50 protein-coding genes and 3 pseudogenes (1 of these 53 cut by a window edge) are annotated in these 56722 nt (G+C 63.6%); 21 read left to right on the top strand and 32 right to left on the bottom strand.

Annotated elements, in window-relative coordinates; all coding sequences use genetic code 11:
* The 6 genes in view from IAE36_RS16860 to IAE36_RS16835 are tightly spaced (each overlapping or abutting the next) and all read left to right on the top strand, a layout consistent with a single transcriptional unit that may run on beyond the window.
* Positions 1-1004, top strand: partial view of a monovalent cation/H+ antiporter subunit A gene (locus IAE36_RS16860; protein WP_201213571.1) — the 3' end only. 1912 nt of this gene lie to the left of the window's left edge; only the last 1004 of its 2916 coding nucleotides appear in the window; its start codon lies beyond the left edge, outside the window; the stop codon is at positions 1002-1004.
* Complete coding sequence (locus IAE36_RS16855) at positions 1004-1348, top strand: Na+/H+ antiporter subunit C (RefSeq protein ID WP_043213881.1); 345 nt, start codon at positions 1004-1006, stop codon at positions 1346-1348. Before IAE36_RS16860 ends, IAE36_RS16855 begins: the two co-directional genes overlap by 1 nt.
* A complete protein-coding gene (locus IAE36_RS16850; RefSeq protein WP_201213569.1) occupies positions 1345-3030 on the top strand; it encodes a monovalent cation/H+ antiporter subunit D in 1686 nt (561 codons plus the stop codon). The genes IAE36_RS16855 and IAE36_RS16850 overlap by 4 nt, the downstream gene beginning before the upstream one ends.
* Positions 3027-3515, top strand: a complete 489-nt coding sequence (locus IAE36_RS16845) for a Na+/H+ antiporter subunit E (RefSeq protein WP_201213567.1) — start codon at positions 3027-3029, stop codon at positions 3513-3515. Before IAE36_RS16850 ends, IAE36_RS16845 begins: the two co-directional genes overlap by 4 nt.
* A complete protein-coding gene (locus tag IAE36_RS16840) occupies positions 3512-3790 on the top strand; it encodes a K+/H+ antiporter subunit F (RefSeq protein WP_028632579.1) in 279 nt (92 codons plus the stop codon). The genes IAE36_RS16845 and IAE36_RS16840 overlap by 4 nt, the downstream gene beginning before the upstream one ends.
* Positions 3787-4152 carry a Na+/H+ antiporter subunit G gene (locus IAE36_RS16835; protein ID WP_060483500.1) on the top strand — a complete coding sequence of 122 codons (366 nt, stop codon included), beginning with the start codon at positions 3787-3789 and terminating at the stop codon, positions 4150-4152. Before IAE36_RS16840 ends, IAE36_RS16835 begins: the two co-directional genes overlap by 4 nt.
* Before the next feature lie 12 nt (positions 4153-4164).
* On the opposite strand, the gene IAE36_RS16830 is transcribed toward IAE36_RS16835, so the two are convergent.
* The 12 genes from IAE36_RS16830 to IAE36_RS16775 all read right to left on the bottom strand — a co-directional run bounded on the left by IAE36_RS16830 (position 4165) and on the right by IAE36_RS16775 (position 22770).
* Complete coding sequence (locus IAE36_RS16830) at positions 4165-4371, bottom strand: hypothetical protein (RefSeq protein WP_201213565.1); 207 nt, start codon at positions 4369-4371, stop codon at positions 4165-4167.
* Positions 4368-4838, bottom strand: coding sequence for a hypothetical protein (locus IAE36_RS16825; protein ID WP_028632576.1), 471 nt, complete (start codon positions 4836-4838; stop codon positions 4368-4370). The genes IAE36_RS16830 and IAE36_RS16825 overlap by 4 nt, the downstream gene beginning before the upstream one ends.
* A gap of 467 nt (positions 4839-5305) precedes the next feature.
* Complete coding sequence (locus tag IAE36_RS16820) at positions 5306-5710, bottom strand: TraR/DksA family transcriptional regulator (protein WP_028632575.1); 405 nt, start codon at positions 5708-5710, stop codon at positions 5306-5308.
* Between the two features lie 272 nt (positions 5711-5982).
* Entirely contained in the window at positions 5983-6756 is a 774-nt protein-coding gene (locus IAE36_RS16815) for an enoyl-CoA hydratase (RefSeq protein WP_028632574.1), read from the bottom strand.
* Positions 6757-6769: 13 nt separating this feature from the next.
* The gene (locus tag IAE36_RS16810) at positions 6770-7897 is read right to left on the bottom strand and encodes an acyl-CoA dehydrogenase (RefSeq protein ID WP_060483497.1); all 1128 of its coding nucleotides are present in this window, start codon (positions 7895-7897) and stop codon (positions 6770-6772) included.
* Positions 7898-7908: 11 nt separating this feature from the next.
* Positions 7909-9099 (bottom strand): acetyl-CoA C-acyltransferase, encoded by a 1191-nt coding sequence (locus IAE36_RS16805; RefSeq protein WP_201213563.1) that lies wholly within the window; start codon positions 9097-9099, stop codon positions 7909-7911.
* Positions 9100-9110: 11 nt separating this feature from the next.
* Positions 9111-9878, bottom strand: coding sequence for an SDR family NAD(P)-dependent oxidoreductase (locus IAE36_RS16800; RefSeq protein ID WP_201213561.1), 768 nt, complete (start codon positions 9876-9878; stop codon positions 9111-9113).
* 13 nt (positions 9879-9891) lie between these two features.
* Positions 9892-11538, bottom strand: a complete 1647-nt coding sequence (locus IAE36_RS16795) for an AMP-binding protein (protein ID WP_201213559.1) — start codon at positions 11536-11538, stop codon at positions 9892-9894.
* A gap of 115 nt (positions 11539-11653) precedes the next feature.
* Complete coding sequence (locus tag IAE36_RS16790; RefSeq protein ID WP_201213556.1) at positions 11654-16135, bottom strand: NEL-type E3 ubiquitin ligase domain-containing protein; 4482 nt, start codon at positions 16133-16135, stop codon at positions 11654-11656.
* Positions 16136-16184: 49 nt separating this feature from the next.
* Positions 16185-17234 carry an AraC family transcriptional regulator gene (locus tag IAE36_RS16785; protein ID WP_201213554.1) on the bottom strand — a complete coding sequence of 350 codons (1050 nt, stop codon included), beginning with the start codon at positions 17232-17234 and terminating at the stop codon, positions 16185-16187.
* 118 nt (positions 17235-17352) lie between these two features.
* Complete coding sequence (locus IAE36_RS16780; RefSeq protein ID WP_201213553.1) at positions 17353-21825, bottom strand: NEL-type E3 ubiquitin ligase domain-containing protein; 4473 nt, start codon at positions 21823-21825, stop codon at positions 17353-17355.
* Positions 21826-21897: 72 nt separating this feature from the next.
* Positions 21898-22770 (bottom strand): LysR substrate-binding domain-containing protein, encoded by an 873-nt coding sequence (locus IAE36_RS16775; protein WP_201213552.1) that lies wholly within the window; start codon positions 22768-22770, stop codon positions 21898-21900.
* A 109-nt stretch (positions 22771-22879) separates the two neighbouring features.
* Here IAE36_RS16775 and IAE36_RS16770 point away from each other — a divergent pair, with 109 nt between their 5' ends.
* Together IAE36_RS16770 and phnX are read left to right on the top strand one after the other, a co-directional pair.
* Positions 22880-23986: a 2-aminoethylphosphonate--pyruvate transaminase gene (locus tag IAE36_RS16770; protein WP_201213551.1), complete on the top strand. Its 1107-nt coding sequence runs from the start codon at positions 22880-22882 to the stop codon at positions 23984-23986.
* Between the two features lie 28 nt (positions 23987-24014).
* Positions 24015-24872: a phosphonoacetaldehyde hydrolase gene (gene phnX / locus IAE36_RS16765; RefSeq protein ID WP_201213550.1), complete on the top strand. Its 858-nt coding sequence runs from the start codon at positions 24015-24017 to the stop codon at positions 24870-24872.
* 3 nt (positions 24873-24875) lie between these two features.
* On the opposite strand, the gene IAE36_RS16760 is transcribed toward phnX, so the two are convergent.
* Positions 24876-25940, bottom strand: coding sequence for an AI-2E family transporter (locus IAE36_RS16760; protein ID WP_028632564.1), 1065 nt, complete (start codon positions 25938-25940; stop codon positions 24876-24878).
* 132 nt (positions 25941-26072) lie between these two features.
* Between IAE36_RS16760 and trhP the strand changes: the two genes are divergently transcribed.
* The 4 genes from trhP (at position 26073) to IAE36_RS16740 (ending at position 29486) form a co-directional block, all read left to right on the top strand.
* Complete coding sequence (trhP, locus tag IAE36_RS16755) at positions 26073-27407, top strand: prephenate-dependent tRNA uridine(34) hydroxylase TrhP (protein WP_201213549.1); 1335 nt, start codon at positions 26073-26075, stop codon at positions 27405-27407.
* A gap of 140 nt (positions 27408-27547) precedes the next feature.
* A complete protein-coding gene (locus IAE36_RS16750) occupies positions 27548-27976 on the top strand; it encodes a DUF411 domain-containing protein (protein ID WP_060483487.1) in 429 nt (142 codons plus the stop codon).
* Positions 27976-28413: a YqaA family protein gene (locus IAE36_RS16745; RefSeq protein ID WP_028632561.1), complete on the top strand. Its 438-nt coding sequence runs from the start codon at positions 27976-27978 to the stop codon at positions 28411-28413. The genes IAE36_RS16750 and IAE36_RS16745 overlap by 1 nt, the downstream gene beginning before the upstream one ends.
* 74 nt (positions 28414-28487) lie before the next feature.
* On the top strand, positions 28488-29486 hold the full coding sequence (locus IAE36_RS16740) for an alpha/beta fold hydrolase (protein ID WP_201213547.1): 999 nt from the start codon (positions 28488-28490) through the stop codon (positions 29484-29486).
* Positions 29487-29504: 18 nt separating this feature from the next.
* On the opposite strand, the gene zapE is transcribed toward IAE36_RS16740, so the two are convergent.
* From zapE to IAE36_RS16715, 5 genes are all read right to left on the bottom strand, one after another.
* Positions 29505-30611 carry a cell division protein ZapE gene (gene zapE / locus IAE36_RS16735; RefSeq protein ID WP_201213545.1) on the bottom strand — a complete coding sequence of 369 codons (1107 nt, stop codon included), beginning with the start codon at positions 30609-30611 and terminating at the stop codon, positions 29505-29507.
* A 48-nt stretch (positions 30612-30659) separates the two neighbouring features.
* Entirely contained in the window at positions 30660-31811 is a 1152-nt protein-coding gene (locus IAE36_RS16730; RefSeq protein ID WP_028632558.1) for a PQQ-dependent sugar dehydrogenase, read from the bottom strand.
* Between the two features lie 35 nt (positions 31812-31846).
* Entirely contained in the window at positions 31847-32164 is a 318-nt protein-coding gene (locus IAE36_RS16725; protein ID WP_201213543.1) for a hypothetical protein, read from the bottom strand.
* A 235-nt stretch (positions 32165-32399) separates the two neighbouring features.
* On the bottom strand, positions 32400-34820 hold the full coding sequence (locus tag IAE36_RS16720) for a TonB-dependent siderophore receptor (RefSeq protein WP_201213577.1): 2421 nt from the start codon (positions 34818-34820) through the stop codon (positions 32400-32402).
* A gap of 139 nt (positions 34821-34959) precedes the next feature.
* Positions 34960-36084: a sigma-70 family RNA polymerase sigma factor gene (locus tag IAE36_RS16715; protein WP_201213541.1), complete on the bottom strand. Its 1125-nt coding sequence runs from the start codon at positions 36082-36084 to the stop codon at positions 34960-34962.
* 134 nt (positions 36085-36218) lie between these two features.
* On the opposite strand from IAE36_RS16715, the gene IAE36_RS16710 reads away from it, so the two are divergent.
* Entirely contained in the window at positions 36219-36701 is a 483-nt protein-coding gene (locus IAE36_RS16710) for an LEA type 2 family protein (protein ID WP_201213539.1), read from the top strand.
* Between the two features lie 16 nt (positions 36702-36717).
* Here the strand turns inward: IAE36_RS16710 and IAE36_RS16705 are convergent, their stop codons facing one another.
* Positions 36718-36981 carry a hypothetical protein gene (locus IAE36_RS16705; RefSeq protein WP_028632553.1) on the bottom strand — a complete coding sequence of 88 codons (264 nt, stop codon included), beginning with the start codon at positions 36979-36981 and terminating at the stop codon, positions 36718-36720.
* Between the two features lie 121 nt (positions 36982-37102).
* Between IAE36_RS16705 and IAE36_RS16700 the strand changes: the two genes are divergently transcribed.
* Complete coding sequence (locus IAE36_RS16700; protein WP_028632552.1) at positions 37103-37423, top strand: DUF883 family protein; 321 nt, start codon at positions 37103-37105, stop codon at positions 37421-37423.
* Positions 37424-37445: 22 nt separating this feature from the next.
* Here the strand turns inward: IAE36_RS16700 and IAE36_RS16695 are convergent, their stop codons facing one another.
* Entirely contained in the window at positions 37446-38063 is a 618-nt protein-coding gene (locus tag IAE36_RS16695; protein ID WP_201213537.1) for a tRNA-(ms[2]io[6]A)-hydroxylase, read from the bottom strand.
* Positions 38064-38217: 154 nt separating this feature from the next.
* On the opposite strand from IAE36_RS16695, the gene IAE36_RS16690 reads away from it, so the two are divergent.
* Positions 38218-39084, top strand: a complete 867-nt coding sequence (locus IAE36_RS16690) for a universal stress protein (protein WP_028632550.1) — start codon at positions 38218-38220, stop codon at positions 39082-39084.
* Positions 39085-39138: 54 nt separating this feature from the next.
* On the opposite strand, the gene IAE36_RS16685 is transcribed toward IAE36_RS16690, so the two are convergent.
* From IAE36_RS16685 to IAE36_RS16670, 4 genes are read right to left on the bottom strand one after another with little or no spacing between them, the layout of a single operon-like run.
* Positions 39139-39342: a formate dehydrogenase subunit delta gene (locus tag IAE36_RS16685; RefSeq protein ID WP_028632549.1), complete on the bottom strand. Its 204-nt coding sequence runs from the start codon at positions 39340-39342 to the stop codon at positions 39139-39141.
* Positions 39339-42209: a formate dehydrogenase subunit alpha gene (gene fdhF, locus IAE36_RS16680; protein WP_201164468.1), complete on the bottom strand. Its 2871-nt coding sequence runs from the start codon at positions 42207-42209 to the stop codon at positions 39339-39341. The genes IAE36_RS16685 and fdhF overlap by 4 nt, the downstream gene beginning before the upstream one ends.
* A complete protein-coding gene (locus IAE36_RS16675) occupies positions 42206-43765 on the bottom strand; it encodes a formate dehydrogenase beta subunit (RefSeq protein WP_201213536.1) in 1560 nt (519 codons plus the stop codon). Before IAE36_RS16675 ends, fdhF begins: the two co-directional genes overlap by 4 nt.
* The gene (locus IAE36_RS16670; RefSeq protein WP_028632546.1) at positions 43759-44241 is read right to left on the bottom strand and encodes a formate dehydrogenase subunit gamma; all 483 of its coding nucleotides are present in this window, start codon (positions 44239-44241) and stop codon (positions 43759-43761) included. Before IAE36_RS16670 ends, IAE36_RS16675 begins: the two co-directional genes overlap by 7 nt.
* Before the next feature lie 338 nt (positions 44242-44579).
* Here IAE36_RS16670 and IAE36_RS16665 point away from each other — a divergent pair, with 338 nt between their 5' ends.
* The gene (locus IAE36_RS16665; protein ID WP_060483473.1) at positions 44580-45011 is read left to right on the top strand and encodes a GFA family protein; all 432 of its coding nucleotides are present in this window, start codon (positions 44580-44582) and stop codon (positions 45009-45011) included.
* Positions 44999-45328, top strand: coding sequence for a hypothetical protein (locus tag IAE36_RS16660; RefSeq protein ID WP_201213534.1), 330 nt, complete (start codon positions 44999-45001; stop codon positions 45326-45328). Before IAE36_RS16665 ends, IAE36_RS16660 begins: the two co-directional genes overlap by 13 nt.
* An 81-nt stretch (positions 45329-45409) precedes the next feature.
* On the opposite strand, the gene IAE36_RS24120 is transcribed toward IAE36_RS16660, so the two are convergent.
* From IAE36_RS24120 to IAE36_RS24105, 7 genes and pseudogenes are all read right to left on the bottom strand, one after another.
* Positions 45410-46273, bottom strand: coding sequence for a methyl-accepting chemotaxis protein (locus tag IAE36_RS24120; RefSeq protein ID WP_439646124.1), 864 nt, complete (start codon positions 46271-46273; stop codon positions 45410-45412).
* Positions 46268-47050, bottom strand: a pseudogene (locus tag IAE36_RS24115) (MCP four helix bundle domain-containing protein); the annotation flags it as partial. The pseudogene IAE36_RS24115 and the gene IAE36_RS24120, both read right to left, overlap by 6 nt.
* Before the next feature lie 299 nt (positions 47051-47349).
* Positions 47350-49863: a TonB-dependent siderophore receptor gene (locus IAE36_RS16650; protein ID WP_201213530.1), complete on the bottom strand. Its 2514-nt coding sequence runs from the start codon at positions 49861-49863 to the stop codon at positions 47350-47352.
* A 123-nt stretch (positions 49864-49986) separates the two neighbouring features.
* On the bottom strand, positions 49987-50820 hold the full coding sequence (locus IAE36_RS16645; protein ID WP_201213528.1) for a FecR family protein: 834 nt from the start codon (positions 50818-50820) through the stop codon (positions 49987-49989).
* Between the two features lie 3 nt (positions 50821-50823).
* Positions 50824-51360: an RNA polymerase sigma factor gene (locus IAE36_RS16640; RefSeq protein ID WP_201213526.1), complete on the bottom strand. Its 537-nt coding sequence runs from the start codon at positions 51358-51360 to the stop codon at positions 50824-50826.
* A gap of 105 nt (positions 51361-51465) precedes the next feature.
* Positions 51466-51669, bottom strand: a pseudogene (locus IAE36_RS24110) (methyl-accepting chemotaxis protein); the annotation flags it as partial.
* A 102-nt stretch (positions 51670-51771) separates the two neighbouring features.
* A pseudogene (locus IAE36_RS24105) lies at positions 51772-52455 on the bottom strand (PAS domain-containing protein); the annotation flags it as partial.
* A gap of 578 nt (positions 52456-53033) precedes the next feature.
* On the opposite strand from IAE36_RS24105, the gene IAE36_RS16630 reads away from it, so the two are divergent.
* Positions 53034-53903, top strand: a complete 870-nt coding sequence (locus IAE36_RS16630; RefSeq protein ID WP_236408986.1) for an AraC family transcriptional regulator — start codon at positions 53034-53036, stop codon at positions 53901-53903.
* 13 nt (positions 53904-53916) lie between these two features.
* Here IAE36_RS16630 and IAE36_RS16625 read toward each other — a convergent pair whose 3' ends face one another.
* Complete coding sequence (locus IAE36_RS16625) at positions 53917-54414, bottom strand: GNAT family N-acetyltransferase (RefSeq protein ID WP_201213521.1); 498 nt, start codon at positions 54412-54414, stop codon at positions 53917-53919.
* A 151-nt stretch (positions 54415-54565) separates the two neighbouring features.
* Between IAE36_RS16625 and IAE36_RS16620 the strand changes: the two genes are divergently transcribed.
* From IAE36_RS16620 to dusA, 3 genes are all read left to right on the top strand, one after another.
* A complete protein-coding gene (locus IAE36_RS16620) occupies positions 54566-54931 on the top strand; it encodes a DUF7693 family protein (RefSeq protein WP_201213519.1) in 366 nt (121 codons plus the stop codon).
* A 15-nt stretch (positions 54932-54946) separates the two neighbouring features.
* Complete coding sequence (locus IAE36_RS16615) at positions 54947-55474, top strand: SH3 domain-containing protein (protein WP_201213517.1); 528 nt, start codon at positions 54947-54949, stop codon at positions 55472-55474.
* A gap of 162 nt (positions 55475-55636) precedes the next feature.
* Positions 55637-56635, top strand: coding sequence for a tRNA dihydrouridine(20/20a) synthase DusA (gene dusA / locus IAE36_RS16610; RefSeq protein ID WP_201213515.1), 999 nt, complete (start codon positions 55637-55639; stop codon positions 56633-56635).
* The last annotated feature ends 87 nt before the right edge of the window (positions 56636-56722 follow it).

The following is a 56722-nucleotide window of genomic DNA, read 5'->3' as shown; positions in this document are numbered from 1 at the left end:
GCGTCTGCGGCCTGATGACCTGCATCACCTTCGTCTGGTTCTCCGCCCCTGACCTGGCGCTGACCCAGCTGGTGGTGGAAGTGGTGACCACGGTATTGATACTACTGGGCCTGCGCTGGCTGCCAAGGCGTATAGAAGGTGTATCACCACTGCCAGGCAAATTTGACCGGGCCCGCGCCCGACGGCTGCGCGACCTGCTGCTGGCGGTGCTGGTGGGCGGCGGCATGGCAGTGCTGTCCTATGCCATGCTCACGCGGCCAACCCCCAACGACATTTCCTCGTTCTACCTTAGCCGCGCACTGCCCCAGGGTGGTGGGACCAACGTGGTCAATGTGATGCTGGTGGACTTCCGCGGCTTCGACACCCTCGGTGAAATCACCGTGCTGGTCGCCGTGGCGCTTACCGTATTCGCATTGCTGCGGCGCTTCCGCCCACCCAAGGAGAGCATGCAACTGCCCACACAACAGCGCCAGCTGGCGCCCGATGTGGTGACCGACCTGGTCAACCCACGCCACGCCACAGACACCGCCATGGGCTTCATGATGGTGCCGGCCGTGCTGGTACGCTTGCTGCTGCCCATCGCCCTGCTGGTCTCGATGTACCTGTTCATGCGGGGTCACAACCAACCTGGCGGTGGCTTCGTGGCAGGCTTGGTCATGTCGGTGGCGTTCATCCTGCAGTACATGGTTGCCGGCACCCAATGGGTCGAGGCGCAGATGAGCCTGCGCCCACTGCGCTGGATGGGCATGGGCCTGCTGTGCGCGACCCTAACCGGTGCCGGGGCCATGCTGCTCGGCTACCCGTTCCTCACCACGCACACTGCCCACCTGCACCTGCCGATACTGGGTGATGTGCACGTGGCCAGCGCACTGTTCTTCGATGTCGGCGTGTACACGGTAGTGGTCGGGTCGACCCTGTTGATCCTTACCGCACTGGCCCACCAGTCAGTGCGCGCCTACCGCCCGGCCAACCCGGCCAAGAACCGACAGACAGGAGCCGCCTGATGGAAGAAGTCATTGCAGTCGCCATCGGCGTGCTGGCCGCATCCGGGGTGTGGCTGATTCTGCGTCCCCGTACCTACCAGGTGATCATGGGCCTGTGCCTGTTGTCGTACGGGGTCAACCTGTTCATCTTCAGCATGGGGAGCCTGTTCATCGGCAAAGAGCCGATCATCAAGGAGGGTGTGACGCAAGACTTGCTGCACTACACCGACCCGCTGCCTCAGGCGCTGGTGCTCACCGCCATCGTCATCAGCTTCGCCATGACCGCGTTGTTCCTGGTGGTGTTGCTGGCCTCCCGCGGGCTCACGGGCACCGACCATGTCGATGGCCGGGAGCGTGAGGAATGAGTGGCATGAGTCAACTGATCGTCGCCCCCATCCTGCTGCCCCTGATCACCGCAGCCATCATGCTGTTGCTTGGCGAAAAGCACCGGCAAATCAAGGCCCGCCTGAATTTGCTCTCCACCTTCGCAGGCCTGTGTGTGGCTATCAGCCTGCTGTTATGGGTGCGCACTCAGGGCCAGGCAGAATCGATCGGCGTGTACCTGCCAGGCAACTGGCCAGCACCGTTCGGGATCGTACTGGTACTCGACCACCTTTCTGCGCTGATGTTGACGCTGACCGGCATCATCGGTTTCTGCGCCCTGCTGTTCGCCCGAGCCCGCTGGGATGGGGCCGGCGCCAGCTTCCATGCATTGTTCCAGATCCAGTTGATGGGCCTGTACGGCGCCTTTCTTACCGCCGACCTGTTCAACCTGTTCGTGTTCTTCGAAGTATTGCTGGCTGCTTCGTACGGGCTATTGCTACACGGCTCTGGCCGGGCACGGGTACGTGCGGGGCTGCACTATATCGCTGTGAACCTGTTCGCTTCGTCATTGTTCCTGATTGGCGCGGCGATGTTGTACGGCGTTACCGGCACCCTGAACATGGCCGACCTGGCCCTCAAGATTCCACTGGTGCCCGAGGCCGACCGCGGCCTGCTGCACGCAGGTGCGGCCATCATCGCCATGGCGTTCCTGGTCAAGGCCGGTATATGGCCGCTGAACTTCTGGTTGGTGCCTGCCTACGCATCGGCCAGCGCCCCGGTGGCAGCGCTGTTCGCCATCATGACCAAAGTCGGCTTGTACGCCGTGCTGCGCCTGTGGACCTTGCTGTTCTCCGGCCAGGCCGGTGCATCGGCCTATTTTGGCGGGGAATGGCTGGTGTATGGTGGCCTGGCAACGTTGGCAGTGGCGGCAGTGTCGATCCTGGCAGCCCAGCGCCTGGAGCGCATGGCAGCGCTCAGCATTCTGGTTTCAGCGGGCACCCTGCTGGGCGCTGTCGGCTTTGCCCAACTCGCCCTGACCGGTGCAGCCCTGTTCTACCTGGTCAACTCCACCCTGGCCATGTGTGCGCTGTTCTTGCTGGCCGAACTGGTCGAACGCTCGCGCTCGGCCAATGAATTGCCGCTGGACGAAGAAGAAGACGCCATGCCGTCGCCGCTGGAGTCGCTTCACCCCCCAAAAGGCATCAACCTCGATGACCAGCAAAAGGCGGTGATCGGCCAGATCATCCCCTGGACCATGGCGTTCCTCGGCCTCAGCTTCATCGCCTGCGCCCTGCTGATTATCGGCATGCCGCCGCTCTCGGGCTTTGTGGCCAAGGTGAACCTGATCAGCGCACTGTTCAACCCTAACGGCCTGGGTATGCCGGCCGAGCAGCCGCTAGGCGCGGCCGGGTGGGGCCTGGTGGCGCTGCTGGTGTTGTCGGGTATGGCTTCGCTGATTGCCTTTGGTCGCGTCGGTATCCAGCGTTTCTGGAAGCCAGACGAGCGCCCTTCACCGGTATTGCGCCGCTTCGAATGCCTGGCGGTCGTGCTGCTGCTGGCCTTGTGCATGGCACTCAGTTTCAAGGCCGAGCCATTGCTGCGCTATACCCAGGACACGGCGGCGAGCCTGCAGGCGCCGGATGCCTACATCGACGCGGTGATGGCGGCGCGGCCAATACCTGGCCCGACTTCGTTCGACGTGCAGGCTGAGGTGCAACCATGAGCCGCCTGTTCCCCGCGCCCCTGCTCTCCCTGTCCTTGTTCGGCTTGTGGCTGCTGCTGAACCTTTCGGTGAGTGCCGGCAACCTGCTGCTGGCAGCCGCACTGGGTATCCTTGCACCGCTGCTGATGGCGCCCCTGCGCCCGCAGCACGCCCACGTGCGCCGCCCACTAGCGATCGTGAAACTGATCGGTCGCGTAGGCCTGGATGTAATCCTGTCCAACCTGCAAGTGGCACGGGGCGTACTGCGCGCCGGCAAACGCCCGCCCCGTTCGGCCTTTGTTCACATACCGCTGGCCTTGCGTGACCCCCACGGCCTGGCGGCGCTGTCGATGATCACCACCGTGGTACCCGGCACTGTCTGGTCTGAACTGGCGCTGGACCGCAGCGTGCTGTTGCTCCATGTGTTCGATCTGGAGGACGAGGCGGCTTTTATCAAGCACTTCAAGGACACCTACGAACGCCCGCTGATGGAGATCTTCCAATGACCGGCCTGCTCGCCAATGCTGTTCTTGCCAGCCTGTTCATCTTCGCACTGGCCATGGGGCTCACGCTGGTACGGCTGTTCCGCGGCCCATCGGCACAGGACAGGGTGCTGGCGCTGGACTACCTGTACATCCTGGCCATGCTGACCATGCTGGTGCTGGGTATCCGCTATGCCAGTGACACGTATTTCGAAGGCGCGCTGCTGATTGCACTCTTCGGTTTCGTCGGGTCGTTTGCCCTGGCCAAATTCCTGCTGCGCGGTGAGGTGATCGAATGACCGAATCTCTGACATTGCCCTTCTGGCTCGAGCTGGTCACAGCCCTGCTGCTGCTGACCGGCAGCCTGTTCGCCCTGGTCGGCGCAATAGGCCTGGTGCGCTTGAAAGACTACTTCCAGCGCATGCACCCCCCGGCACTGGCCTCGACCATCGGCGCCTGGTGCGTGGCGCTCGCGTCGATCATCTACTTCTCCTGGCTCAAGGAAGCTGCCGTACTGCACGCTTGGCTGATCCCGATTCTGCTGTCCATTACAGTGCCGGTCACCACGCTGTTGCTGGCGCGTGCCGGGCTGTTTCGCAAGCGCCAGGCCAAAGAGCCGGTACCCGAAGAAGTCAGCAGCGGCCTGGACAGCGGCAACTGAGCGAGGTTGCCGTCACGTTTGGCTAAGGCGCTGCAATTCGCGCCTGACCATGGCGGCATAGGGCGGCGGCCCCAGCTGATAAAGCTCGGCCGCTACCCAACTCAACCAGCCTGCTTGCAGCTCACAACGCCGGGCCAGCAACCGCTCAGCCTCGGCCACCGCCCGCGCATGGTGCTGGCGATGGAACGCTGCACGGCTGCCGGTGCCATCCCCGGTCACTCACTGGCCTTGAAGGTGGTGAGCTCACCTTTACGCCATTTGGCAACCTTGCCCGTCACTGCCTTGAGCAGCTTGCCAAGGCCTTCCTGAACCTGCTGCTGGGCTGCGAACACCAGCATGACACCCTGGCCTTCACGGAACACGATACCCTCGCCTTCCGGCACCGATACGAATGCGTAATCGCCTACCCCGTACACATTCAACTTGATATCGCGAAAGCGTATTTCCAACTTGCCGCCTTCGCGGCTCGGTAGCACGGCAGCACGAAAGTGGTCGCCGACTTTCAGCTCCAATCGCTGTTTGTCATCCACCACCAACGCGCTTTCGGTATCGAGTTCGGCCATGTAAAGGCCATCGGGGTTCTGTTCGGTAACGTAGACAAAACGGCCCTGAAACAAATGAGCCAACTTGCCGCGCAGGTCGCCCAGGGCGAACAACGCATGCGTATCAAGAGTACTGACTGCCAATGAAGTAATCCTCAACCGGTTACTACCCGCACCCGTCAACGCTCGACGAGGCACGGCCGTTTCTAATCGATAGGCGAAAAGACTAATAAAACACGCTGTGAAATGTCTGCCCCCGCTGGCGCTGCAGCGTGCAGGAATTTTTACTGTGGCTTGCCGGCTTCGCCGTCGTTAAAAGACTTGGGGCATGCTCCCACGACGATGAGCGTTTAGTCTGACACTCACTGCCTGTAAAAATGCGGTTCAGGAATGGGCCCGCACGATACGAGCCCTGACATCCACTTGCGCACTACTGGCGGGGGAATATGCCCGAAAACGGTGAAACCCGTCGAGAGCCAATGCCTATTTAGCAGGCCGCAGGGCCTTTGCGCAACTGCCACCCTGCTGTGCCCGGCGCGCGTGGCCGATCACCGGCCAGAAAAGCAAAAAGCCCCAGGGATCGCTCCGTGGGGCTGTGCATCGCGTGCGGATCAGACCTGGCGCTGGTGGCGGTCCAGCTGCTCGTGGCGCTCCTGGGCTTCGATGCAGTACTTGGTGGTCGGGCTGATGAGCAGACGCTTCAGGCCGATGGGTTCACCGCTGTCGTCGCACCAGCCGAAGCTCTCGTCAGTGATGCGGTCCAACGCCATCTCCAACTGTGGCAGCAGGCGCTGATCACGGTCGATGGCGTTCACCAGCCAGCTGCGCTCTTCTTCGACCGACGCCACATCGGCAGGGTCCGACGGGGTGTCCAGGCCTTCGATGGTGGCGCGGCTCAGCTCGATGCGTTCATGGGTTTCGACTTTCATCGCTTGCAACAGCTGTGTGAAGAAGGCCAGCTGATCAGCGTTCATGTAGTCATCGGCCGACATGGCCAGCAACTGTTCCTTGGTCATCGAATTCTCTATGAAAATATGTGCATTTGGGCGATTCGGTTGCCGCCGACGCCCAGGCATCGGCAGCGAAATTCTTCAAGCGCCAATCGGCACTCTTTTACAGGGGGCGGAAGTCTAAGGCGCCACGTCGCCTGGAGCAACAGCAATCGCGGGCGAATTTGCGTGAAGGGGGCAGATTCCGCTGGTCGGTGCGCACAAAGCGGGCCGCCACCGGCAAGTGGCCTTGCAGGTGGCGGCAGCATTCAGCAACTCGAGCAAGCAAGCGGCAGGGCTCAACGGTCCTTGAACTGCGCCTCGCGTTTGGCGATAAAGGCCGACATGCCTTCTTTCTGGTCTTCAGTGGCAAAGGCTGCGTGGAACACCCGGCGCTCGAAGCGCACCCCCTCGCTCAGCGTCACCTCGAAGGCGCGGTTCACGCTTTCCTTGACCATCATGCTCACCGGCACTGACTTGCTGGCAATGGTCGCCGCCACCTTGAGGGCTTCTTCCAGCAGTTCGGCCTGGGGCACCACACGCGCCACCAGCCCCGCCCGCTCCGCCTCTTCAGCCCCCATCAGGCGCCCGGTGAGGCACAGCTCCATGGCCTTGGCCTTGCCCACTGCACGCGTCAGGCGCTGGGTACCGCCCATACCGGGCAATACACCGAGGTTGATTTCCGGTTGGCCGAACCGGGCGTTGTCGCCCGCCAGGATGAAATCGCACATCATGGCCAACTCGCAGCCGCCGCCCAGGGCAAAGCCAGACACCGCAGCAATGATCGGCTTTCGGCGGTTGGCGATGCGATCGGCGTCGGCGAACAGGTCATCGACGTAGATTTGCGGGTACTCAAGGCCGGCCATCTCCTTGATATCGGCGCCCGCGGCGAACGCCTTGGCAGAGCCTGTCAGTACGATGCAACCAATCGCCGGGTCGCGCTCCAGCTGGTCCAGGGCCTGATTGATCTCGCTGACGATCTGCGCGTTCAGTGCGTTCAGCGCCTGGGGGCGATTGAGCGTAATCAGCCCGACCTTGCCATGAATGTCCAACAGGATGGTTTCGAATGCCATGCGGTCTGCTCCTTCAAAGATTGCGCGCAATGACCATGCGCTGAATATCGCTGGTGCCTTCGTAAATCTGGCAAACCCGTACGTCGCGGTAAATGCGCTCCAGCGGGAAGTCACTCAGATAGCCATAACCCCCCAATGTCTGCAAGGCATCCGAACAGACCTTTTCGGCCATTTCCGAGGCGAACAGCTTGGCCATCGACGCCTCCACCAACGCCGGGCGCCCGGCGTCACGCAGGGCAGCGGCATGCAGCACCATCTGCCGGGCGACGGCAATTCGGGTAGCCATGTCTGCCAGCCTGAAGGCGACGGCCTGATGCTCCACCAACGCCTTGCCAAAGCTCTGCCGCTCGCGCGCATAGTCGCGGGCCACCTCGAACGCAGCCCGGGCCATGCCCACGGCCTGAGCCGCGATACCGATACGCCCGCCTTCGAGGTTGGCCAGCGCGATGCGGTAGCCCTCGCCCTCTTCGCCCAGGCGGTTAGCCACGGGTACGCGCACATGATCGAACACGATCTGGCACGTATCAGAGGCGTGCTGGCCCAGTTTGTCTTCGACCCGCGCTACCTGATAACCCTGCGAGTCGGTGGGGACGATGAAGGCACTGATACCGCGCTTGCCAGCGTCGGGGTCGGTGACGGCGAACACGATCACCACGCCGGCGTTCTGCCCGGAGGTGATGAACTGCTTGCTGCCGGTCAGCACGTAGTGGTCGCCTTCACGCCGCGCACGCGCCTTCAGGCTGCTGGCATCAGAGCCTGCCTGGGGTTCGGTGAGGGCGAACGCGCCCAACATCTCCCCGGTGGCCAACGGCGTCAGGAACTGTGCCTTCTGTTGGTCGCTGCCAAAACGCAGAATGGGCACACACCCTACCGAGTTATGTACGCTCATGATGGTCGAGCAGGCACCATCACCGGCAGCGATCTCCTCCAGGGCCATGGCATAGGCCACGTAACCCGTGTCACTGCCGCCCCACTGCTCGGGCACCAACATGCCGAACAGGCCAAGCCCGGCCATTTCTTCGATGGCCTCCTTGGGAAACCGGTGGGCCTTGTCCCATTGCTCGGCAAAGGGTTTGAGCCGCTCCTGGGCGAAACTGCGCACCGCATCGGCGATCTGTTGTTGCTCGTCGTTAACCAGCATGCTTCACCTCACTACAGGCATTCGATGGCCATGGCCGTAGCCTCGCCACCGCCAATGCAGATGGCCGCTACACCACGGCGCAGGTTGTTCTGACGCAGCGCGTGCAGCAGCGTGACCAGAATGCGCGCCCCGGAAGCACCTATCGGGTGGCCCAGCGCACAGGCACCGCCATGGATGTTGACCTTCTCATGGGGCAGGTCCAGGTGTTTCATGGCCGCCAGGGTCACCACAGCGAAGGCTTCGTTGATCTCGAACAGGTCGACGTCGCTCAGGCTCCAGCCGGTGCGCTTCATCAACTTGTCCATGGCACCGATGGGCGCCGTGGGGAACAGTGCAGGGGCATCGGCGAACGCGGCATGCCCATGGATCACCGCCAGCGGTTGCAACCCGCGCTGGTCGGCCTGGGAGCGACGCATCAGCACCAATGCTGCGGCGCCATCGGAAATGGAACTGGCGTTGGCCGCGGTCACTGTCCCGCCTTCGCGGAAAGCTGGTTTGAGCTGGGCGATCTTGTCCAGGCGCGCCTTGGGTGGCTGCTCGTCATCCTTGATGACCCGCTGCTGCTTGCCCTCGACCACGTCCACCGGCACGATCTCCGCAGCGAAGCGGCCGGCCGCAATGGCCTGTTGGGCGCGAGTGAGCGAGGCCAGGGCGAACTGGTCCTGGGCTTCGCGGCTGAAGCCGTTGGCCTGCGCGCAGTCCTCGGCGAAGGTACCCATCAGCCGGCCCTTGTCATAGGCGTCTTCCAGGCCGTCCATGAACATGTGGTCGATGACCTTGCCGTGGCCCATGCGGTAGCCCGCACGGGCCTTGTCTAGCAGGTAGGGCGCGTTGCTCATGCTCTCCATGCCGCCGGCCACCACCACATCGGCGGTGCCGGCCAGCAGCAGGTCATGGCCCATGATGGCCGCCTGCATGCCAGAGCCGCACATCTTGTTCAGGGTGGTGCAGGTGGTGTGCTTGCCCAGCCCTGCACCCAGCGCCGCCTGGCGTGCCGGTGCCTGGCCCTGGCCGGCCGGCAGCACGCAACCGAACAGCACCTGGTCGACACTGGCTGCATCCAGACCGGCGCGCTCGACAGCCCCACGAATGGCCACGCTGCCAAGCTGCGCTGCAGTCAGGCTCTTGAGGTCGCCCTGCAGCCCGCCCATGGGGGTGCGTGCAGCGCTGACGATTACCACCGGATCATTGCCCAGGTTCATGATGCTTCTCCTTACTTGGCCGCCATGCGCAGCGCACCGTCAAGGCGAATCACCTCGCCGTTGAGCATGCTGTTCTCGATGATATGCCGCGCCAGCGCGGCGTACTCCTGTGGGCGCCCGAGCCGTGGCGGGAACGGCACGCCGGCCGCCAGCGAAGCCCGCACGTCCTCGGTCATGCCAGCCATCATGGGGGTTTCGAAAATGCCAGGGGCGATGGTCATCACCCGGATGCCATGACGCGCCAGCTCGCGGGCAGCAGGCAGCGTCAGGCTGGCAATCGCCCCCTTCGACGCTGCGTAGGCCGCCTGGCCAATCTGCCCGTCATAGGCGGCTATGGAGGCCGTATTGATGATGACCCCGCGCTCGCCCCCCTCGTCGGCAACCCCTTCAGCCATGGCCTCGGCGGCGAGCCGCAGCATATTGAAGCTGCCGACCAGGTTGACGTTGATGACCGCGGCAAAGCTGGCCAGGCGGTGCGGGCCCTGCTTGCCGAGCACCTTTTCTGCGCCAACGATGCCTGCGCAGTTGACCAGGCCGTGCAGGCTGCCAAACGCACTGACGGCAGCCGCCACGGCGGCCTTGGCCGCCGCTTCGTCGCTGATGTCCGCCACGCTGAACCTGGCCCGCTCGCCCAACGCCTGGGCTTTGGCCTCGACCGCCTCCGCGTTGAGGTCCACCAGCATCACCGAGGCACCGGCCTCGATCAGCATCTGCGCAGTGGCAGCCCCCAGGCCGGAGGCTGCGCCGGTGACGATGAACTGTTTGTTGGCTATCTGCATGTCGGGTTTCCTTTCAGGCGCCGGCGTTATTGGCTTGTTGCGCTTGTTGTCTGGCCACTTCCTGGTTACGCAGGATGAAGCGTTGCAGCTTGCCGCTCGGGGTCTTGGGCAGCTCGCTGACGAATTCGATTTCTCTTGGGTAGGCGTGGGCGTAGAGCCGTTGGCGAACATGCTGGCGCAACTGCTCTTCCAGTTCGTCACTCGCCGTGAAGCCATTGGCCAACACCACGAATGCCTTGATCAGCTCGGTACGCTCTGGGTCCGGCTTGCCAACCACCGCCGCCTCCACCACCGCCGCATGCTCGATCAGCGCACTCTCCACGTCGAACGGCCCCACCCGGTAGCCCGACGTGGTGATCACATCATCGCTACGCCCGACAAAGCTGATGCTGCCGTCCGGGTTCAATTCGACGGTGTCGCCGCTGAGGTAGTACTTGCCGGCAAATGCCTTGGTCGGCAAGCCGTGATAGCCCGCAAACCAGCACATCGGCGACTGCTCGCGGTCAACGGCCAGAATGCCCGGCTGGCCCGGTGGCAACTCGCGACGCTGCTCGTCCAGCACCACGATGCGGTGCCCGGGCACGGCAAAACCCGCTGCGCCCAGGTGCACGGGATGGGCAAGGCCATGGTGGTTGCACAGCACCATCCCCAGTTCGGTTTGCCCGTAGTGGTCATGGATGGTCACACCCAGTTCGTCGCCAAACCAGCGGATAACCTCGGGGTTCAGCGGCTCGCCGGCACTGCTGACCACCCGCAGGCAGCCCTTGACCGGTGCAGAAAACTGCTCGCCCGCAGCGATGAGCAGGCGGTAGGCCGTCGGCGAGCCGGCAAGGTTGGTGATACCCCGAGTGCGGATCACCCGTGCGCAGCTCTCCACGCTGAACGGCCCGTCATAGAAGGTGGTGGCATGCCCAAGCGACAACGGCCCGGTCACAGCGTAGTAAAGGCCATACGCCCAACCGGGGTCGGCCAGGTTCCAGAACCTGTCCTCGCTGCGCAGGTCGATGGCGTCACGCATGTAGCCCTGAAACGCAACGATTGCCCTCAGGGGGACCTGCAAGGGTTTGGCAGGCCCGGTGGTGCCGGACGTGAACATCAGCAGAAACGGGTCGTCGCCCTTCAGCATCACCGGGTCGCACCCCTCTGGCGTCTGCTCCAGGCACTGCTTGAAGTCCAGTTCACCGCTACGGGCATTGACCGTGATGATCAGCGGGCAACCCTTCACATCATCCAGCTTGGAGCGGTTATGGCTGTCGGTGACCACCACCCGGGCGTGCGACTGATGCAGGCGGTGCTCGATGGCCGTCGGCCCGAAAGCAGTGAACAGCGGCTGGTACACGGCGCCCAGGCGCCAGGTGGCCAAAATCGTCACCAGCAGTTGCGGAGTCCGCGGCAACAGCCCCGCCACCCGGTCACCGGCAACCACGCCCTGTGCCTTAAGCACGCTGGCAAACCGAGCGGCAAGTGCCTGCAGTTGCTCGAAACTCAACTGTTCGGTATTGCCATCGCGGTCTTCCCAATGCAGGGCCAGCTTGCCACTGCCGACATGGCGATCACAGCACTCGACGCAGGCATTGAGCGCGTCGAGGCTGCCGTGCAGCGCAGCGCTGGCAGTGTCGAAATAATTGAACGAACGGGCAGCCTCGGCGTAATCACGCATCGTCGGACTCCTGGCTTGTTTTTGTTGGAGTGGTCCGACGATGTTCGCGCCGGCCAGGCGCTGGGGCAATGGCCAAAGCTGTCAATGTGGCTGACCGGTTTGGCCGCTGAGGGCGTCAGCCCAGGCCCCGCTCCCGGCCCAACAGCAACTGCCGCGTCAGTTCCTGAACAAGCATCTGTCGATTCCCAGCGTGCTCGATCTCAAGGTCATCCCACTCCAACTGGTATTGATCAGCAGGCAACTCGCCTTGTCGCGCAGCCAAGGCAGCGCGGCGGGCGGCCAGACTTATATCGAGTGACGCGAAGGCCTGGGGATGCAGGGTTTCCATGCAACGCTCCCAGAACGCACGCTGGGCCAGGCTGACAGCCAGTGCGTCAGGCGGCTGCGCCGACAGCACCTCCTGGCAGGCCTGGTCGAGCTGGGCCTGAGTCACGTTGGCGGCCTCCTCGTAGCGCATTGCCCGGGGCTGGCACGGCAGGTTCAGCCGCACCCGCAAACGCACGCGGTACTGCAGGCTGAGCGCGATCTGGTCGACCCATTCGCGAGCGGCCAACCGCTGCAGGATATCGCGCCTGACCACCTGCTCCAGCCGTTCCAGGCGAAACAACTGCTGGCCGAGCATGAGCAGGTCATTGCTTCGGTCCGGCAGCGTATAATGCTCGGCCGCCTCGGCCAGCACCCTCAGTTGCAGCTCACAGAACCGGTCAGCGACCGTGTTGGCACAGGTCAACGGCAATTCGGCCAGGCTGAAGACGCGCTGTCGCAATTGAGCGTTGCCATCAATCGCTTCAAGTACCGACCAGACTCGCTCGCCAAGGTAGAACGAGGCTTGCTGGTAGTCGCCAGTATCCTGCAGGCGGCTGAGCACTCTGAGCAGGCCGCCACTGCGCGGCATTGCCATGACGCGGTCCCACAGCGCCTGCCGGCCAGGCGTCTGCTGCAAATCGATGGCATCCAGCCAAAGCTGACGGGTAGCCGTCGGCTCGATGGCCCGCCGGGCCTCAGGCAAGTGGAAGTGCTCGGCGATGGTGTCGAGCGCGAAGAGCTGCTGAATGTCTGCCATGCTCAAACGGTTACGGTCGACCAGCAGGCCGAGCCGTTGCACGTGGGGCATTGCAAGGATTGCCTGCGGCACCAGACCCAACTGGTTGTCCCGCAGGTCTGCCCGTTCCAGGCCTGCACACAGCTCCAGCCCCGATGGCCATTCACCCAGTTGGCAATGGCGCAGGTTCAGCTCGACCAGGTGTGGCAACTGGTTGTAGCGCACATGGAAGGCCCCAAGCGGGTTGTAGCTCAAGTCCAGCGAGCGCAGGTGGGGCAGGCCATTCATTACATCCAGGGCATTGCGGTTCAGACGAATACGGTTGTGCCCCAGGCGCAGTGAGCGTAGCTCTACAAGGTAAGCGAGGCCGACCGGTACCTGCAGCAGGCGGTTGTTGGAAAGGGTCAGCTCACGCAGGCCACTGAATGCACGAAGAAAATCTGTAGGCACATGGGTGATCGGTACGTCGCGGATCACCAGCGCCCTGATCTGGGGGAAATCGATGTGCCCAGGCAACTCCGGCAGGCTGGCCAGGTTCAGGTTGATCAGGCTCAGCCGCTGGCCCTGCCCGTCGTTGCCCCAGGGTTCCCCTTGCAGCCGCCATGCCCGGCGCAGCCGCGCCACCACCTGCTGGCGCACAGCCTGGCGTGCAGGGTCGAACTCGAAGCTGGCCCATCGGTTCAGATGCCGTTCAAGGTCGGCAAAGTCCTCCTCCAGCTCAAGCAAAGCGTCGTAGACAGAGCGCTGCCCTTCCAGCAAGCGGTTCAGTTGCTCATCGATCTGGGTGTCATCCAACCCTGGGTACAGATTACGTAAACGCTCGCGCAGTACGCGCTGGGGGCTTGGGTACCGAGGCAGGCGCCCACTTAATGGGTAGCCGACACGGCCGTCGGGCATGCGCCGACCAGGGTTGAACCAGCGGGCCTGGGGCGCCCACCCGAGCACGCGGGCGATCCCGTCGTGGCTGGCCGGAAGGTGCTTGATCAACTGCTTGCGCAACGCCGTGACCGGCTGGATGCCCGCAAGCCCCAGGCCTTCTGATTGCGCAGGCGTCAACACCGCCACCAGGCACTCGAACAGGCTGCCCGACTCATGCACCAACGCACCATAGCCTGGGGCCGCCTCTTCGCGTAACTGGAAAAGCCCATCCCGGTGTACCACCCTCAGCACAGCTGCATTCCCCTTGCGCTCGCCCAGCGCAGCGATGCGACGCCCTGGATCATCCATGCTCCAGAGTTCCAGGTATCGGGGCGGCCAACCTTCCTGCCGGGCCAACAATGCGAACACAAGCTCACCGGCCTCATCGCAATAGGCATGATCGAGATACAAGCCGCAGACAGCGCGATTCAGCCGAGCCACGCGCAACAGCGCTGCGCCCTGCCGCAGGCTATGCAATGGCAACTTGCCTTCGGCCAACGCAAGCTGCCTTTCAGCGGCGCCCATTTCGTGGGCCAATGCCTTGGCATAGGTTACGGGCAGCCCTGGCAAGTCTTGCGCCATCACCGCCAGCAGTGGGTCGCCGTCAGCCTCCTGGCGGCACAAATGATCGAACAGACGCCTGCGCAGCCGAGGTGCCGCGGCCAGCAGTTCATCACGGGCATCGGCCTCCAGCGATATGCCGCGCTCGTTGATACACCACGCTAGAACCTGAGCATCATCGCGGGGTATCGAACCTGCCTGCAGCCCCGCGAAGAAATTGCCGATACGCCTGTCAGCGCTAAACCGCAGCAGGGTATCGTGCAAGTTTGCAGGCGTATCCCGGCACTCCACCTGCAGACCGCGCAGCTCATCCATGTCGACACCTGCTGCACGCAGAACGCGGGAGGCGTCCGTTTCATCCAGCGGGCTGTGCAAGGGCCACAGGCTGTTGAGCAACTCCCGAGGGTTCGGCTGCTCAAGCGGGCGTGTATCGGTCAATCGCCAACTGCGGCTGCCAAATGCCTCGATGCTCGGCCCATAGCCGCCTGGGCGTCGAGGGTGGCAAACACGCCAAGGGCCATCGCCTTGCGGGCGGTGCACGGGATAGTAGTGCTGGCCGACGCGAAGCAACCTGTGCCCCTGATCCCGGTACAGCCCATCCGCAGACAGTTGAGGATACTCGGGCGTCAGCGCATAAGGCTTCAGGTCATTGGCCCACAGCCGCTTGCGGCCGTCACCGAGCACAACCGGTTCCAAGCCTTCAACAAATTCACTGGCGGCGAAACCGCGGGCCGTGATGTTGACGCCTGCTGCAACCGCTGCCGTCACCGCCAACGTTTCTGCTACGCCCAACATGTGTTCCAGTGCCTCATGCTGGTGCCCGTGGTACCAGTCGGCTGCGCCCTCGAAAACCTCAACAAGCGTCTGAACCACCAGTTGCCCCAGCAACATGGCCCCGACCAGTGGGATGAACAGCCCTGCCAGGTTGGCGAGGCCCAGGCCGACAGATACCCACTGCTCGCGCAACCTTGCCGACGCCTGTTGATCGACCAGCGAGGTGGGCACCAGTAGTAGCCGGGCATCGTCCTTTACCCGTTGTACCTGCTGCGTGACCAGCATGCTGAAAATGTCCCCGACCTGGGGCACGCCCTCCAGCGCCAGGTCTGGCACGGGGTCGGCCAGCCGCTTACCCAGCAACTGCAAAAATGCGGCGCGGTCCTGCACCGCTACCAACTGGCTGAGATAGCTACGGTACCCCGGCTCGCGCAAGGCATCGGCCAACACGGCGTTCATCCGTGCAGCAGAGGTGAAGTAGCGCAAGGCCTGCGTGGGATCGCTGGGCAGGTACAAGACCAGCCCCTGGTCGTTACCGCGTGCATCGCGCAGCTGGATCAGCAAGGCATCGGCCAAGGTGTGCCCCAGCACACTGAACAGGCCTGGATACCCATGAAGGTCCAGGCTGCCCGCATCGCTGCTGGCGATGTGCGCCAGTGCAAGCTGCTGAGGCGCGGTAAGGTCACCGCGCAGTGCGGCAATTTCGGTCGCCAGGCTCAGGGCTGCACGTTTGTCCTGGGCCAACGCTTCACAGGTCTGCTCGGTAAACACCTGCGTCAGCAGGCGTTGATAAAGCTCACCAGCATCCAGCCTGCGGCAGGCCAGCACCAAGGCCTCGGTATCCCCGGAAAGCGGGGTACTCTCGCCTTCCATCACCAAGCCACTGCCCTGATAAAAACTGGCCTTGTCTTCGAAATTCTGCATCAACCGCAACACCGCAGGTTCCCGCCACTCGATGACCGCTTGCACCGGCAGGGCGACACCCGGTGGCACCGCGAACCTGCGACGGATTTCGAGCCACTGCAGTTTTTCCAGGCCCGGGCTGCCCGGCAGGCCCTCGACCAGGCGTTGCATGTGCAGCTGGGCAAAGCTTTGCAACGGAATCAATCGGCGTGTGGCAGAGCGTACGTGCGCCTGGCTGGCGTGATGCGCTTTGAAACGATCGCGCAGGCGGTTGATCTGGGCTGGCGATGCCTGCTTCAGCCATGCGGGCAAGCGGGCGCCGATGAAATCATGGGCAGCACGTGCCATCTTGGCGTTGCGCTGTGCAGTGGAGAGCGGGGGCGTTGCGCTGTCGGTCATGGGGCTTGGTCCAGAAAGAGGGCTGACCACCCGACTCTGTCGCCATTACCTACTGACCGGCAGCAGGAAACACCCCCTCACTCACCTCGTCATTACCCAGCACAAGGCTGCGGTAATGCCCTGGGTTGCAACCAAACCACTTGCGAAACGCCTTATAGAACGAGCTGGCATCCGCGAAGCCTAGCCGCGCCGCAATTTCGAACATGTCCAACTGCCCTTCGGCCAGCCAGGCGATTGCCAGTTGCCGCCGCACGCTGTCCTTCAGCCCCTGGTAACTATGGCCTTCGTCCGCCAACCGGCGACGAAGCGTTGAGGCAGACAGGCACAGTTGCCGCGCCAGTTCATCAGCATCTGGCCATGAAGACGGGTGCCTGGCCAGCAAGCCGTGGCGTACCCGGTTAGCCAGGCTGGCAGGGTCCCGGTATTTGACCAGAATGTTGCCAGGCGCCTGCGCAAGAAACCGCTGCAGCTCGCTTTCGCTTCGCCGTATGGGCTGGGCCAGGCAGTCTGCGGCAATGATCATGCGCGTTCGCGGGCGCCCGAACTGCAGGTTTTCAGAAAACATGACCCGGTAATCGTCGCAGAACGGGGGCTCGGCACAGCGCAGCTCAATGGCCAGAATAGGGATGCGTCGCCCTGCCAGCCAGCAGGCCACACCGTGCACGATCATCCAGAAGGTAAAGTAGGTGAAGGCCCTGCGCGGCTCATCACGGGGCTCGTTGATGACGATTTCGGCCAGGCTGTGCTGGCGAACCAGGCTTGGCTGCAGGTCCTCGAGCATCAGCGTGAGAAAGGCCAGGGCTGTGTCCAGCCCTGCCTCGACGGTGGGCTGGGCCATGCTCGCCCGGCACAAAAACGCCAGGCTACCGCTGCGCAGGCCGCGCGGGTCCATCGCAAAGAACTCGTCGTTACAGCGTCGTGCCAACAGGCGCCACAGGCGCGCATAGGCCGTCGACGGCACCCGTGCATTCGCTTCATGCAGCAACTGCGGGTCAATCCCGGCTTTGCTCAGCAGCCCCGCAACCGGGCAACCTTGCGGGCAGGCCTGCAGCAGCGCCTCACGCACCAGTTGCATGGAAATGGTGTCTTTGTCGCTCATCGCTTGCCCAGATTGCTCGATGCCAGCCATCTTAAAGCGACGGCGAAAAAACACCACCCTGGCGCGAGAACCGGTGGTGGGCCGCAGCAGGCTCGCCAACGGTATCGCGCACATCACATCAGCCCAACGAAGCCTCGGCCTGCCTGGCCAAGGCCTGGCGGGTAAGCTCCAGCATCTTGGCCTTGACTGCACTGTCACAGGCCTTGGCAATGGCTTTGGCGCGGCGATCGTATACGGCATCGATCATGCTTTGCCGGTCGGCGTACAAGCGTTCCATCTGTTCGGCGAAGGGCTCGCGGATTGCTTCGAACACAGCGCCATGGCGCGCCTGCAAGTGATCGCTCCAGAAGCCTCGCTCGCTGATGTCCGTTACCAGCTGATCGCTCGCCTCGGCCTGGCGCACATGGGCCTCGGCAGCATCAAGATCCTGCTCGCTAACACCCGCGGTAGACTCGAACTCCATGGTCCGCGCCTGCCCCGGCAAGTCCAGTTTGCTGGCCAACCCTACCCGGTAGGCCAGGCTGACCTCGATCTGGTCGACATTTTCCCCGCCGGTTTCGCGCTGGCTCATCGCCTGCCTTGCATACGCCTCGACCTGGTCAAGACGGAAAAAACGCCGGGCAAGGCTCAGCAGCTCTCCCTCGGCATCACCGCCAGCGGCCCCTTCCACTGCCGCGCTCAGCAACCTCACCTCCAGCAGCCCGAAGCTTGAGATCACGCTGTCCACACATGTGCGCGGCTCGCTGGCCAGGGTAAAGGTCTGCTCACGCAGGCCGGTGTGCTGCTCGATTGTGTCAAACATCGCCCACAGTCGCGCTTCCAGGTCTCCACGTGCCAGGCGGAAGTCGCTGGTGTCTGTGAGCTCACCCACCAAGGTAAAGAAATCACCACTGCCAGGCTCGGTCAGCAGGCGGTTCCACTGGGCCGTTCGCAGGGCTCGCGCCTCGGCGTCAAGGTGCTCCATCCAGCGGCTCAGGTGAAACGCATCCCCATCGCTGCTGGCTTCGCTGTCGGAGGTGCGGCTTGCATCGATCCACAGGTCTCGATAAATGTCCGGCAAAGGGTTGCCCGCCAGGGCGATTCGTTGCCGCCACTGTGCCCGCTGCGCATTCAGCGAGGCCGGCAGCTCAGTGATATGGTTGTCACGCAGGTCGACGTACTCAAGCGATACAGCGTGTTCCAGGTGCGACGGGACCTCCGTCAGGCCTGCCCCCCTCAGCCCCAGCTGTCGTAGGCGCGGCAAACGGTCCAGCGCCAGCCCGAAGCTGCCCAGGGGGTTCTCGCTGAGATCCAGCACACTCAACCTGGACATACCTGCCAGCACCTCGAAATGTGAGGCATCCAGATGCAGGTTGTTACGTGAAAGCATCAGCTCCTGCAGATGCAACAGCCGGCTGAGTGCTTGCGGCAATGTGGTCAGGGCATTGTTGTCCACGTTCAGCGCACGCACGTTGCGAAATGGATACATGAACCCGGCCGGCACTTCGCTCAGCTGCATGTTCGCCAGGCTGAGTTCACTGACATGAGTGAGGCCCCCTTGCCCGCTCAGGTCCGGTAGATCTCCGGCGCCTATCCCGGAAAGCACCAGGACCATGCCCGGGTCGCCATTGGGTTGGCGTCTGCCTGCCAGGCCCTGGAAGCGCCAGCACCGGCGCAGCTCATCGGCGACCATGCGCCGCTGTGGGCGCCTGGCAGCGCCCGCCGTGTCGACCGTCCACCGGTCCAGCGCCTGGTCGAGTTGTGCGTATTCACGCTCCAGGTCCAGCAAAACCGTAAAGGGCGAGCCTGGTTGCTCATCAAGCACATTCAGAAAAAGTTCCAGCTGGCGCTCGCTGAAGCCTGGGTAAAGGCTGCGCACACGGTCCTGCAGGGTACGCTCGGCGAGGTGGTTGCCCGTGCCCCGGCCACTGAGCAAGTACCCGAAGCGCCGATCGGGCAGCCGGTCGGGGGAGCGGAATGTGGGCTTGATCGCTTCGATACCCATCAGACGACGCAGTGCAGCGCGGTCCGTCGGCAGGCGCTGCTGCAAGCTGTCACGCAGCGCAGCCACACCGCCCTCGCCCGCCCAGCCCAAGCGGGTCTTGTCCGCTGCAGGCAGGCAGTCCAAAAGCGTCTCGAGCAAGCCCCCACTGCTGCCCTGGCCAAGTTCCAGTGGCTGACCGTTCTGATGCACCATCATCTTGCCCTCACCCCATACCAGCACCTTGGGCGGGTTCGCCGAATCAGACGGGTAAAGCTCGGCGATCAACCGCCCACCCGCGCCCCCCTCGCGCACCTGAACGTTGACCTGCTGCGGCCAGCCCGGGCTCTTTCTCAGCAATGCGAACACCAGCGACGCCGTGTCTGGATGGTACGCGTTGTTCAGATAAAGCCCTTGCAATGCTCGACACACTCTGGCGTTTTGCAGGGCCAGGCGGGCAGCCTCCGCCATGGCCAGGTCCAACCGACCGGTGGCGCTCAGGCGTACCTGCTGGTCAGCACTGGCATTGAGCAGCAGATCGGCGGCATAAGCACGTGGCAAACCGGGGAAATCCCGCTGGATGACGTCCATGCCCGCCGTGCCCTGGCCTTTGTCGGTCAGGTGCAACATCAGTTTTTCACGTAGCGGCGGCGCCTGCCGGCGAATCGCCTGCACCTTGGCATCCTGGGTCGACGGGAGGGTGGCCAATTGCTCGGAGCACCATTGCAGCAGCTGTGTGTCAGGCACCTCCTGGCCAACCTGCAGGGAACGGAAGAATTCGTCGATGCGCCGGTCGGCAGCAAAACGCTCCAAGGTATCGCGCAAAGGCACAGACATGACACGCTGCTCACTGACCAGTCGACGCAGTGCGGGTTCATCGACGTCAGCAATGCTCAGCACCTGGCTGATCCGCTCGGCATCGAAATCGTGGGAGATCGGCCACAAGCGCCCCAGCAGCGCTGCCTGACCATGCCACTCCTGAGGGTGTTGCCACGACAGGCGCCAACCGTACTCCCCATTCCATTGCAGGGTGGGCGCAAAACCTTTTTGCCTGTCAGTGCGCAACAGCCGCCACTGGCGCGAGAGCGGGTCCCTGTGAACCTCGTGGTAGTGGCCCTCGTTCAGCCACCAGCGCCGGTCACCGTAGTGGAACAGCCCGTCACGCCCACGCAAAGCCCGGCTGGGCACCTGTGCCGCCCTGAACGGCTTGATGTCTTGCGACCACAGGTTTGCCGTTTCAGCATTGGGCTCGACCGGTACCAGTTCATCGACGAACGCGCTGCGTTTGAACGAGCGAGCGACCGCGTGCCCCCCCGCTGCGCCCAATGCGTTGACCGCCACCACCTCGGCCACGCCCAGCATATGCTCCAAGGCCTCGTGCTGATGGCCGCGAGACCAGTCGTTCACCCCTTGGTAGACCTCCTCGATCACCTGCCCAACCGTCGCCGCGAGCATCAGAGTGCCCAGTTGCGGCACGAACATCGAGGCCATCTGCAGCAGGTTCAGGCCAACCGCTTCCAGGGTTTGCAGGCGATGAAGCCGTTGCTGCGCATCCACATCCGCTACCGGCACCAGCATGAACCGGGCATCATCCTTGATGCGCTGAACATGCAGGCCGGCCAGTTCACTGAACAACGGCGTACCCGCTGGCTTGCCGGCGACTTCCAGGTCTGGCACGGGATCACTCAGGCGCTTTTTCAGCAGCCCCTCGAATGCAACCCGCTCGCTCAACGCAACCTGGGCGAGCAGTACCGGATAGTTGTGGGGGTTGCTCAGCAGCGTGGCCATGTGCGCGTTCAAGGCGCCCAAGTCGGCAAACCGTTGCAGTGGCAGATGCGGCAGGTAGAGCAGCAAGCCTGCCGTGGGGCGGGCATGCTCGGGGGCGCCCGCGTCCGACAGCTCGATCAGCAGGCCATTGAGCATGGCATGTCCAAGCACATACAGGTGCTTGACCAAGACTGCGGGGTGCTTGGCGTTGGCGACGGGCAGTTCGCCAAGCGTGTGTTCGAGGTTGGCGACATCCGCTTCATCGATGCCTTGCTGCAACCCTGCCAGCTCCACTGCCAGGGCCAGGCGCTTGCGCTGGTCCTGCGCCATGAATGTGGTAACCGAGTTATCCAGAAAGCCGTCGAGGTACTGCTGGTAGCGCTTGCCCACATCCGCTTTGCGACACGCCACGGCTAGCTTCGCAGTGTCTACAAGTACCTCCGGCGGGTTGGCGGCAGTGCGATGGGCGACAGAGACCAGGCCAGTTTTGGAATTGAAGCTGGCGCCTGACGGGAAGTTCTGCATCAAGTGGCTCATCGCCGGGTCGTAGGTATCATGGTTGCGCAGCGACTCGCCCCCCATGAAGCTGTAGTTTTCCCAGCGCTCGCGCCACAAGGTGTGGGCAAGGTCGAGCTTGAGCTTGAATGTCTGCTCGAGCATTTCGGTCAGTGCTGCCCGGGCGAAGTGTTCCGGTGAGACCAGGCGGTTGAAGACCGTCTGCAGGCGCTGCTCGATGACACGGTGCTCCTCGAAACGTGTACGCAGGGCGACGATCTGCTCGACCGAGGCAGCGTGCAACCAGTCGGGCAGGTGTTCGGCAATGAAGCCGTCGATGTGATCGGTGGTGGCGGCAGGGTTGGCCATGGTGGGCTCCAGATGGTTGATAGCCCGGCACCTTTGCCCATCCGCCACAACCTGGGCAGGCGGAAGCGCCTCCTAGCCCGCCCGCTGTGCCTGCGCTACATCCATGAAGCCTTGGATCAAACGCAGCCCACGCCGCCGCTCCAGGCAGCCCACCCAATGCTGGTTGACCAGCGCTGCACCGCTCAACGGGCGCACCACCACGCGCGGGTCGTGGGGGGCTTCGGTGGACGAAACGATACCGATGCCCAGCTTGGCGGCCACTGCCTCGACCACGGCTTCCCGGCTGCCCAATTCCAGCAGCACACGCGGTTGTAGCCGCGCCGCGGCGCAAGCCTCGTCGAAGGTGCGGCGGGTAGTGGAACCCTGCTCGCGCAGCACCATGGCCTGCTGATCGAGCCTGCTGAGCGGCAGGTCGCCAGCGCTCGCAGCCCAGGTGTGGCCGGCCGGCAGCAGGGCGCAGATACGGGACTGGCACAGCAGTTGGAGGTAGAGCGCCTTGTGCGGCTCGGTGTCTGTGAGCACTGCCACATCGACGTGCTCGCTGAGCAAGGCCGCCAGGGTTTCACGCGCATTGCCCAGGCGCAGGCTGACGGTGACACCCGGGTGAGCCTGGCGCAGCTGCGCCAGAATCGGCATGACGCGGTGCGGGCTGTCGGCAGCCACCTCCAGGCGCCCACTCAGCAATTGCTGGTTGGCTTCGAGCATGGCCTTCGCCTCGTCGGCCAGGCCGAACATAGCGCGTGTCACGGCTGCCAGCCGCACGCCCGCTTCGGTCAGTTCCACCCGCCTGGCAGTGCGGCGCAACAACGTGACCTGGTAGTGCTCTTCCAGTGCCTTCACATGCCCGGTAACGGCCGGCTGGCTGATGAACAGGCGCGCAGCTGCACGGGTGAAGCTGCCCTCGCGGGCCACGGCGTCGAACGCGCGGAGCTGAAACAAATTCATGGGTATCGGCCTGGCTTATGGCTGGCATCGGAACAAGCAATTTGATTGATGGCCGCACCGATTGCAACCTCATGCCGCAACCACGGCCACTGCTGACGAGGCATCCCCCATGAGCACCGCACCCACTCTTTTGACCCCCGGCCCCCTCACCACGTCCCTGCGCACCCGCCAGGCCATGCTGGTCGACTGGGGCTCCTGGGACGAGGATTTCAACCGCATCACCCACCGCGTGTGCGAACAACTGTTGACCATCGCCAGCGCCAACGCCACCCATCACTGCGTACCGCTGCAAGGCAGCGGCACGTTCGCGGTAGAAGCGGCCATCGGTACCCTGGTACCCCGCGCAGGCAAGGTGCTGGTGCTGATCAATGGCGCCTACGGCCGCCGCATCGCCAACATCTGCCGGATACTCGGGCGCACCTGCCTACCGTTCGAAACCGCCGAAGACCAGGCTGTAAGCGCCGCGCAGGTCGATCGGCTGCTCACTGAGCACGCCGATGTCACCCATGTGGTTCTGGTTCACTGCGAAACCAGCACCGGCATCCGCAACCCGCTGGAGCTGATCGCACAGGTGGTGAGCAGGCATGGCAAGCGCCTGATCATCGATGCCATGAGCTCGTTCGGCGCCATCCCGATAGACGCCAGCAGCACACCCTTCGAAGCGCTGATCGCCGCCTCGGGAAAATGCCTGGAGGGGGTGCCAGGCATGGCGTTCGTGCTCGCCCAGAAGCACGCCCTGGCGGCGGCGACTGGCAATGCCCACTCGCTGGCGCTGGACCTCTGCGACCAGCAGGCCTACATGGCCAGCACCGGCCAATGGCGCTTTACACCTCCCACCCACGTGGTAGCTGCCCTGCACGAAGCCCTGCAGCAATATGCCGAGCAAGGCGGCCTGCCCGCACGGGCGCGCCGCTATACCGAAAACTGCGAACGCCTGCTGCAAGGCATGGCTGAACTGGGGCTGCGCCGCTTTTTGCCCGCCGAAGTCCAGGCACCGATCATCGTCACCTTCCATGCGCCGCGCGATGCCCGCTATCGCTTCAAGGACTTCTACGAAGGGGTCAAGGCCAAGGGCTTCATTCTCTACCCAGGCAAGCTGACCGAGGTGGACACCTTCCGCGTCGGCTGCATCGGCGCGGTGGCGCAGGACCGCATGCAGGCAGCAGTGAACGCCGTGGCAGAGGTACTTCGCGACCTGCACATCCGGCACATCTGACCCCATCGGCTTTTAGGAAACAGCACCCATGAACTACAGCAACCCTGCGCAATTACAAGCCGCCATCCTCGACTGGGCCGGCACCGTAGTCGACTTCGGTTCTTTTGCCCCTACCCAGATTTTTGTCGAGGCCTTCGCCGAATTCGGCGTCAGCCTCACACTGGAAGAAGCCCGCGGCCCGATGGGCATGGGCAAATGGGACCACATCCGCACGTTGTGCAACGTGCCAACCATCGCCTCACGGTATCACCAGGCCTTTGGCCGGCTGCCTACTGATGAAGACGTCACGGCCATCTACCAACGCTTCATGCCCCTGCAGATCGACAAGATCGCACTGCACTCGGCGTTGGTTCCCGGCGCACTGCAGACCCTGAGGCGCCTGCGCGCGAACGGCCTCAAGATCGGCTCATGCTCTGGCTACCCCAAGCGCGTGATGGACAAGGTGGTCGCGCTGGCTGCCAGCAGCGGTTACGTGGCCGACCACGTGGTAGCCACGGATGAAACGCCCAATGGCCGCCCCTGGCCGGCACAAGCGCTGGCCAACGTGATCGCGCTGGGCATCGAGGACGTTGCAGCGTGCGTCAAGGTCGACGACACGCTGCCGGGTATTCTGGAAGGGCGGCGTGCCGGCATGTGGACCGTCGCCCTGATGTGCTCAGGCAACGCCCTGGGCCTGACCTGGGAGGGCTACCAGGCACTGACCAGCGAACAACTGCAGCACCAGCGCATGCGTATCGCGGCCCTGTTCGAAGGCGCGCAACCCCACTACCTGGTCGATACGCTCAACGGGCTGCCGGCCGTGGTGAATGACATCAACCGCCGCCTGGCAGCCGGCGAAATGCCCCAGACGGCGCAGGCCAATGCCCTGCTCGGCAGCCTGGGGTGAAGGCTACTGGGGTAACTGCACCTGCGGCTTGTTGGACACGAAAATCGCCCAGCTGGAGATGAACAGCGCCGCGATCAATGGCCCGATCACGAAGCCATTGAGCCCGAACACCGACAGCCCACCCAGGGTAGATACCAGGATCAGGTAGTCTGGCATGCGCGTGTCCTTGCCCACCAGAATCGGCCGCAACAGGTTGTCCACCAGGCCGATTACCAATACCCCGAAGGCGGTCAATATCACCCCCTGAAGGATCGCACCGGTCATCAGGAAGTAGATCGCCACCGGGCCCCAGACGATGCCCGCGCCCACGGCAGGCAGCAACGACAGGAACGCCATCATCACCGCCCACACCAGCGCACTGGGAATACCCAGTACCCAAAAGATGAAGCCACCCAGCGCGCCCTGGGTAATCGCCACCAGCACGTTGCCCTTGACCGTGGCACGCACCACACGCTTGAACTTCAGCTGCAGGCGGCGCTTCTGGTGCTCAGGCAGCGGCACCGCCATGCGTACGCGCCGAGCCACCTCGGCGCCTTCGCGCAGGAAGAAGAACAGCAGGTACATCATGATGCCGAAGCCCACCACGAAATCGAACGTGCCCTGGCCGAAGCTGAACGCCTGGCTGGCGAGAATCTGGCTGCCCTCCGAGGCCCAGGTGGTGATCTTGTCGCGCAAGGCCCCCAGGTTGCCCATGCCCATGTTGTCCAGGCCCGTCTGGGCGAAGGCCGGCAGCATCTCCTTGCCCCGCGCGACGTACCCGGCAATGTCCAGCTGCCCGCTCTGGATACGCTGGTACAGCGACGCGCCTTCCTGCACCAGCAGGCCGCTGGTGACGATGACCGGCAGTACCGCCACCAGCAGGCAGATCAGCGTGGTCACGCCGGCGGCCACGTTGCGCCGCCGCCCAAAGCGGATCAACAGGTTGCGCTGTAAAGGCGCAAACAGGATGCCAAGAATCACCGCCCAGAAGATGGCGCCGTAGTAGGGCAGCAAGATCCACACGAAGGCGATGGTCACCAGCGCCAGGAGCACTGCCAGGGCTTTGTTCTGCAAAGCGGTTTCGTTCATTTCCGGTCCTCGGAGGGTTACTGGCATATTAGTGCGCGCGGCACCGCCAAAAGTGCCGTTGTTCACTTGATTCAGATCAATAACCTACCCCGCGCCAGGCGCTAGCATCCGCGCCCTTTACCCGGTGCGCCCATGACCCCCACTGCCAAGCCCGAACTGCTGGCTCCAGCCGGTACCCTCAAGACCATGCGCTATGCGTTCGCCTATGGCGCCGACGCGGTCTACGCGGGCCAGCCACGCTACAGCTTGCGGGTGCGCAACAACGAGTTCGACCACGCCAACCTCGCCCTGGGCATCCAGGAGGCCCATGCCTTGGGCAAGCGCTTCTACGTCGTGGTCAACATCGCCCCGCACAACGCCAAGCTCAAGACCTTCCTCAAGGACCTGGCACCGGTGATTGCCATGGCCCCCGACGCGTTGATCATGTCCGACCCCGGCTTGATCATGCTGGTGCGCCAGCACTTCCCGCACATGCCGGTGCACCTGTCGGTGCAGGCCAACACCGTCAACTGGGCCAGCGTGCAGTTCTGGCAGTCGCTGGGGCTTACCCGGGTGATCCTCTCGCGGGAACTCTCGCTCGAAGAAATCGCCGAGATCCGCCAGCAGGTGCCCGACATGGAGCTGGAGGTGTTTGTGCATGGCGCCCTGTGCATGGCCTACTCTGGCCGGTGCCTGCTGTCTGGCTACCTGAACAAGCGCGATGCCAACCAAGGTACCTGCACCAACGCCTGCCGCTGGCAGTACGACGTGAAACCCGCCAGCGAAAACGCGACCGGCGACATCGTGCGCGAAGTGCAACCCACGCTGGGCCTGGGCGCGCCCACCGACCAGGTGTTCCTGCTGCAGGAGAGCAACCGCCCGGGCACCGAAATGCCAGCGTTCGAAGACGAGCATGGCACCTACATCATGAACGCCAAGGACCTGCGTGCCATCCAGCACGTCGAGCGCCTGGCCGGCATGGGTGTGCACTCGCTGAAGATCGAGGGCCGCACCAAGTCGCACTTCTACTGCGCCCGTGCGGTGCAGTCCTACCGCAAGGCCATTGATGACGCCGTGAACGGGCGCCCCTTCGACCGTGCGTTGATGGGCAACCTTGAATCGCTGGCGCAGCGCGGTTACACCGAGGGCTTCCTGCGCCGCCACGTGCACGACGAATACCAGAACTACCAGCGCGGCAACTCAGTGTCCGACCGCCAGCAGTTCGTGGGCGAGCTGACCGGGCAGCGCATCGACGGCCTAGCCGAAGTCAAGGTCAAGAACCGCTTTGCCGTGGGTGATCATCTGGAGCTGATGACGCCACGCGGCAACTATCACTTCGACCTGCACCAGATGTGCAATCGCCAGCAGCAGGCCATTGCAGTGGCGCCGGGTGACGGCCACGTGGTGTACCTGCCGATTCCGGAACAGGTCGCGCTCGAGCACGGCCTGCTGATGCGTGACCTTGCCGATGACGAAGCTGCCAGCTGACAAAGCTGTAATGAATGCGTCAGCAGGCTGACAGGCGCTGCGGGCGAACATGCATCGCAAGCTGCCCCGCCACCGCGCTTGCGTTATGCTGCCGGCCCGGTCGGCGGTATTTCGCCCGCGTCACTCAAGGAGCTTTGATCATGCTGCGCAAACACCTGCTCACGCTGGGCCTGCTGGCCGCCTCCGGCATCGCCCAGGCCGCCGACACCCTTGATGTCTACCGCGACCCGAACTGTGGCTGCTGCAAGGCCTGGATCAGCCACCTGCAGGAAAACGGCTTCACCGTGAATGACCACGTTGAACCGAACATGAGCGCAGTGAAACAGCGCCTCGGTGTGGCGCCACGCCTGGCCTCGTGCCACACCGGCGTGATCAACGGCAAGTTCGTCGAAGGCCATGTGCCCGCCGAACAGGTGCGCCTGCTGGCCGGGCGCAGTGACCTCAAGGGGGTTGCAGTGCCGGGCATGCCTGTGGGGTCACCCGGCATGGAAATGGGTGAGCGCAAGGACGCCTATGAGGTGATCGGGGTCACCCAGCAAGGCGAGGACACCGTGGTCGCCCGCTACTGATGTTCAGCCTGTGGGCGCTGTTTCTCAGCGCCTTTGGCGCCGCTACCCTGCTGCCGCTGCAGTCAGAGGCCGTGCTGGTGGGCTTGCTGCTGCGCCAGCCCGAAGCCTGGGTAACCCTGCTGCTGGTCGCCACCTTGGGCAATGTGTTGGGTTCGGTGGTGAACTGGCTGCTGGGGCGCGCCATCGAGCGCCTGCGCGACAAGCGCTGGTTCCCCTTCAGCCCCGCGCAATTGGCGCGTGCGCAGCGCCGCTACCAGCGTTGGGGGCCCTGGTCGTTGCTGCTCAGCTGGGTGCCGGTGATCGGCGACCCGCTCACATTGATTGCCGGGATCATGGGTGAACCGCTGTGGCGCTTCCTGCTGCTGGTCACACTGGCCAAGGCCGGCCGCTACGCCGTGCTGGTCATGCTCACCCTGGGCTGGTTTCACGCTTGGTAACACCTTCTCGACTACGCCGTGTCCAACGGCTGGTACAGTCGCCGTTTCCTACGTGATCTGACATGGAGTGCCACATGCTGCGCGCAACCGCCCTGGCCCTGACCTGCCTGGCCGGCAGTTCGGCCATTGCCGCTGAATCGCCCACCTACGGTGCCCAGCTCGAAGGGTTCACCTACCCTCACCCGCTCAAGCACTTCGAATTCGAATCCCAGCGCCAGGTGCTGCAGATGGGGTACATGGACGTACCCGCGCAAGGCCAGGCCAACGGCCGCAGCGTCGTGCTGATGCACGGCAAGAACTTCTGCGCCGCCACCTGGGAAACCACCATCGATGCCCTGAGCAAGGCAGGCTACCGGGTGATCGCGCCCGACCAGGTCGGCTTCTGTACCTCCAGCAAGCCCGCGCACTACCAGTACAGTTTCCAGCAACTGGCCGACAACACCCATGCATTGCTGCAGCACCTCGGCATCCAGCAGAGCGCCGTGCTTGGCCACTCCACCGGCGGCATGCTCGCCACCCGCTACGCGCTGATGTACCCACAGCAGGTCACACGCCTGGCCATGGTCAACCCCATCGGTCTCGAAGACTGGAAAGCCCTGGGGGTGCCTTATCGCACGGTAGACCAGTGGTATGCCCGCGAACTCAAGCTGGACGCAGTAGGCGTGCGCGACTATGAGCGCAAGACCTACTATGCCGGGCGCTGGAAGCCGCAGTACGAGCGCTGGGTGCAGATGCTGGTGGGGCTCAACCAGGGGCCCGGGCATGAAGCGGTGGCATGGAACTCAGCGCTGATCTACGACATGATCTTCACCCAGCCGGTGTATCACGAGTTCAAGCACCTGCAGATGCCGACGCTGCTGCTGATCGGTGACAAGGACACCACGGCCATTGGCAGCGATATCGCACCTGCGGACGTGAAGGCGAAGCTGGGCAAGTACGACGTGCTTGGCCCACGCGTCGCCAAGCTGATTCCCCAAGGGGAGCTGATCACCTTCGAAGGCATGGGGCATGCACCCCAGATCGAGGAACCTGTCCGCTTCAACCGCACCCTGATCGACTGGCTGGGGCGCTGAACACCGCGCCTGGCGTCGTCAGGCGAAACGTTGCAGCTGCATTTCCTTCAGCCGGCTGAGGGTACGCTGGTACGGGAAGGCCAGGTAGCCCTCGGTGTACAACTGGTCGAGCGGCACCTGTGCCTCCAGGTACAGGGCCACTCGGCGGTCGTAGCATTCGTCGACCAGGGCGATGAAGCGGCGCACCGCATCGTCCTTGGGCGACAACGCCGGCAACTCCCGGTCACCCGCCGCTACCCGCGCAGCACCGTCTTCGGTACCGCGGGCTATACGGCCGGCCCGCTGCTGCCCACCCAGGGCGGGAATACCCGAGAGCAAAATGGCCGTGAACCCATCGCACAGGGCCATGAACTCGCCGGTCGCGAACGGCTGTTCGCACAGGTTGGCGAATGGGCACCAGATCACGTGCTGGCTGCGACGCAACACCTGCAACCGCCTGCTGCCCATGGCCAAAGGCTGATCGGTACCGGGGTCGCCCGGGCTGAGCTGGCTGAACAGGGCCGCAAACTGGCTGACCTGCCCGGCGGGGACCACCCAATAGCGCTGCCGCTGCGCCCCCGGATGCAAGCGGTGATCCTGCTCGCCCGACACCGACAAGACGTGCATGTGCTGCTCGATTGCCTTGATGGCCGGCAAGAACCGCTCGCGGTTGAAGCCGTCTCGGTAGAGCTGGTCGGGCGGCTGGTTGGAGGTAGCGACGATCACCACGCCGCGGTCGAACAACACTTGGAACAAACGCCCCAGGATGATCGCATCGGCAATGTCATTGACGAACAATTCATCGAAGCACAGCACGCGGATATCGCCGGCCAGCTCGGCCGCCAGCGCGAGCAGAGGGTCTGGGGTGCCGTTGAGCTGGAACAGGCGCTGGTGCACCCAGGCCATGAAGTGGTGAAAGTGCTGGCGCCGGCTGGGCACCTGCAGGCAGCGGTGAAACTGGTCCATCAGCCAGGTCTTGCCACGCCCCACCGGCCCCCACAGGTACAGCCCATCGGGAACGCGGCCGCGTTCGATCATCTCAAAGCAAGCCTGCAGAGCCTGAACGGCGCGGGCCTGGGCGGGGTCGGCAACAAAGCCCTGGGTGCTCAGGGCTTGCTGGTAGAGGGTTTGAGGGTCGTTGGCCATGGCGCATTGTACACGCCCGCGTGCCCGATGCCGGCCAACGCCAACGGGTCAATTGTCGCGGGCCAGCCCCACTTTCAACAGCGCACCGTCCTTGGCATCGGTCAGCACATACAGGTAGCCGTCCGGGCCGACGCGCACGTCACGGATGCGCGCCTTCAGGTCGCCCAGCAAACGCTCTTCGTGTACCACCTTGTCTCCGTCCAGCTGGAGGCGGATCAGCTCCTCGGTGGCCAGGGCGCCAATGAACAGGTTGTGGTCCCAGGCGGTGAACACGGGGCTGTCGTAGAACGCCATGCCACTGACGCCCGGGGATTTCTCCCACACATGGTGGGGGTCGACCATGCCGTCCACATGTTTGCCCTTGGCTTCCGGAATCGGCAGCATCGAATAGTTGATGCCGTGGGTCGCGATCGGCCAGCCGTAGTTCTTGCCCGCCGCCGGAATATTGATTTCATCCCCGCCACGCGGGCCGTGTTCGTTGGTCCACAGCTTGCCCGTCCACGGGTTCAGGGCTGCGCCCTGCTGGTTGCGGTGGCCGTAGGACCAGATCTCGGGGCGTACGTTTTTCTGGCCAACAAAGGGGTTGTCCTTGGGCACCTCGCCGTCCGGCAAAATGCGCACAATCTTGCCTTGCAGCTTGTCCAGGTCCTGGGCGGTGGGGCGCTGGTTGTTTTCGCCCAGGGCAATGAACAGGTAACCGTCGCGGTCGAAGACCAGGCGCGAGCCAAAGTGGTTGCCCTCGGACAGCTTCGGTTGCTGGCGGAAGATAACGGTGAAGTTTTCCAGGCGGGCGCGGTCCTCGGACAGTTGCCCACGGCCCACCGCCGTACCCCCCTTGCCGTCATCGCCTTGTTCGGCGTACGACAGGTACAGGGTGCGGTCCTTGGCGAACGTGGGTGACAGCACCACATCCAGCAGGCCACCCTGGCCCTCGGTCCAGACCTTCGGTACCCCGCTGATCGCCGGCCCCACCTTGCCTTCGGCGCTGATGACCCGCAGGTTGCCCATGCGCTCGGTCACCAACAGGTCCTTGCCGCCCGGCAAAAATGCCAGCGCCCACGGGTTGCGCAAGCCATCGGCGACGGTGTCTACGGTCAGCGTGCCTTCTTCACTTTTGAACGTCTGCTGCGCGGCGGCGTGGGCCAGCAGCGGTGACAGTGCAGCGGCGGTGAGGGTGACTAGCCAGGTTGCTCGGGACATGCGGGGTTCCTTAGGGCAAGTGCTTGGTATAGGGCTCAAGGCGCGCGCGGGTTGTCGCGCGGGGGCCGCGTGGGTTCGAGGTTGGGGGCTTGCTGCTGGCGGCGCAGGTTGTCGCCGTTACCGATCCCGCGGTTGTCCAGCGTGGGCGGGCGTTGTGCGGGCTGCGTGGAAGGGCCACGTACCGCAGGCGTTGCCGGAACGCTGCCCTGGCGGCTGTTGGGGTTGGCGCGCTGGATGGGGCTGTTGTAGGGGTTGTTGCTGCCTGCGACAGGCTGCAGCCCGGGTTGTGGGGCTGCCTGCACCGGCAGGCAAAGGGCTGCACCCAGCAATAGCATGGCAAATTGGGGTTTCATGCTCCACCTCCTGTACGAAAACGCTGCGCCTGGGGGTTTTGATAGCCTACGGCGCAAAGGGTTCGGGTCAAAAGGCTGAATGCGGGCGGAGATGATTCCTGATGTTTCTGGGGGGCGGTTGTGGCGGGGGCCGCTTTTGCGGCGCATCGCGAGCTGGCGCTCGCTCCTACGAAAGCAGGAACGGGCACCGGCTCGGGGCGGGCGCCAGCTCGCTAGGCGCCGCGAAGGTGGGTGCTCAGTACGCCAGGCTCCAGGTCAAGGTGTACGTTCGCCCGCGCCCCTGGTAGTCGTACAGGTAAGCCGGCCCGTAGGTAGGCGAATAGAACAACGCAGCCCGCTGCCCCCACACCGTGCTGTACTGTTTGTCCAGCAGGTTCTGAATACCGGCGCTGAAGGTGCCAAAGCCTGTGTCCTGGCTGCCCAGCAGGTCGAAGGTGGTGTAGCCGTCGATCGTGTGCCCGGCATCGTCCTTCAGGCTGAACGCCCGGTTGGCCTGCAGCCGTGCGCTGCGGCCATCGTCCTTCCAGCCGACGAATGCTGTGGTCTTGGACAGCGAGGCATAGCGGGCATCACGCTTGATCCAGCCGCCACCGGCCGCCTCTTCTTCGGAACGGGTCATGTGCAAGGTGCCACCCGCCTCCCAGCCGCTCTGGAAGTGACGGGTAAGCGCGCCCTCGAAACCAAAATCACGGCTCTTCTGGGCCTCTACGTCAATGGTCAGCGTTTGCGAATCGACGTTGATGATCTTGTCCGACCAGATGTAATACAGCGCCGCCTGCGCATCCCATTGCAGGTCCGCGTAGCGCCAGCCCAGCTCCACCTGGCGGCTCTTGATACCGGCCAGGGGGTTGTCACCCACGCTCAGGCCAGGCTTGCCGTAATACTTGGCCGGGTCCGGCAGGTCGAAACCCTCGCCGTAGTTGGTCCACAGCTGGTGGCCGTTCTTGAAGTCGTAGATGGCCCCGAGGTTGTACAGGTTGACCTGGTAATCGTTACTGCCCCCCGGCACCCCCTTGAAGTTGCCAACATCCACGTCCATCTGCTGACGCCGCGCGCCGCCGGAGAACGTGAGGTTGTCCGTGGCATGCCAGTCCAGCTGCCCGTAGAACGACACGCCGTCCACCCGGTAGCTGGGGTAGCGTGCCGCCTTGCCGGCCTTGTCCAGGTCCAGGCCACCGGTGGCGGACGAGGTGCGGGCGTCAAAGGTGGTCTGGTCGGCATTGAACCGCTCGCGGTCAACGTCCACGCCATAGGTGAGCTTCAACGTGTCCCACTGTTTGGCGAACAGCCCCTTAAGGCTGGTGACCTCGAAGTTCTGCTGGGACCCGGCAAAATACACCCCACGTGAACCGGTCGGCGCACCGCGGTTGTAGTAAGGGAACGGGTAGAAATTGTCGGCTTCCTTGCGGTAGGACGCTTGCAGGTAGAAGTCCTGGCCCAGCACGTCGCTGTGGTGGTAGTTGGCGTTGAGCAACAGGCGCCGGGTGCGCGGGTTGAGGTCTGACGAATAGCCGCTGCGCAGTTCGGCGTCCTCCAGGTCCGACGGTGCGTTGTACTTGAGGTTGGGGAACCAGATACCGGTGCTGCCGTGGTTGCCCGAATCGTAGTACTGCGCCAGCAGGTCCAGGCTTTGCTGGTCGTTGAACTGCATACCCACGGTACCCAGCAGGTCCAGGGTGCGGTTGTACTGCAGGTCGGTCTGGGTGTTGTCGATGAAGATCTGGTCGCCCGCACCGTCGTAGAAGGCTTCGTTCTGCTCCCCGGACACACCCAACCGTGCGTTGAAGCGGTCGTTGCCGCCACTGACCGACTGGGCGAAGCGGGTGGCGAGGTCGTCGCTGTTGTTGAAACCGCTGCTGGCGCCAAGCTGGGTTTCGAAGCGCGCCGGCCCGGGCTCGCCCTTCTTGGTCACGATATTGATGATGCCGCCGGTGGCGCCGCCCCCGTAGATGGCGCTGGCGCCGGACAGCACTTCCACACGCTGGACGTTGAAGGGTGAAATGCTGTCGAACTGGCGCGACAGCCCACGGGAGCTGTTCTGGCTGACCCCATCGATCATCACCAGCACGTTGCGCCCGCGCATGTTCTGGCCATAGTTGGTCCGCCCTTCCGGGGCCAGGTCCAGGCCGGGGACCAGCTTGCCGATGGCCTCCTTGAGGCTTACGCCACTGTCGATCTGCTCGCGCAGCTGCTGCTGGTCAACCACCCAGACGGTACCTGGGATTTCGGCGATGGCGGTGCTGGTGCGCGACGCCACGCTGACCTCGATGGGCTTGAGGCTCACAGCCTGCGGCGGGGCATCAGCCTTGCGCAAGGTGATGGTGCCGGCATCGGTGAACTGCCAGCGCAGGCCACTGCCTGCCAGCAGCACTTGCAGCGCCTGCTCCACACCGTACTGCCCCTGCAGGGCAGCACTGGTACGGCCAGCGACGTCGGCCGTGGTGTACAGCAGGTGCACACCCGCCTGGTCGGCAAAGGCCGTCAGGGCCTGGTCCAGGGGCTGGGCGGGGACGTTCAGCTGCACCTGTGTGGCCTGCAGTGGCGCAGGCTGCGCAGCGCTGGCGGCCTGTAACTGCAGCGGGCCGACCAGCAAAGCCACAGCGCTGCAGGACATCAAAGCATGATGGAGGTAACCGCCGCGGCGGTTGATGGGCATGGGCTTCAAATGCACGATTGAGCTTCCAGGCAAGTCGTCAATGGGAAGAGGTTGCTGATCAGTCCCACTACGACGATCTGGCCTGGAAGAACTTGCAGTCCCCATTGAAAGTATTTTTCAGTTAGCCCGCACAGGCGGCTTAACGCACTACCGCCAACCATGGCAGGTAGGTGACTGTCAGGCCGTAGCGCTGTTCCAGGGTGCGCAGCAACGCCTGAGGGTCATCGAGGTCGAACACCCCGCTGACCTCCATGGCTGCCAGCTGGCTGTTTGAAAGCACGATGCGACCATGGCGGTAACGCTCCAGCTCTTCCAGCACCTGGCCCAGCGGCCTGCCATTGAAGATCAGCTTGCCCCGTTGCCAAGCCATTTGCGTGCTGGCATCACTGGCGACTGCCACAGGCTGCCCCCCGACCTGCGCAGTGCCTTGGGCCAGGACCACACCGCCATCGCGGCGCACACTGAAGCGTGCGGCATCGCCGCGCACCGGCTGCGTCGCCGTTTCGACCACAAAAGGCCGCGCCCCGGGCGCAGTCTCGAACAGCGCCTCGCCTGCCACCAGCACCACGCGCCGCTCGTGCTCGTCAAAGGCCACGTCAAGGGCGCTGGCGCTGTTCAATGTTACCCGCGTGCCATCGGCCAAGGTGATGACCCGGCGCTCACCTACGCCCGTGTGGTAGTCGGCCAGCAGCGCGGGCGCCTGCTGCCAAACCACCAGCGCTGTCATCAGCGCGGCCACGGATGCAGCCACACCCGCCTGCTTCAACCAGCCCCGACAGTGGCGCAGGGCATGCCCGATATACTTGGCCACCATGCTTTCGGACACCCCCAGGCGCTGGGCTACCTGCCGTTGCGTCAGCCCTTCCACCCGGTTCAACAGCAATGCCTGACGCGCGTTGGCCGGCAGTTGCAACAGCGCCTGGTCAAGAATCTGCAAGCGTTCATGGGCCAGCAACGCCGCTTCCGGCGGGGGTGCCTGGCAGGCCACGTTCACAACGCCCTCACCTTCATCGTGGCACGCTGCGATCCGCCGCTCTCGCCGCAAGGCATCGATCGCCAGGTTGCCCGCCACCCGGAAGATGAAGCTGCGCGCATGCAACACCGGAACCGCCTGGGCGTCGATTTTAACCAGCTTCAGGTAGGTTTCCTGAGCCACATCCGCAGCACGCTGGCGGTCGCTCATGCGCCGGGTCAGAAACCGCAACAGGTCGTCATAGTGCTCCTGGAAGCTCGCCAGCAAGCCCGGCGCGGGGGAGGTCAGCATGGGTTCGGCCACTGCACGTTAGGAGGAATTATCGGGCGTTAATGAGAAACAGTATCTTTCATCTACGTTGTCACTTTCAACGCCGACGCGCATTTGCCACACTGCCCGCACTCCCCAGGCAAGGTTCGCACCTCATGACTGCCCGCTTCTACCGTACAACCCGCTCGTTCATGGTACTGGTAATGGTCACCGCCCTTGGCGCCTGCGCCATGCTGCAGCCCCGCGAGCCGGTTAATGTCAGCGTGATCGGCATAGACCCTTTGCCCGGGCAAGACCTGGAGCTGCGCATGGCCGTGAAAATGCGGGTGCAAAACCCCAACGAAACGCCCATCGACTACAACGGCGTTGCCCTCAACCTGGAAGTGAACGGCCAACCGCTGGCCGCAGGTGTCAGCGACCAGCACGGGCAGATCGGGCGTTATGGCGAAGCCGTGATCGAGGTACCGGTGAGCATCACTGCGTTTTCTTTCCTGCGCCAGGCCTATGGCCTGGGCAAGCTCGACGGGCTGCAAGGGCTGCCGTACAAGTTGCGCGGCAAGCTGGCCGGCGGGCCGCTGGGCACCGTACGCTTCACCGATGAAGGCAAGCTGGACCTGCCCAAGGGCACCGACTGGTAGGTCCCCGTATGCCGGCTTAGCGGCCGGCGTTGGCTGCGGCCATCAGCTTGTTGACTTCGCTGCGGACCATGTTGCCGTACTCGGGCGGCGTCATGTTGTCGAGCTCGTTGCGCACCCACTCTGCCCACTTGCCCTTGCGCCTGGGCTTCTCGGCGATCAGGCGCGCCGCTTCACCCTTGGCCTTGCCCAGGTTGGCCTGCCACATTTCGAACAGGCGCGCCTTCTCGGCCTCGATCTGCGCCCGTTCCTCGAAGCTCATGTTGGCGAGGTTGAAACTCATGGATCACCTGCTAGCTGTAAATGGCGGCTATCTTACACCAACGCGCCAACAGCGATTGGAAGCAACTTTTACGGCGCACGAGTATCCATTGTTCTAACAACCCATAGACGAGGAGCATGGCATGGCCCGTAAAAATGCCGCTGCAGCCGACAGCGATCAGATCAAGGACCAGGTATTCAGCGAGTTGCAGGCGCTGATCGAAGAATCGGAAAAACTGCTCAACGACAGCGCTGCCCTGGTGGGCGAGGAAGCGGAAACCCTGCGCGCCCAGGTCAGCCTGAAACTGCGCCAGGCCCGCGAAGCGGCCGGCAACGTGCGTGACAAGGCCCAGCCGATGGTAGACGCCACCCAGGACTACATCGGTGGGCACCCGTGGCAGACCGTTGCCATTTCGGCAGGCGTTGGCCTGGTGGTTGGCCTGTTGCTGGGCCGCCGTGACTGACCCCCTGGCCGCCTGGCAACCGTCAGGCGGCTTGCGCCATGGGGATACCGCTGTGAAAGCGCAGCTCCTGGTCGGGTGACTGGATAAGCTCCACTTCCGCGGCGCGTACCAACTCCACACGGCGAGCAATATCCGCCTCATCACCGTAAAGGTGCGCCAGCTTCAGGTAGCCCTGGTAATGGCGTGCCTCACTCTTGAGCAGGCCGTGGTAAAAGCGGCCCAGCTCGTCATCCAGGTACGGCACCAGGGCCGCGAAGCGCTCACAGCTGCGCGCTTCGATAAATGCCCCCACCACCAGCGTATCCACCAACTTGACCGGTTCGTGGGCCCGCACCATGCGCCGCAGGCCAGACGCGTAGCGCCCTGCCGACACCGGCCGCAAGGGCACTCCACGGCGTTTCATCAAGCGCAGCACCTGTTCGTGATGCACCAGTTCCTCTCGCGCCAGGCGCGACATCACGTTGATCAGGTCCAGGTGGGTGTTGTACTTGGCGATCAGGCTGAGGGCCGTGCTGGCAGCCTTGAATTCGCAGTTCTTGTGGTCGATCAACAGCGTGTCCTGATCGGCCAGCGCCGCCTGGATCCAGGCGTCTGGCGTGGGGCAGCCGAGAAAGGCGTCGATTTCAGGGATCAGGGACATGAGCGGGCAACCACACAGAACAGGCAGGGCCGGCGATTATAGCGGCGGCGGCGGCCTGCGTCAGTGGCTATGCTTGATATACGTCAAGCGCCCGCGGGGCAAGCGCCGACTATAGTCAGGCACCGGTTGCCAATCTCGAAGGGAGTCTACGCCCATGCAAGCCGTCCGCAGCATTCTCGTCGTGCTCGACCCTGAGCACGCCCACAGCCGGGCTTTGACCCGAGCCAAACTGATCGCCAGCGTCACGGGCGCGCGCCTGCACCTGCTGATGTGCGACAAGCGTCACGAACACAGCGCGGTGCTGAGCCTGCTGAGCAGCCAACTGCACGATGACGGGTACGACAACGTTACCCACGAGGAGGCCTGGCGCGGCACGCTGCATGACACCATCATCCACGTGCAGCAAGCCGAGGGCTGCGAGCTGGTGATCAAGGAGCACCGGCCCGACAACCCGCTCAAGCGCGCCCTGCTCACCCCCACCGACTGGAAGCTGTTGCGCCACTGCCCCTGCGCGGTGCTGATGGTGAAAAGCGAGCGGCCCTGGACCGAGGGCAAGATCCTGGCAGCGGTGGACGTCGGCAACCAGGATGACCACCACCGGCGGCTGCATGCCGCCATTGTCGACCACGGCTATGACATTGCGGCGCTGGCAAAGGGCGAGCTGCACGTAATCAGTGCCCACCCGTCGCCGATGCTCTCCGCGGCCGACCCGGCCTTCCAGCTGAGCGAAACCATCGAGCAGCGTTACCGGGATGCGTGCAAGGCCTTCCAGGCTGAATATGACATCAGCGAGGACCGTCTGCATGTGGCCGAAGGGCCAGCGGACGTGCTGATACCCCACGTGCAGAAAAAGCTCGACGCCGTGGTGACGGTGATCGGTACGGTGTGCCGAACGGGTATCAATGGCGCTTTGATCGGCAATACATCGGAGGTGGTGCTGGATACGCTGGAAAGCGATGTACTGGTGCTCAAAAGCGAGGAAGCCAGCGCGCACCTGGCGCAACTGGCACGCTCAGCATAACTGGACGGTGTGGGCTGCCTCCGTGCGTTACTGGAGGCAGCCCACTGACCGGTTTCAGCCCAACGCCTCCTTCACTTTCGGGTCCAGCCCCTCCCCGGCATGTTCGTCGATCCACGCCAGCAATTGCCTGCGCATCGACGGTGTCCAAAAGCTATGAAGGTGCTGGCGTACCCCTTGCACGGCCAGCGCCCGGTTAGGTTCGCTGTCGAAATAATGGGCAATCTGGTTGGCCATCTTCACCAGGCTGTCATTGCTCATTGGCGCACCTCGGCTTTCTCCGCTTTGCGGCGCTCCTGCAGCAGGCGCCGCTGTTCGTCACTGAAGTCCTGATAACGCTTCTGCCACTGCGACGGTTGGAACACCTTCACCACTTCCACCGCCGTGACCTTGTATTCAGGGCAGTTGGTGGCCCAGTCGGAGTTGTCGGTGGTGATCACGTTGGCCCCGGACTCGGGGAAATGGAACGTGGTGTACACCACCCCCGGCGCTACCCGCCCGCTCACACGGGCGCGCAGCACCGTTTGCCCGGCCCGGCTGCCGATGCCCACCCAGTCACCGTCCTGGATACCCCGGCTCTCGGCATCGGTGGGGTGGATTTCCAGGCGGTCGGCGTCGTGCCAGGCCACGTTGCCGGTGCGCCGCGTCTGCGCGCCCACGTTGTACTGGCTAAGGATGCGCCCGGTGGTCAGCAGCAACGGGTAGCGCCCGTTGACCTTCTCGTCGGTAGGCACGTACCCGGTGAGCATAAAACGGCCCTTGCCGCGCACAAACTGGTCGATGTGCATGGTCGGCGTGCCATCGGGCGCGGCATCGTTGCAGGGCCACTGCAAGCTGCCGTGGCGTTCGATCTCGGCGTAGCTCACACGGTGGAACGACGGCGTCAGGCGGGCGATTTCGTCCATGATCTCGGACGGGTGGCGGTAGTTCATCGGGTAGCCCAGTGCGTTGGCCAAGGCCACGGTGGCCTCCCAGTCAGCCTTGCCGGCCAACGGCTCCATCACCTTGCGCACCCGCGAAATACGCCGTTCGGCATTGGTAAAGGTACCGTCCTTCTCAAGGAACGAGCTGCCGGGCAGGAACACGTGGGCGAACTTGGCGGTTTCGTTGAGGAAGATGTCCTGTACCACCACGCATTCCATGGCCAGCAAGGCTGCGGTCACGTGCTGGGTATTCGGGTCACTCTGGGCAATGTCTTCGCCCTGGCAGTACAGCGCTTTGAAACTACCGTCCAATGCGGCTTCGAACATGTTCGGGATACGCAGGCCCGGGTCGGGCTGCAGGGTCACGCCCCAGGCCTGCTCGAACTCGGCGCGCACGCTCTCGTTGGAAATATGCCGGTACCCGGGCAGCTCATGGGGGAACGAGCCCATGTCGCACGAACCCTGCACGTTGTTCTGCCCGCGCAGCGGGTTCACCCCTACCCCTTCGCGGCCGATGTTGCCGGTGGCCATGGCCAGGTTGGCGATCCCCATCACCGCCGTGCTGCCCTGGCTGTGCTCGGTCACCCCCAGGCCATAGTAGATGGCCGCGTTGCCGCCGGTGGCGTACAACCGGGCGGCCGCGCGGATCTCTGCGGCGGGTACGCCACAGACCGGGCCCAGTACCTCAGGGGCGTTTTCCGGCAGGCTGACGAAGTCGCGCCAGCGGGCGAAGTCCTCGGTTTCGCAACGGGCGTCGATAAAGCGCTGGGCCAGCAGGCCTTCGGTGACCACCACATGGGCCAGGGCGTTGAGCATGGCCACGTTGGTGCCTGGGCGCAGTTGCAAGTGCAACTCGGCGCGGGCATGGGGCGAGTCCACCAGGTCGATGCGCCGTGGGTCGATCACGATCAGCCGGGCACCCTGGCGCAAGCGGCGCTTGAGCTGCGAGCCGAACACCGGGTGCGCATCGGTTGGGTTGGCTCCAATCACCAGCACCACGTCGGCCTTCATCACCGAGTCGAAGCTCTGTGTACCCGCCGATTCCCCCAGCGTCTGCTTGAGGCCATAGCCGGTGGGGGAATGGCACACCCGCGCGCAGGTGTCGACGTTGTTGTTGCCGAACGCCGTACGCACCAGTTTCTGTACCAGGTACGCCTCTTCGTTGGTGCAGCGGCTGGAGGTGATGCCACCGATTGAATCACGCCCGTATTTGAGCTGGATGCGGCGCAGTTCGCTGGCGGCGTAGGTGACCGCTTCTTCCCAGCTCACTTCCTGCCACGGGTCTTCCAGGCGCTTGCGGATCATGGGCTTGGTGATGCGGTCCGGGTGGGTGGCGTAACCCCAGGCAAAACGCCCTTTCACGCAGGCGTGGCCATGGTTGGCCCCGCCGTTCTTGTCCGGCACCATGCGCACCAGCTGGTCGCCTTTCATCTCGGCGCGGAACGAGCAGCCCACGCCGCAGTAGGCGCAGGTGGTGATCACCGCGCGTTCCGGCTGGCCCAGCTGCACAAGGCTCTTTTCGGTCAGGGTTGCCGTCGGGCAGGCCTGCACGCAGGCACCGCACGACACGCACTCGGAACTGAGGAAATCATCGCCACCGGCGGCCGCCACCCGGGACTCGAACCCACGGCCGGTGATGGTCAGGGCAAAGGTGCCCTGGATGTCCTCGCACGCCCGCACGCAGCGGCTGCACACGATGCACTTGCTGGGCTCGTAGTTGAAATACGGGTTGGAAAGGTCCTTCTTTTCGGCCAGGTGGTTGGCGCCGTCGTAGCCATAGCGCACCTCGCGCAAGCCGACCTGCCCGGCCACGGTCTGCAGCTCGCAGTTGCCATTGGCCGAACAGGTCAGGCAGTCCAGCGGGTGGTCGGAAATGTACAGCTCCATCACATTGCGCCGCAGGCCCGCCAGGCGCGGCGTCTCGGTGCGCACCACCATGCCTTCGCTGACCGGGGTGGTGCAGGAGGCCGGGTAGCCGCGCATGCCTTCGATTTCCACCATGCACATGCGGCACGAACCGAACGCCTCCAGGCTGTCGGTGGCGCACAGTTTGGGAATGCTGGTGCCCAGCATGGCCGCAGCGCGCATCACCGAGGTACCGGCCGGCACGCTGATGGCACGGCCATCGATGTTCAGGCTGACCTGCACGTCGCTGTCACGGGCTGGGGTACCCAGGTCGGTTTCCGGGTCGAAGTAGTTGATCATTGCGCGGCCTCCGTTTGGGTCAGCCCGAAATCGGCAGGGAAGTACTTGAGGGCGCTGGCCACCGGGTAGGCAGTCATGCCGCCCATGGCGCACAGCGAACCGTACTGCATGGTGTCGCACAGGTCGCGCAGCAGCAGCGCGTGGTCGTGGCGGTCGGTGATGTCCTGGCTGGCGATCAGCCGGTCTACCACCTCCATGCCACGGGTGGAACCGATGCGACACGGGGTGCACTTGCCACAGGACTCTTCGGCGCAGAACTGCAGGGCAAACCGCGCCATGCTGGCCATGTTCAGGGTATCGTCGGCCACCACCACCCCGCCGTGGCCGAGCATGGCGCCCATGGCGGCGAACGCTTCGTAGTCCAGCGGCGTGTCGAAGTGACTGGGCGGCACCCAGGCGCCGAGCGGGCCACCCACCTGCGCGGCCTTCAGCGGCCGGCCGCTGGCAGTGCCGCCGCCGTAACCCTCCACCAGCTCACGCAGGGTCAAGCCGAAGGCCCGCTCCACCAACCCGCCGTGGCGAATATTGCCGGCCAACTGGAACGGCATGGTCCCCAACGAGCGCCCCATGCCGAAGTCGCGGTAGAACGCCGCGCCCTTGGCCAGGATGATCGGCACCGAGGCCAGGGTGAGCACGTTGTGCACCAGCGTCGGCAGGCCGAACAACCCCTCGAGCGCCGGCAGCGGCGGCTTGGCACGCACAATGCCGCGCTTGCCTTCTATGGATTCGAGCAACGCGGTTTCTTCCCCGCAGATGTACGCACCGGCGCCTACCCGTACCTCCAACTCGAACGCCTTGCCACTGCCGGCGACGTTGGCACCCAGGTAGCCCGCCTGCCGCGCGACCACGAACGCCTGGTTCAGGGTCCTGATGGCATCGGGGTATTCGGAACGCACGTAGATGTAGCCCCTGTCGGCGCCCACGGCCAGGCCTGCGATGATCATGCCTTCGATCAGCAGGAAGGGGTCGCCTTCCATCAGCATGCGGTCGGCAAAGGTACCGGAGTCGCCCTCGTCGGCATTGCACACCACATACTTCTGCCCACCGGCAGCGCCCCGCACGGTACGCCACTTGATACCTGCCGGGAACGCAGCGCCACCGCGGCCGCGCAGGCCCGAGTCGAGCACGCTGGCGACCACGTCATCGCCCTTCATCGCTACCGCCGCTTCCAGGCCGGCAAAGCCGCCATGGGCGCGGTAATCCTCCAGCGACAGTGGCCGTGTAATGCCAGCGCGGGCGAACAACAGGCGTTGCTGGGTTTTCAGGTAGGGGATGGCTTCCACCGGGCCGAGTGCCAGCGCATGGCCAACCGCCTCGCCAAGCAGTGCGTCGAACAACGACGGCACATCCTGCGGGGTCACCGGGCCAAAGCCGACGCGGCCCTGCACACTGTCACACTCAACCAAGGGCTCCAGCCAGTACAGGCCGCGGGCGCTGGTGCGTTGCACATCAAGCGGCAACTGCCGCTGCAGGGCCTCGCGCTGCAGTGCGTCGACCACTTGGTCAGCCCCCACAGCACGGGCTACCGAATCACAAGGTACGTACACCGTCAGCATGCTGCGTCCTCCCGGCAACCGTTCACCAGTTCACGCAGGCGCTCAGGGGTGAGCCGTGCGTGCACCTGCCCGTCCAGCTCCAGGGCCGGCGAACAGGCGCATGCGCCCAGGCAGTACACAGGGCGCAGGCTGATGGCACCGTCTGCGCTGGTGCCATGGTCGTCCAGGGCCAACTGCTCGCGCAATTGTGCGGCCAAGGCTTCGGCACCGCGGCTCTGGCACGACTCGGCGCGGCAAAGGCGCAGGGTGTGGCGGGCTGGCGGTGTGGTGTGGAAGTCGTGGTAGAAGGTGATCACCCCGCGCACCTCGGCCTGGCTGAGGTTCAGCGCATGGGCGATTTCGGCGACGGCGGCGTCGGGGACAAAACCGATGTCCTGCTGGATGGCATGCAGGATCGGCAGCAACGCGCCAGGGGTGCCCTGGTGGCGTGCCAGAATACGTTCAACGGCGGGTAGGTGAAGCAGTTCATCAGGCATACAGCGGACCTCGGCATCACGGCCCCGCCCCTGTTGTTATGTTGGCGGGTGCCGGCGTGTTCTGCTGCGGCGCGCCGGCCACGTCACGGTTGCGTGGTACTGGCGGCCTCCGTGCCCCTGTTCATGTGTCTACGCACACTGATACGGGGGCATCCTGAAAGCATGGCACTTGTGGGCGCAAGCGGATGCGTACGAGCGACCAGGCGCATCCTGAAACCGACGGATGGGGCAGCCGACCCCGGTGCAGCGCCCAGAGGGCCAAGCCCTACGCCTCCCGACCCTCGACGCCACTCACAACTGCGTTTAAGCTGTCGCATTTCCTACGCACGGAACAGCGTATGCCAGGCACATTTCAGGGAAGCTGCCTTTGTGCTGCGGTTGGCTACCAACTGCTCTCCCCACCCAAGGCGATAAGCCACTGCCATTGCAGCCAATGCCGCAAAGCCCATGGCGCCGCATTTGCGTCCTACGGCAGTGTGCCCCGCACCCACCTGCGCATTCTGCGCGGCGCCGACCGCATTCACAGCTTTGCCTCTTCTGCCACCGTACAGCGCCAGTTCTGCGCAGCCTGCGGCTCAAACCTGTTCTGGTCGCGCAGCGAGGGTGAATTCGCCGAATGGGTTTCGGTCGCTCTGGGCACCCTGGACACACCGTTCCAGCCCGCAAAGCAAAAATACCTTCACACCGATAACGCAGCCTCGTGGCACCTGCCATCAGGTTCCTCCACCCCCGACTCACCACCCGAAAAGGAAATCCCATGCGTACCCTGAAACTCGCCCTTGCAGCCCTGCCGTTTTTCGTTCTGGCCGGCTGCGGCAACGACGCCCTCGAAGGCACCTACGAACAGACCACCACCGTGATGGGCTTCGAAGCCCCCAAGCAAACCTGGGAGTTCTCCAAGGACTACATCATCGCCAATGGCAACAAGCTGAAAGTGGATGAGTGGGAGCGCAAGGATGACGTGGTCACCGCCCGCAACAAGGACGGCATGGCCCTGCTGAACGTTCGTGTACTGGAAGGCGGCAAGCGCCTGGAAGCCATTGGCGGCAGCGAAATGACCAAGAACGTGTTCGTGCGGGTCGACTGACCCGTTGCGGGCCCAGGCAAGGCACCTCAGTTGCGCCTTGCCTGCCCTGCCCCAACGCAGGTCAACCCGCCCGATCACGCATCACATTTTGAAGGTGTTGACCAGGGTATTGAACGAAATGGCCAGACGCGACAGTTCCTGACTGGAAGCGTTGGTCTGGTTGGCCCCTGCCGAGGTCTGGGTCGACAGGTCCTGAATGTTGATCAGGTTGCGGTCCACCTCTCGCGCCACATTGGCCTGCTCTTCCGACGCCGTGGCGATCAACAGGTTGCGGTCGTTGATCTGGGCGATGTTCTGGGCGATCCGCTCAAGCGACTCACCCGTGGCCTTGGCCAATGCCTCGGTGCTGTCTGCCAGGCTGCGGCTGTTGCCCATGGCCTTCACCGCATCGTCGGCACGCGACTGCACACTGGTGATCATGGCTTCGATCTCACCGGTAGACGCCTGGGTACGCGCCGCCAGTGCGCGCACTTCGTCGGCAACCACGGCAAAGCCACGCCCTTGTTCACCAGCACGTGCGGCCTCGATCGCCGCATTGAGCGCCAACAGGTTGGTCTGCTCGGCGATGCCACGGATCACATCCACCACCTTGGCGATATCACGCACGCTGCCCGCCAGCTCGTCGACAATCACGGTCGACTGGCCGATTTCGCTGTTGACGCTGGTAATGGCCTGCACCGCTTCACGGGCCTGGTCACGACCACTGGCCGCCTCCTGGCTGGTTTGGCGAGAGGCTTCGGAGGTGGACGTTGCGTTACGGGCCACTTCCTCGACCGCTGCGCTCATCTCGGTCACCGCAGTGGCCGCCAGCTGAATCTCGTCGTTCTGACGCACCAGCCCGCGGGTGCTCTCTTCGGTGACCGCATTCAGTTCTTCAGCGGCGGAGGCCAACTGGTCTGCCGCACTGGCGATCTGCTGAATTGTGGTTTTCAGGTTGTTCTGCATGGCACCCAGCGCGGTCAGCAGTTGGCCGGTTTCATCGGCATGGCCGCTTTCAACCGCCTGGGTGAGGTCGCCGCCCGCAATGCGTTCGGCGTTACGAACAGCCACCGCAATCGGTTTGCTGATCACCCGGCTGATGAACATGCCCAGCAGCAGTGCAGCCACGAAGGCGACACCAATGCCGATGTACAGGTTGAGCTTGGCAGCCGCCTCACTGTCCCTGGCGTCCTGCGCGCCCTCACCGATCTGGCGGTTGTTGGATTCGACCATGATGGTCAGTTCGTCGATCACGGTACGGAAGGCCTGGTGCAACTCGCCGGCCATCAGTTGCCTGGCAGCTGCAAGGTCGCCGCTCTGGATGGTCGCCACGGTCCGGTCGACGACCGCTTGGTAGGCGGGCCAGTCCTTTTCCATCTTGTCGCCGGCCGCACGCTCGTCATCAGCCAAGGGCGTTGCACGATAAACAGCGAAGGCTTTTTCGCTCGTCAGGCGATTCTCTTTCATGGAGGCGAGGATGGCACTGCGTTCCTCTTGCGGCGCATTGGTGGTGGTTGCCGCCAGGAAGCGATAAAGATCACGACTCTGGGCAATTGCACTGGAGCGGGTTTCGGCGGTTTTGGCCACCGACACCAGGTTATTGGAGAACACGAGTTGCAAACTCGAAGACAACGAGCCGATTCCTTGGCTACCGACAACTCCTACAATCAAGGTGATCAATGCGCAAAGCGCGAAGGCGAGGTACAGCTTGATTGCTAATCTGGCGTCGTAGAACCAATTCATTAGGGAGGCCTGCAATAAAAGGGATGGGCTGCAATTGCACTCAGGCGCTGGCATCAATGCTGTATCGGCGGCACCCCAGTACCCTGAAGTGCCGTGCGATGATTTTCATCAACTCAAAAGCCAGGACGATCAGTACGCCCTTGAACGTGGCTAATGGCCAATTGCCAAGACACTGACCCCACCCCTGCGCCAAGCGTTCCACTGGCCGATGACATTAATGAAAAAAATGGCGCCACATCGTTGACGCATATAAAAAAACTCCTGCAGTTCAGGCAGGCGTCCGGGTGCAGCAATGCCGCTTACCAGAAGGTGCCACGCAGCGTCAGTACAACGTTGCGCGGCTCGCCATAGTAATTCCCATACTCAGAAGTGCCGACACTGGCGTAATAACGGCGATCGAACAAATTGTTGCCGTTTAGCGCAACCGTCCAATGATTATCAATATCGTATTCAACCATCGCATCGTATACCGCATAACCGCTCTGGCTGAAATCATAATCATTGCTGTCTGTCACATTGCCGTCGCCATCGAATCGGTAGGCTTTACCGGTGACGTAAGTGGGGCTCATGGCCGTTACCCCACCCCCCACGCGCCAGCCCTCCAGCGCCCCCTTGAAGCTGTAGACGCTCCACAGCTTCAGCAGATGACGGGGCGTTACCGTGCTCGACAGTGTCTCTTCGCTGCTGTTGCGGATCATGTTGTAGGTATACCCCGCCATGATGTCCCACCCCGGCATGATCTCGCCGGTCGCCTCAAGGTCGATGCCTTTGCTGATGACCTTGTCCTGCGCCAGGAAGCAACATGAGCTGCTGTAGCTGAAGGGTGGGTTAGGGTATGCCGGGTCGGTGGCCGCCTGGTGCTCACGGGTGGTGTAGAACAGCGCTGCACTGACATTGAGCGCACCCTGGAACAGCTCTCCTTTGAGGCCGGTTTCATAGGTTTTACCGGTCATTGGCTCAAGGGGTGATGGGGAGGCCTCGGGGCCTTGCATTTTCTGCGACTGCGGCTTGAACACTTCCGAGTAACTGGCATAAGCAGACCACTGTTCGTCCAACGCATAGATCAGCCCACCATAGGGCACCAGCGTGGTCGCTTCGCGGTCGGTGACCCGGTCCTGCTCTTGCCACGGCCCGGTGCCGTCATTGTTGCGCAGGCTATAGGCCTGCTCGAACCTGTAACGCTGGGCGCGGGCGCCGGCCACGAGTTTCAGCGGGTCGGTCAACTGCAGGCGCAGCGTGGTATAGGCGCCGTACTGCTCTCGCGTATTGGGGTTGTAGTCCCGCCAGAAGCTCCGGTTGGAGCCCAACTCCGGCAAGGGCGTGGCACCAGGGTTCCACAGGTCGATCAACCCGCCTTTACCGTTTACCCCCATGGCAGCGCGCCAGCGACTGGTCACCTTCTGGTAGTCGGCGCCCAGCAGCAATTCGTGCTGGCGGCCAAAGGCGTCGAAGGTGCCCGAGAGGTTGATGTCGAATACCGACTGGTTGCTCCAGCTTGAAACGTAGCTGCCCCACCAGTACGTGCCGGTGTTGGTGGTTTCGTCTACTGAGCCGTAAGGGTTTATCCCCTCGACGTTGGCGCTGTTATACGAGTGGGTATAGGAAGCGTTGAGCTTCCAGTCCGGGTTGAAGCTGTGGTCGATCTTGGCAAACCACTCCCGGGTGTAGCTGTCCGACCATGCCCGGTTGGAGGTGAACCAAGTGCTGCGCGGCAGTTTCAGGTCGCCACCCGTGCTGTAGCGCGGCAGGCCGTCCCCGGTACCGTTGTCCTTGACCTTGTCGTAGCTGCCACCCACCGTCAGCATCGTGTCATCGGTAACGTCCGCTTCCAGAATGCCGTACAGGAACGGCTTTTCGGTGCTGCGCTTGTCCATGAAGTATTGGCGGTCGGTGTAGGCCGCCACTACCCGGCCGCGCAGCTTGCCGTCCAGGCCCAGAGGGCCGGTGAGGTCCACTTCGCTGCGATAGTTGTCCCAGGAGCCTGCGGAAGTGTTCAGTTTCAGCTGGTAGCTGGCCATTGGCCGCTTGCGCACCAGGTTGACGATGCCACCCGGGTCCCCGGTGCCGCCCAACAGCCCACTTGCACCGCGTAATACCTCAACGTGGTCATAGGGCGCCATGTCGTACAGCCGCTCACTGTAGAAGGTGCCCAGCCCGGTGCCGATGTCCATCGGTGACGTGCCGTCGATCTGCACGTTGTCGATACCGAAACCCCGGGAATAGAACTGCTGCGAACTGTAACTGTTGTTGCGCACGGTGATGCCCGGGGTACGCTTCATGGCTTCGGGCAGCGTGGTGATGCGCTGGTCCTCGATCATCTGCTGGCTGATGATGGAAACAGTCTGGGGGGTGTCCTTCAGGCTGGTGGGCGTCTTCGAACCCACGCTGACCAGGCCTGCCGTGTATGACTTGCTGTTTTCGGTCGCCTCACCCATCCCCTGCCCCTGAATGGTGATGGCCCCGAGGGTCAGCGCATTGTCGGCAGTGACCTGTTCGGCGATCACGTAGCTGCCCTCCGCCGTCTTCTCCACACCCAGGCTCGAACCCTGCAACAGCCGTTGCAGCGCCTGATCCACGCTCAAATGGCCAGCCAGCGCAGGTGCCTGCCGGCCCGCAGCGGTATCGGTGGCGAACAGGATGCGGCTGCCCGTCTGGCGGGCCAGGGCGTTGAGCGCCTGGTCCAGTTGCTGGGCAGGTACATTCACGTTGTGCTGGGCTTCCTGGGCCTGCAGGCTGGAGGCCAGCAGCAGGCTTGCCGCCAGTGCCGACAGGCGGCCGACATGGATACGGCGCGGTGGTGTGTGGTTGTTCATGCAGCTCCCCAATGACGCGATCAAAAGTGACGTTCATTGGCAGTGGCGGATGAACGCAGCGCAATGTTGAGGTGCGATGCGAAAAATTATCGTTAGCTTCTGATAACCGCCCTGGCGACAGCGCTATCGGCCGCTCACAGTAACGGTGCCATTACCTGAACGGGTCACTATCACGGGCAGAATCGCCGGCAGCAGGTCGATCAGCGATTCGATGGCCGCCGTGTCAAACTCCCCAGACACACGCAGGTGTGCCAAACGCGGGTCTGCCAGGTTAACCGGTGCCTGGCGGTAGCGACGGATATCGGCCAGCACCTCGTGCAGCGGTGTGCCATCAAAGCGCAGTTTGCCTTGCTGCCAGGCACTGGCTTGCGATGGCGCACGTGCTGTGACACGCCCGAGGCGTTGATTGCTCGCCAGCACCTGCTGGCCGCCCTCCAGGCGTTGTGGCGCAACCGAAGCGGTTGAAACCTCCACCGCGCCTTCCAGCACCGCAACCGCGACACCGCGGGCGTCGCTGCGCACGTTGAATACGGTGCCAATATCCCGCACCGTCACCCCTTGGCTGCGGACGATGAACGGCCTGGCACCGTGCGCAACGGTGAAGGCGGCCTCCCCTTCCAGCAGTTCAAACTGGCGGCTACGCAAGCGGTGTTCGATACGCAGGTGGGTGGCGCTGTTGAGCACCGCGTGGCTGCCGTCGGGCAACTGCAGGCGCTGGCGCTGGGCATGACCGGTGCGCAGGTCATCCGTACGCCAGGCCGGGTCCAACATCCATAACGTGACTGCCAGGCACAGCACCGAAACCGTGGCGCCCAGCGCTTGCTTGCGTGTGCGCTGCCGGGCGGTTTGCGCTTTGGCTTCAGCCAGCACGGCCTCACGCGAAGGCACCCGTTCGCGCACTGCACGTTCGAAGGCCGTAAGTGGGTCGCCCGGGTCGGGCCGACGGGGCTGTGCCATGGCTCAGCCCCGCCCCGCCAATGCCTGCCGCGCAGGCTCCCAGCGCTGGGCAATGCTGCGCATGGCCCGGGCAAAGTGCTGGGTGACCATGTTCACCGAGATCCCCAGTTCACCCGCGATCTCCCGTTGCGGCATGTCGTGGATCCGATGCAGCAGGAACACCTGCCGGGCACGCGCCGGCAACGCGTCGATGATCGCCAGCAGCGCTTCCAACTGTTGCTCGAAGTCCAGCGCTGCGGCGCCATCGAGCTCATGCACATGGCAGTCAGGTACCGAGTCGGTGGGTTCGAAGTACGCCAGACGCGTGTTGTCCGCGCGCCGGCGGTCGATGGCGCGGTTGAAGGATGTGCGGCGCAGAAACGCGAATGGCAGCTTGACCGCCTGTTGCGGCGGTTTCTCCAGCAATTGCAGGCACACGTCATGCACGACGTCTCGGGCGAACTGGCTGCCGTGAAAGCGCCTGCGGATATAGGCGACCAGGTCGTCATAATGCAGGGCCAGCGCACTGATCAGTTCGGCATCAGGGGAAGACTTGGTCATGACCAGACAGGGGCTAATTGGGAGTGAGTCGCATTATATCTAAAATGCGACCCCTGCCTACTCTTCCCGATCGCCCAGGGTTCAGGTGCGCATCATGTCAGCCGCTTGCTCGGTGGCCTCGGTGGTGCGCGTGGCCAGCTTGCGCACTTCATCCGCTACCACCGCAAAGCCCCTGCCCGCCTCGCCTGCACGGGCCGCTTCAATGGCCGCATTCAGTGCCAGCAGGTTGGTCTGGCTGGCAATGCTCTGGATGGTGCCGACAATCTGCGTAAGCTTGACGATGTTCGCTTCCAGCGTGCGCTGGTGGGCCGCCTCGGTATCGCGCATGGCGCTTTGCTGGTGCTCCAGGTCCACGTCCACCAGCGCCCCCACCACCCGCAGTGGCGCACCGTGGGCATCGCGCTTGGTCTGCCCGCGGGCGCGGAACCAGCGGTATTCGCCGCTTTTCATCTTCAACCGGTACTCGATGTCGAAGGGGGTCTTGCCGGAGCGGTCGTTCAGGTGGGCCTGGAACGCTTCCAGGCTGTAGGCCTTGTCTTGCGGATGCAGGCGCGAGGCCCAGCTGTCCAGCACGTCAGGGAATTCCTCCACCGTCTCGAAGCCCAGCAGGCGGCGGAACTGCGGCGACCACCAGAACGGGTTGTTCGGGTTGACCGGGTCACCCGCGATCACTTCCATGTCCCACAAGCCATCGGACAACATCTCCCGTGCCAGCTCGAAACGGGTGATGATCACATCGTGTTCCTGCTCGCGCTGCAGCTCGTCATGGATGTCCCGCAACGCACCGGCAACCCTCAGCGGCACGCCCCGGCTGTCACGCAGGGTTTCGCCCTGGGCGAAGAACCAGCGGTAGCTGCCGTCCTCCATGGCCAGGCGGTTGCGCACCCGGTACGGTGTCATGCCCGACTTGTCGTTCAGGTGGCGGGCAAACGCATCCAGGGTGGCGGCCCGGTCATCCGGGTGTAGCCGGTCGGCCCAGCTGGCCAGCACGTTGGGGAAGTCCCGCTCGTCGCGAAAGCCCAGCATCTCCCTGAACTGCTGCGACCACCAGAAGCGGTTACGTGGGTTGACCGGGTCGCCAGCCACCACCTCCATGTCCCACAGGCCTTCGCTGGAGGCGCGGTTGACCAGGTCGAAGCGGGTTTCCGAAGCACGGGCACTGGCATCGGCTTCGGCCAGCAACTGGCGCGCAGACTCCAGCTCGCGCTCCAGTTCGGCAATACGGTTGTCCCGCTCTGCGGCTTTCAGTTCGCGTGAAGTCCATTCACTTTGCACGTCTGCCCAGCTGGCCGAGCCACGGCCAGCCTCGGCCCTGGAGGAGGAAGGCAGCGCGGCAGCCAGTTGCTTGAGCACCTGAAGCTCATGGCGGTTACGAAATAGATGAAGCATGGGTTGATACTCGGAGGAAGACGAAGAATGCCGAATCCCTGGCTTGCATGGCGCGTTGCAGCGGGTGCACAACGCAGCATCTGCGGTTGCGAGACGCAATCAGTGCATACTCCGACCGCTGCATTGCGCAAAAGGTTGCGTAGCACTGACATCATTACGATATCAGTTTTAAAGGCGCAGTCACTGCCTAGTGAACACTATTGCCGACAGAGCAACTACGGCTAGGCAACGCACCCGCTGAAGCGGGAATGATAGGCATACCGCAACGTTCAGAGACCCCATCGTTGACCGACCAGAAACTGCTCGCCAAGTACGCGAAACGGTTTGATGCCGTACTCGCCCACATTGATGGCCACCTCGACGGTGACCTCTCGGTCGAAACGCTGAGCCGCCTTGCGAATTTTTCGGCGTATCACTTTCACCGACAGTTCAGTGCGTTCATGGGCGTGCCGGTATCGCGCTACGTCCAGCTCACCCGGCTGCGCCGCGCGGCACATCAGTTGGCGGCGTCACCACAGGTCTCGGTCGTGCAGGCCGCGCTCGGTGCGGGCTTCGAAAGCCCCGAGGCGTTTTCAAGGGCATTCAGGCGCGCCTTTGGCATGCCCCCCAGCGCCTTTGCCAAGGCGCCCAACTGGAAGGCCTGGAGTGCGGTGTTCGTGGTTCCCCACCTTGCCAGGCGTATGAGCATGCAAATCCGTATCGTGAACTTCCCTGAAACCCGCGTTGCCGCGCTGGACCACCACGGGGCGCCCAACCGCGTGGGCGAAACCGTGGCGCGCTTTCGCCAGTGGCGAATGCAAACCGGCCAATCGCCCGTCGCCAGCTGCCGCACGTTCGGCATCCCCTACGACAACCCCGACACCACCCCCGCCGAGGATTTCCGCTTCGCCGTGTGCGGCGAGATGCGCGATGCCCTGCAGCCCAACACCTATGGCGTGCAAGCGCGGGTGATACCGGCAGGTCGATGTGCGGTGATCCGCCACGTCGGCTCGCTGGACTGCATTGGCGAAACGATCTACCCGGTGTACCGGGACTGGCTGCCCGCCAGCGGAGAAGAGCTACGCGACCATCCGCTGGTATTCGAATACCTGAGTGTGTACCCCGAAACACCGGTAGAGCGGTGGGAGACGGATGTTTATGTGCCGTTGAAATAAGCCGGCTTTGGCACTAGTCGGCCTGCTCGTCGGGTACCTGATTCAAGGTGGCCAACATGATCACTTCCGTGGCCGAATACAGGCCATCGATACTGGCCACCACCTTTGCGCCCAGCACTTTTGCGTAAAGCTGCTGGGCAGCGTTGTCGGCACGGGTTGAGACGAGGACCGACTTTATACGTTGGCCCTCGCTGCTCAACGCTTCGGTAACCAAGGCCAGTGACGCCCTGATCAGATGCTCGCCGAAGCCGTGCCCGCGATGCCGGCCGGCCACCGCTATTTGATCGAGTTCGAGCGTGGCCTCCGGGCGAATGCCGGACTTCTGGGCCCAGAAGATATACCCGGCGATTTCGCCTTCCAGTTCCAACACGAACGCCAGCATTCGCGGTGCGGCGGACAATGTGGCGTGTACCCAGGTTTCGGAGCCCATCTGGCGTGTGAAGGCCTCGCGGTGCAGGGTTGCGATTGGTAGGGTGTCGGCGAGGGTGGCGGGTCTTACTTGGGGGTGCATGGGGCGGCCTGGGTTGGGTCAGCGGGTGAGCCATCTGAGTGGGCGGTTGGGTGGGTCGCTCAGCGAGTTCGTAGTCTAGCGCGGTGAAGGACTGGCACTTGCTGAAGCAGGATACTATTGGCGGCGGCTCATTAGGAGGCTCGGTGCAGAGATGAACCTGGAAGAATGGGATGAAGCGGTGCCCAATCCGCTCACTGCGCGTGAGGCCTGCCAAGTGCTGCGGGAAGCGCTTTTCGGGCGCCGGACGATGACAATTGTTCGTGGCCAGGTTTCAGAACAATTGGATTGCTTGCATTACGTAGTGGATGTCGATGGCTGGAAGATGCGCATCTGCGCCAACAACGGCGAGCCTGAGTTTTGCGAGTGGTGTGTGAGCCCGGAGGGCAGGTGCTGGGCGTTCGACCCGGGTGCCCGTATTGATCCGATTGCGTTGCTGTCAGGGTGGGAGTATCAGAATCTGCAGCGGTTGCTGACTACACTTCAAGCGGATGGCTGCGGTACCAGCGTTGCTTACTGAATAGGTGCAAGGGATATGCGCGATAAAAGACAGTTATGGCTGCTGCCAATCGTGGTGCTCTTCGTCGTGATCTGGGCAACCGGAAAAAAGAGCCCGTCTGAAGTTGAGCAGCCGATTAGCCCCACGCCAGTGAGTACCCTTGCGGCCGTGTCGCCAGGTGTGGGGCAAAAGCCCTCATCTTCGACACTTGAGCATTTTGTAAACGCTGACAAGCTGAACCTGCGCGCGAGCCCAGGCGGCACGGTGGTTGGCAGCCTTAAACGGGGTGACACTGTGCGAGTTTACGAACGGCACGCGGATTGGGGTCGCATCAGCCTCGATGGCCAGGCTCCACGTTGGCTTTCGTTCAAGAACCTCTGCACCACAGCAAATTGCTTTGCCAATGCCACGCAAAAAAGGCAGCGGGCGGTTCCGCAGCCTGCTCGCAACGCCGGGCCTACGTATGGTATGTCGTGCCCCTGCTCTTCTGGCCGTGTTTGTATCGGGCCCCGCGGTGGTCGCTACTGCATTACCTCTGGGGGTAACAAGCGGTATGGCATTTGACGGGTTTTGTTGCGAGGCCGGGCTGGATGGTTTAAGGCCCAGCTGAAAGCACCCCATCGGCCAAAACCGGACGCGGGATTGCTTGGGTTGATAGACTATGCGCCTCCTCGAATACCACTTGGCCTGGCGCGGTGCGCCTGGTCATTCAGACACGTGACTTAGATGCCTCAAGACCTGAACAAACAACGCATTGAGCCGTCCCGCCGCTTCAGCGTTGCCCCCATGATGGACTGGACCGACCGCCACTGCCGGTTCTTCCTGCGCCTGCTCTCCAAGCACACCCTGCTCTACACCGAAATGGTCACCACCGGTGCCCTGCTGCACAACGACGCCCAGCGCTTTCTGCGCCACGATGCCAGCGAACACCCGCTGGCCCTGCAACTGGGCGGCAGTGTGCCGGCAGACCTGGCGGCCTGCGCCAGGCTCGCCGAGCAGGATGGTTATGACGAGGTCAACCTGAATGTCGGTTGCCCCAGCGACCGGGTGCAGAACAACATGATCGGCGCCTGCCTGATGGGGCATCCGGCGCTGGTGGCTGATTGCGTGAAGGCCATGCGCGATGCGGTGTCGACCCCGGTGACGGTCAAGCACCGCATTGGCATCAATGGGCGCGACAGTTATGCCGAGCTGTGCGATTTTGTCGGCCAGGTGCGCGAGGCTGGGTGCCGCAGCTTCACTGTGCATGCGCGTATCGCCATTCTTGAAGGCTTGTCGCCGAAAGAGAACCGCGAGGTGCCGCCGCTGCGCTATGACGTGGCGGCGCAGCTGAAAGCGGATTTCCCAGACCTGGAAATCGTGCTCAACGGTGGTATCAAAACCCTGGCAGAGTGTGAAGCGCACCTGCAAACCTTTGATGGTGTGATGCTGGGGCGCGAGGCTTATCACAACCCTTACTTGCTGGCAGACGTGGACCAGCGGCTGTTTGCCAGCGCTGCGCCGGTGGTTACGCGCAGCGAGGTGATGATGCAGTTGCGGCCTTACATCGTGGCGCACATGGAAAGTGGCGGTGCGATGCACCATGTCACCCGGCATATTCTTGGGCTCGCCCAGGGGTTCAAGGGGGCGCGGCGGTTCAGGCAGTTGCTGTCGGCGGATATTCACAAGGCGGCGGAGCCGCTGGTGGTGTTTGATCAGGCGTTGGAGTTGTTGCAGGGGCGGTGATTTGGGTGGCCTTGGGGTTGGGGCTGCTTTGCAGCCCATCGCGAGCTTTGCTCGCTCCTACGTTTGTTTCGGGCCAATTAGGCCTGT

The organism is Pseudomonas sp. S36, assembly GCF_016647875.1.
In the GTDB taxonomy this organism is placed as follows: domain Bacteria; phylum Pseudomonadota; class Gammaproteobacteria; order Pseudomonadales; family Pseudomonadaceae; genus Aquipseudomonas; species Aquipseudomonas parafulva.
This window is presented reverse-complemented; position numbering and strand designations above follow the sequence as displayed.

Bases quoted from the DNA above. Each gene is read 5' to 3' on its own strand.
- IAE36_RS16685 (WP_028632549.1), bottom strand. From the start codon at position 39,342: ATGAGCAATGACAGCCTGGTGAAGATGGCCAACCAGATTGCCCATTAT.
- IAE36_RS16800 (WP_201213561.1), bottom strand. From the start codon at position 9,878: ATGCAGATAGCCAACAAACAGTTCATCGTCACCGGCGCAGCCTCCGGC.
- IAE36_RS16660 (WP_201213534.1), top strand. From the start codon at position 44,999: ATGCGTACCCTGAAACTCGCCCTTGCAGCCCTGCCGTTTTTCGTTCTG.
- IAE36_RS16785 (WP_201213554.1), bottom strand. From the start codon at position 17,234: ATGAGCGACAAAGACACCATTTCCATGCAACTGGTGCGTGAGGCGCTG.
- zapE (WP_201213545.1), bottom strand. From the start codon at position 30,611: ATGGCCAACGACCCTCAAACCCTCTACCAGCAAGCCCTGAGCACCCAG.
- IAE36_RS16795 (WP_201213559.1), bottom strand. From the start codon at position 11,538: ATGCGTGATTACGCCGAGGCTGCCCGTTCGTTCAATTATTTCGACACT.
- IAE36_RS16700 (WP_028632552.1), top strand. From the start codon at position 37,103: ATGGCCCGTAAAAATGCCGCTGCAGCCGACAGCGATCAGATCAAGGAC.
- IAE36_RS16720 (WP_201213577.1), bottom strand. From the start codon at position 34,820: ATGCCCATCAACCGCCGCGGCGGTTACCTCCATCATGCTTTGATGTCC.
- IAE36_RS16805 (WP_201213563.1), bottom strand. From the start codon at position 9,099: ATGAACCTGGGCAATGATCCGGTGGTAATCGTCAGCGCTGCACGCACC.
- IAE36_RS16845 (WP_201213567.1), top strand. From the start codon at position 3,027: ATGAGCCGCCTGTTCCCCGCGCCCCTGCTCTCCCTGTCCTTGTTCGGC.
- IAE36_RS16770 (WP_201213551.1), top strand. From the start codon at position 22,880: ATGAGCACCGCACCCACTCTTTTGACCCCCGGCCCCCTCACCACGTCC.
- IAE36_RS16745 (WP_028632561.1), top strand. From the start codon at position 27,976: ATGTTCAGCCTGTGGGCGCTGTTTCTCAGCGCCTTTGGCGCCGCTACC.
- IAE36_RS16650 (WP_201213530.1), bottom strand. From the start codon at position 49,863: ATGAACAACCACACACCACCGCGCCGTATCCATGTCGGCCGCCTGTCG.
- IAE36_RS16775 (WP_201213552.1), bottom strand. From the start codon at position 22,770: ATGAATTTGTTTCAGCTCCGCGCGTTCGACGCCGTGGCCCGCGAGGGC.
- IAE36_RS16750 (WP_060483487.1), top strand. From the start codon at position 27,548: ATGCTGCGCAAACACCTGCTCACGCTGGGCCTGCTGGCCGCCTCCGGC.
- IAE36_RS16710 (WP_201213539.1), top strand. From the start codon at position 36,219: ATGACTGCCCGCTTCTACCGTACAACCCGCTCGTTCATGGTACTGGTA.
- IAE36_RS16835 (WP_060483500.1), top strand. From the start codon at position 3,787: ATGACCGAATCTCTGACATTGCCCTTCTGGCTCGAGCTGGTCACAGCC.
- IAE36_RS16625 (WP_201213521.1), bottom strand. From the start codon at position 54,414: ATGCACCCCCAAGTAAGACCCGCCACCCTCGCCGACACCCTACCAATC.
- IAE36_RS16840 (WP_028632579.1), top strand. From the start codon at position 3,512: ATGACCGGCCTGCTCGCCAATGCTGTTCTTGCCAGCCTGTTCATCTTC.
- trhP (WP_201213549.1), top strand. From the start codon at position 26,073: ATGACCCCCACTGCCAAGCCCGAACTGCTGGCTCCAGCCGGTACCCTC.
- IAE36_RS16675 (WP_201213536.1), bottom strand. From the start codon at position 43,765: ATGCTGACGGTGTACGTACCTTGTGATTCGGTAGCCCGTGCTGTGGGG.
- IAE36_RS16670 (WP_028632546.1), bottom strand. From the start codon at position 44,241: ATGCCTGATGAACTGCTTCACCTACCCGCCGTTGAACGTATTCTGGCA.
- IAE36_RS16645 (WP_201213528.1), bottom strand. From the start codon at position 50,820: ATGGCACAGCCCCGTCGGCCCGACCCGGGCGACCCACTTACGGCCTTC.
- IAE36_RS16715 (WP_201213541.1), bottom strand. From the start codon at position 36,084: ATGCTGACCTCCCCCGCGCCGGGCTTGCTGGCGAGCTTCCAGGAGCAC.
- IAE36_RS16640 (WP_201213526.1), bottom strand. From the start codon at position 51,360: ATGACCAAGTCTTCCCCTGATGCCGAACTGATCAGTGCGCTGGCCCTG.
- IAE36_RS16820 (WP_028632575.1), bottom strand. From the start codon at position 5,710: ATGACCAAGGAACAGTTGCTGGCCATGTCGGCCGATGACTACATGAAC.
- phnX (WP_201213550.1), top strand. From the start codon at position 24,015: ATGAACTACAGCAACCCTGCGCAATTACAAGCCGCCATCCTCGACTGG.
- IAE36_RS16855 (WP_043213881.1), top strand. From the start codon at position 1,004: ATGGAAGAAGTCATTGCAGTCGCCATCGGCGTGCTGGCCGCATCCGGG.
- IAE36_RS16665 (WP_060483473.1), top strand. From the start codon at position 44,580: ATGCCAGGCACATTTCAGGGAAGCTGCCTTTGTGCTGCGGTTGGCTAC.
- IAE36_RS16725 (WP_201213543.1), bottom strand. From the start codon at position 32,164: ATGAAACCCCAATTTGCCATGCTATTGCTGGGTGCAGCCCTTTGCCTG.
- IAE36_RS16790 (WP_201213556.1), bottom strand. From the start codon at position 16,135: ATGACCGACAGCGCAACGCCCCCGCTCTCCACTGCACAGCGCAACGCC.
- IAE36_RS16730 (WP_028632558.1), bottom strand. From the start codon at position 31,811: ATGTCCCGAGCAACCTGGCTAGTCACCCTCACCGCCGCTGCACTGTCA.
- IAE36_RS16760 (WP_028632564.1), bottom strand. From the start codon at position 25,940: ATGAACGAAACCGCTTTGCAGAACAAAGCCCTGGCAGTGCTCCTGGCG.
- IAE36_RS16740 (WP_201213547.1), top strand. From the start codon at position 28,488: ATGCTGCGCGCAACCGCCCTGGCCCTGACCTGCCTGGCCGGCAGTTCG.
- IAE36_RS16705 (WP_028632553.1), bottom strand. From the start codon at position 36,981: ATGAGTTTCAACCTCGCCAACATGAGCTTCGAGGAACGGGCGCAGATC.
- IAE36_RS16615 (WP_201213517.1), top strand. From the start codon at position 54,947: ATGCGCGATAAAAGACAGTTATGGCTGCTGCCAATCGTGGTGCTCTTC.
- IAE36_RS16850 (WP_201213569.1), top strand. From the start codon at position 1,345: ATGAGTGGCATGAGTCAACTGATCGTCGCCCCCATCCTGCTGCCCCTG.
- IAE36_RS16815 (WP_028632574.1), bottom strand. From the start codon at position 6,756: ATGGCATTCGAAACCATCCTGTTGGACATTCATGGCAAGGTCGGGCTG.
- dusA (WP_201213515.1), top strand. From the start codon at position 55,637: ATGCCTCAAGACCTGAACAAACAACGCATTGAGCCGTCCCGCCGCTTC.
- IAE36_RS16810 (WP_060483497.1), bottom strand. From the start codon at position 7,897: ATGCTGGTTAACGACGAGCAACAACAGATCGCCGATGCGGTGCGCAGT.
- IAE36_RS24120 (WP_439646124.1), bottom strand. From the start codon at position 46,273: ATGCAGAACAACCTGAAAACCACAATTCAGCAGATCGCCAGTGCGGCA.
- fdhF (WP_201164468.1), bottom strand. From the start codon at position 42,209: ATGATCAACTACTTCGACCCGGAAACCGACCTGGGTACCCCAGCCCGT.
- IAE36_RS16780 (WP_201213553.1), bottom strand. From the start codon at position 21,825: ATGGCCAACCCTGCCGCCACCACCGATCACATCGACGGCTTCATTGCC.
- IAE36_RS16690 (WP_028632550.1), top strand. From the start codon at position 38,218: ATGCAAGCCGTCCGCAGCATTCTCGTCGTGCTCGACCCTGAGCACGCC.
- IAE36_RS16695 (WP_201213537.1), bottom strand. From the start codon at position 38,063: ATGTCCCTGATCCCTGAAATCGACGCCTTTCTCGGCTGCCCCACGCCA.
- IAE36_RS16620 (WP_201213519.1), top strand. From the start codon at position 54,566: ATGAACCTGGAAGAATGGGATGAAGCGGTGCCCAATCCGCTCACTGCG.